Raw genomic sequence first — 57,671 nt, 5'->3', positions numbered from 1 at the left:
TTTTTCTGCATCGGCATGAGCGAGCCGAACGCGGGCTCCGACCTCGCGAGCGTGCGCACGCGCGCCGAGCGCACGGCCACTGGCTGGCGCCTCTCTGGCCGCAAGATCTGGACGACGAACGCGCCGCATTCGCATTTCATGATCGCCCTCGTGCGCACCTCGGGCGTACCCGAAGACCGCCATCGCGGGCTTTCGCAACTGATCGTCGATTTATCGCTGCCAGGCGTGCATGTCGCGCCGATCCGCGACCTCGCCGGCGACGCGCATTTCTCCGAAGTCACGTTCGACGATGTCGAATTGCCCGAGAGCGCGCTGATCGGCACCGAAGGCGCAGGCTGGGAACAGGTCACCGCCGAACTGGCGTTCGAGCGCAGCGGCCCCGAGCGCATCTATTCGAGCATCGTGCTGCTGGAGGAATGGGCGCATACGCTGCGCGAAGCCGCGCGCGCAACCCGCACACCGGTTGGCGAAAGCGAGCGCCGCACGCTCGGCGCGTTCGTGACCGAACTGGCCACGTTGCGGGCGATGTCCGTCGCCGTCACGGGCGCGCTTGCCGACGGTGCAAGCCCCGCCACGCAGGCCGCCCTCGTGAAGGACCTCGGCACCAGCTTCGAGCAAAGCGTGCCCACGCTGATCGGCGACGCGCTCGGCGCGCAACCGCAGCAAGCCGTGCCCCGTGAGCTTGCCGATACGCTCGACTACGTGACGAAGATCGCGCCGTCGTACTCGCTGCGCGGCGGCACGCGCGAGATCCTGCGCGGCATGATCGCGCGCGGCCTCGGGCTGCGCTAAACGAACGACGAACATGGAGAAGAACACCATGGATGACATGCTGACCGAATCGGCGCACAACGTGCTCGAACGCCATTGCACGCCGCAGTTCGTACGCACCGTGGAAGCGGCTCGCGAGCGCAACGCGGGACGCGCCCTGTGGGACCAGCTCGAAGCGCTCGGCTTTCTCGACGCACTCGTGCCCGAGGAGAAAGGCGGTTCGGGCATGCGCCTCGCCGCCACGGCGGGCGCGCTGTTCGAATTCGGCGCGCACGCGCTGCCGCTGCCCGCCGCGCACACGATGATCGCGCGTGACCTGCTTGCCCGCGCGGGCGTCGAAGCGCCACGCGGCCCCATCGCCATCGCGCTTGGCAATGCCTCGCGGCACGGCACGGCGTTCGTGCCGTACGGTCTCGTGGCCGACACGCTCATCGTCGAAACCGCCGATGGCGCGAGCCTCGTCCCGCTCGACAATGCCGAATTGCGCGCGCACGGCGACAGCCTCGACGCCACGCTCACCTACCCGGCGCACGCGGCGCGCGCGCTGCCCGCAAGCGTGCGCGGCGTGGGCGAGCTGGGCGCGCTCGCCACGGCCGCGACGATGGCGGGCGGCATGCAGCGCGTATTCGACATGACGCTAGGCTACGTGAACGAGCGCCAGCAGTTCGGCCGCTCGCTCGGCAAGTTCCAGGCCGTGCAGCAGCAGTTGAGCGTCATGGCCGAGCACGTGGCCGCCACGCGCGTTTCAGCCCAGTTGGGCTGCGCGGGTTACCACACTTCGGAGCAGCGAATCGCGGCGGCCATTGCCAAGGCGCGCGCGAGCCGCGCCGCACCGCTCGTGGCGAACGGCGCGCACGCGCTGGTGGGCGCGATGGGTATCACCGAGGAGTACGACCTGCAGCTCTATACGCGGCGTTTGCACGCGCAACGTCTGCAATATGGATCGGAGTCGTTCTGGGACGATGTCGTCGGCACGCACGCCATCGATCATTGGAACAACGTTGCGGCGGGGGTCATCGGCATTTACGATGCGCTCGACGAAGCGGCGGCGGTCGCGACGTAATCGTTGATTCCGACCGGCAACGCGAGGCGCGCGATTTCCGCAAAATAGCGCGCGCCGGTCATCAGGATATCGTCGTTGAAGTCGTAGCTGGCGTTGTGCAGCGGAATACCGCCGCGCTCCGGCACGTCGCCGTTACCGATGAAAATGAAATTGCCCGGCACGACCTGCAGGAACGCGCCGAAATCCTCGGAAATCATCATCGGCTGCACGTTCGCGTTCACGGCGGCTTCTCCCGCCACGTTGCGCGCGGCGCACGCCGCCAGTTCGACGAACTGCTCCGAATTGACCGTTGGCGCAAATTCGTGCGTGTACTCGAAGCTGCACTCGGCACCGTGGGCCTGGCAAATGCCTATGCTGACCTCTCGCATGCGGGTTTCGAGCAGCGATTGCACGGCCTTCGAATAGCTGCGCGTATCGCCCTTGATGATCACGTTCGACGGGATGACGTTGCGAATGCCGTCGGTGATGAATTCCGTGCAGGAGATCACCGCTTGCAGGCTCGGGTCGAGATTGCGCGACACGATGGTTTGCAGCGCCAGGACGATTTGCGACGCGATGACGATCGGGTCGACACCCATATGCGGGCGCGCCGCGTGCGTACCACGACCTTTGATACGGATAACGAAATTATCCTCGCTCGCCATGATGCCGCCTGCGCGCGTGGCGAACGTGCCGGCGGGCATGCCCGGCATGTTGTGCGCGCCGAAAATCGCGTCGACGGGAAAGCGTTCGAACAGGCCATCGGCCATCATCGCCTTGGCGCCGCGGCCGTGCTCCTCGGCCGGCTGGAAGATGAAGCGCACCGTGCCGTTGAAATCGCGCCGCTCGGCGAGTAGCCGCGCCGCACCGAGCACCATCGACATATGGCCGTCGTGCCCGCACGCGTGCATTTTTCCGGCGTTCAACGAGGCATGCGCGCGGCCCGGGGCCTGCTCCGCGATATTGAGCGCGTCCATGTCGGCGCGTACGCCGATCGCACGCTTGCCGTCGCCCGCCGTGAGGTTCGCCACGAGCCCCGTGCCGCCAATGCCGCGATGCACGTCGAGCCCCAGTGTCTCGAGGATCTTCGCCACGTAGTCGGCGGTATGGATCTCCTCGAAGCCGGTTTCGGGACGCTGGTGCAAATACTGTCGCCAGCTTTTGAGTTGGCCTTGCAGCGTGCTTTCCATGTGGATGTCCTCTTTCCGGTTACTGCGTGAGCTGGGTCAGCCACGCGTCGCGACGCGCCGCCACGGATTGCGCAGACGCGCCGACAAGCTCCGCGTACAGGCCTGGCGCCGTGGCGCCCTCGGTGCTGATCAATAGCACGTGTGAGCGCGCATCGAGCCCTGCTGCACGCGCGAGATCGGGATCGTGCATGAGTTTCGCGAGGCCCGCGAGGCCCGCCGCGCCGGACTCGCCCGATACGATCGGCACGTCGCCAGCCGCGCCGTTGGCGAGGCTGCGCATCGCTTCTATGGCGTCCGCGTCGTCGATCAACATGAAGTTGTCGACGCACGGTTCGAGTATCTTCCATGCGAGCGGCGACGTCTCCCCGCACGCCAGGCCCGCCATCACCGAGTCGACCGATCCGGTGGCAATCGCCGCGCGGCCCGCAACAGCGCTTTGATACAGGCAGTCTGCCTGGCGCGGTTCAACCACGATGAAGCGCGGACGCGCGGCGCCACGGTGCTCCCACAGATAGCTCGCCACACCGGCCGCCAGACCGCCCACGCCGCCTTGCAGAAACACATGCGTCCATGCGGCACCGTCAGACTGCTCGATCACTTCCGCTGCGATGGTGCCGTAGCCTTGCATGACGTCGCGCGGGATCGCCTCGTATCCTTCATAAGAGGTGTCGGAAACGACGTGCCAGCCGTTCGCCTTCGCGAGTTGCGCCGCGTGCTCCACGGATTCGTCGTAGTTGCCCGCGATTCGAACGATCCGCGCGCCATACGCGGCAATCGCCGCTTCGCGCTCCGCACTGACGTTCGCATGAAGGACGATCACACAGTGGCAGCCAATCGAGCGCGCGACTGCGGCAAGCGCCTTGCCGTGGTTGCCATCGGTTGCGCTGATGACCGTGAGGTTCGTGACCATCTCGCGGTAGCGGCCCTCGATCAGCATGCGAGGATCGACGTCCTGCAGGGGCCACGAGCGCATGATGAGGCGCATCAGCGCAATCGGTGCGCCCAGCGCCTTGAAGCTGCCAAGAGGAGAACGAAACGATTCGTCCTTGAGGCCAATGCGGGCAACGCCCAGGCGCGCCGCCGCCCCGCCCAGATCCCAAAGCGGCGTCGGCTCCGGGCTGATCAACGCCCACCCGGCAAGCCAGGCCCGGCTCTCGTCGCCCGCCTTCACGTTCAGGATGCCCCTGAGCGTTTCCGGGTAGGCGTTGCGCGTGGCGCGGGGGTTGGCGATCAGCATGGGTTGGCTCCGGTGAACTTGCAGTACCGAAATGATATTGCGCAGCCCCTGCGAAAAAGTCTCATAATGCGGTCGAATCACGCAAAAAAATATCGACTTTCAGGCCCCCGCGCAAATGGCGACACATCTCGACTCCTTCGACCGCAAGCTCCTGATGGAAGTCCAGCGCGACGCCCAGATTCCGCAGAACGAACTCGGCGCGCGCGTGAATCTCTCCACGGCGGCGGTGAACCGGCGATTGCGCCGTCTCGTCGACGATGGCGTGATCGACCATTACGCGGCGATCGTTTCGCCCGAGAAAGTCGATCATCCCATCACGATCGTCGCGACCGTCGAGGTGGAAAGCGAACAGATCGACTTGCTCGACACCATGAAGCGCACGTTTGCACAATGCCCGCAGATTCAGCAGTGCTACTACGTCGCGGGCGAGTGGGATTTCGTGCTCATTTTCGCGGTGCGCAACATGGACCAGTACACGGAACTCACGCGCGAGCTATTCTTCTCGAACAACAACGTGAAGCGGTTCAAGACGCTGGTGAGCATGAGCCGCGTGAAGGTGGGGCTCGAAGTGCCGCTCGCGCTGAACGGCGAATGAGAAACGCGCATTTCGACGCAACACAGCCCTTTCGAAAACAGGAGCCACGACACATGAGCAACACGGCGCATCATGCTGGAGCCATTGAAGGTGACGCGTTGTTCCACCACCCGGAAGTCGCCACGCTGCGGGCCGACCTCGCGCTCGCGCTGCGTGCCGCCGCGCATTACGGGCTCGGTGAAGGTGTCTGCAATCACTTCAGCGTCGCGCTTCCCGGCGAAGAAGGCCTCTTCCTGCTGAACCCGCGCGGCCTGATGTGGAGCGAGGTCATGGCCGACGACATCGTCATTGTCGACGCACAAGGGCGCGTGATGGCGGGCCGCCATGCCGTGGAACCGACGGCGATGTTCATTCACGCCGCCATCCACGCCATCGCAAAGAAGGCCTGTGTGCTGCATACCCACATGCCGTATGCCACCGCCCTCACGCTCACGCAGGACTGCGGGCTCGATACGACCTTGTCGCAGAACGCCATGCGCTACCACGGTCGCGTCGCGCTCGACCGCGAATATAACGGCCTCGCGCTCGGTCCCGAGGAAGGCGAGCGCATTGCGCATGCGCTCGACGGCAAGGACATCGGCTTCCTCGGCAACCACGGCGTGGTGGTGTGCGGCGAGCGTATCGACTACGCGTTCGACGACCTCTATTACCTCGAGCGCGCATGCGCTGCGCAGGTGCTCGCGGGTTCGACCGGGCGCGCGTTGCGACCCGTGGCGGCCGATGTCGCGCAGCGCGTGGCGGACCAGATTCAGGGCGAGCGATTGCAGTCGGAACTGTTCTTCGCAGCGCTGCGAAGAACGCTCAAACACGCCTGAGGAAGGGGCGGTCCTACTTCCCCTGCCAAACCGCCTTGCGCTTTTCCGCGAACGCCGACGCGCCCTCGCGCGCGTCGGCGGAAGCGAACACCGGGTCGGTGATCTCGCGCTGACGCTCGAACATCTCCGCACTGGACCAGTCTCGCGACTCGCGCATCACGCGCTTGCTCGCGGCCACCGCAAGCGGGCCGTTCGCCACGATCTTCTGCGCGAGTTCGAGCGCGCCCGCCAGCGCTTCGCCCGGCGCGGTGAGGCGGTTGACGAGGCCGAACTCGAACGCGCGTTGCGCGCCGAACATGTCGCCCGTCAGCACGAGTTCCATGGCGATGCGCTCCGGCAACTGCTGTTGCAGACGCAACAATCCGCCAGCCGCCGCACACAACCCGCGCTTGACTTCGGGCAGTCCGAACTGCGCGTTGTTCGCCGCCACGACGAGGTCGCTCGCGAGCACGACTTCGAAGCCGCCCGCGAGCGCATAGCCCTCCACCGCCGCAATGAGCGGCTTGCGCGGCGGCGCTTGCGTGAGGCCCGCGAAGCCTCGGCCCGGCAGGCTCGGCCGTTCGCCCTTCAGAAAGCCCTTCAGGTCCATGCCCGCACAAAAGGTGCCGCCCGCACCGGTGATGATGGCGAGCCGCAGGTCGTCGCGCCGCTCCAGTTCGTCCAGCGCGGCGGCTATCGCTTCGGCCACCGCCTTCGTGCAGGCGTTGCGCGCCTCGGGACGGTTGATCGTGAGGATCTGGATTCCGTCGCGATACTCGATCAGCAATTCGTCGCTCATGGTCGGCCTCACTCAGCGCGGCTGCATGCGAATCGCGCCGTCAAGGCGAATGGTCTCGCCGTTGAGCATCGGATTCTCGAGGATATGCAGCGCGAGCGCGGCGAATTCGTCGGCAACACCCAGGCGCGGCGGAAACGGCACCATGCGGCCAAGCGATTCGCGAATCTCCTCGGGCAGGCGCGCAAGCAGCGGCGTGTCGAACAGCCCCGGCGCGATCGTGCATACGCGGATGCCCTTGCTCGCCAGGTCGCGTGCGGCCACGAGCGTCATCCCCACCACGCCCGCCTTCGACGACGCATACGGCACCTGCCCGATCTGCCCTTCGTATGCCGCTACCGACGCCGTGAGCACGCACGCGCCGCGCTCGCCGCCCGCATCGGGCTCGTTGCGCGCCATGGCCGCCGCCGCGAGACGCAGTGCGTTGAAGGTGCCGAACAGATTCACGCGCACCACGTTTTCATAGGCTTCGAGCGAGCCCGGCGAGCCGTCCTTTTCGATTAACCGCACCGCACCGCCGCGGCCCGCGCAATGCACGAGCGAGCGCAGCGTGCCGCGCTGCGTCGCCGCTTCGAACACGGCGGTCATGTCGTCGGCGCTCGTCACGTCGGCGGCCACGAAGCTCGCGTTCGCGCCGAGTTCGTCGGCCACCGCCGCGCCGCGCGAGCTGGCGAGGTCGGCGATCACGACCTGTGCGCCTTTAGCGAGCAGGCGCTGCGCGCTCGCGAGACCCAGACCCGATGCACCGCCCGTCACCACCGCCACCGTGCCGGCGAATTTGTTCTGCTCGTCCATGTGTCGTTTCTCCTTCGTTGTTCGTGGTTGCTTTATTTAGAGCCGTTCAATGAGCGTCGCGTTGGCCATCCCGCCCGCCTCGCACATCGTTTGCAAGCCGTAGCGGCCGCCGCTCACTTCGAGCGCGTTGAGCATCGTCGTCATGAGGCGCGCACCCGAGGCGCCGAGCGGATGCCCGAGCGCAATCGCGCCGCCCGCCGGGTTCAGGCGCGCCGCGTCCGCGCCCAGCGACTTCTGCCAGGCGAGCGGCACGGCGGCGAATGCCTCGTTCACTTCGAAGTGCGAAATATCGCCGATGGTGAGACCGCGTTTCTTCAGCAGACGCTGCGTGGCGGGAATCGGCGCCGTCAGCATCATGAGCGGATCGTCACCGCAAACGTCGAACGCCACGATGCGTGCGCGCGGCTTCAACCCAAGCTGCGCCGCCTTCTGCTCGCTCATGATGAGCAGCGCCGAGGCGCCGTCCGAGATTTGCGAGGCATTGCCCGCCGTCACGTTCCAGCGGATGCCCGGAAAGCGCGCTTCCAGCTCCGCGCTTTCGAACGACGGCACGAGACCCGCGAGCCGCTCGACCGTGGTCCCGGCGCGAATCGTTTCGTCGAGGTCGACACGGCGCACGCCCTCGGGTCCCGGAACCTCGATAGGCACGATCTCGCGCGCGAACTGGCCCGCCGCGCGCGCGGCGTCGGCACGGCTGTGCGATTGCGCCGAGTAGGCGTCGAGCGCCTCGCGGGTGAGCGCCCACTTCTGCGCCACGAGATCGGCGCTCACGCCCTGGCCGACCATGCCTTCGGGATAACGCACGTGGTACAGCGCGCCATACGGATCGCGGCCGATGCGCGACGACCCCATCGGCACACGGCTCATCGACTCCACGCCACCGGCCACCACGATCTCGTTCACGCCCGCCATGATCGCCTGCGCCGCGAAATGGATGGCTTGCTGGCTCGAGCCGCACTTGCGCTCGATAGTGGTGGATGGCACGTGCTGCGGAAAGCCCGCCGCGAGCCACGCGAGACGGCCGGGCGTCGAGGCTTGCTCGCCCACCTGGCTCACGCAGCCGATCATCACGTCGTCCACGCTGCCGGGGTCGAGGTCATTGCGCTCGATCAGTTGCTTGAGGACCTGCGAAAGCAGATCCACAGGATGCAGGTCGACGAACGCGCCGCCTGCCTTGGTCCGGCCCATCGGGCTGCGCACTGCGTCGACGATTACCGCGCTATGGGTCATGGTTCTCTCAACGGTTGGAAGGGTCATGAAAAATGAAACACTTGACTCAAAATACACCTCCACGAATCACTATTTCAATAGTGGTAAACATATTTCGGTTCTATAGGATCATTTTTATTGATTTCTCGTTCACGATCCGCAACACTGTTTGCACGACTTGACACCAGAAGACCGAAAAAGGAGACATCGGCGCGCGGCGGAGCGCTGCGCCGCATCGCGAGGGCGAAAAAATGAGCCTGGCGTCTTAAAAAATTGTTCCGGCGAGTATCGGAAAGCTAGAATCCGGGGTTTGCCGCGGGCCACATCGGCACGCCGCACCCTTACCCCGACGAAGGACCCGAAATGAACGACCAGGCCAACTCCCGCACCGACGACGCCGCCGAGTCACAGCCCGACTCACAACCTGACTCGCAGCTCGTGAGCGCGCTCGCGCGAGGCATCCGGATCCTGCAGTGCTTTTCGATGGGAGACGCGGAGCTTTCGGCGCGCGATCTGGTCGAGCGCACGGGGTTGCCCAAGCCCACGGCCCTGCGGCTCATCAACACGCTCGCGGAGTTCGGTCTGCTGCGCTATTCGGAGCGCATTTCGAAGTATGTGCTTGGCACGGAGATGCTGAGTCTCGCCGCCCCGGCGCTTGGGCGCATGACGATCCGGCAGATCGCGCGGCCGATGATGCAGGAGCTGGCCGACTACTGCCACGGCCAGGTCACGCTCGCGGTGGGCTACCGCCTGAACATGGCGTACGCCGAAGTGATTCAGGGCGAAGGCAGCGCGGTGTACCGCTCGGAAACGGGCACGCGGCTCTCGCTTTCGCGCACGGCGTCGGGCCGCGCGTATCTGTGGACCGTGCCAGGCGCTGAGCGCGAACAGTACCTGCAGGAAACGCTCGCGCGCGACCCCGCGAAGGGCGAGTTGCTCGCGCAGCGCCTCGCGCAGGCGCAGCAGGAGTTGCGCGCGCACGGTTGCACGATCTCGCACGGCGACATGCAGCGCGAGATCCATTCGGTGGCGATTGCGCTGTCCGCCCCGATCGACGACGAGTATTGGGTTTTTGGCTGTTCGATTGCAGTTTTCAACATCAGCGGCAACCAGTTGACCGACGACATCGCCCCGCGGTTGATGTCGCTCGTCAGGCGCGTGGAGGCAGCGCTCGGCAGCATGACTGGGGCCGCGCATGACATGGAGACGAGACCGTGGAGCGTGTCCGCGAACTAGCTGTAGCAGCACCCACGCGGGAAGCCCTGTGCTTCCCCGCACTCAAGCAGAGCATCACCTACCAGGAGCTGGACGAACGCGCGGACCGTATCGCGCACTGGCTCCTCGGCCTCGGCCTGCAACCCGGCGACGGCATTGCGCTGCTGTTCGAGAATCATCCGGCGCTCGCCGTCATCGCCATCGGGGCTGAGCGCGCCGGCCTCTACTACACCCCGATCAGCATCCAGTTGAAAACACGCGAGGCCGCGCACGTCCTCAAGGACTGCGGCGCGCGCGTGCTGATCGCCTCGCAGGCCATGCATGAACTCGCGGCGACGCTCGTGGCCGAGGGCGCGGCGCCGGGCGTCGCCTGCTTCGTTGCCGGCGCTTCCGGGGCGCTGCCTGGCTTCGCCTCGCTCGAAGCGGCGCTGGCCGGTGTCGATGTGAGCGCGCCGTTGCCGCCCTTGCCGCGCGGTCGCGACTTTCTCTATTCGTCGGGCACGACCGGCCTGCCCAAGGGCATCCGCAAGCCGCTCATGCCGTTCGAGCAGCGCGATGCCGACGACACCGAAACCGCCGCGTGGCGTAAAACCTTCGGCTTTAGCGCCGACTCGGTCTACCTGAGCACCGCGCCGCTCTACCATGCCGCGCCGCTGCGTTACCTCATGCGCATGCTGCACACCGGGGGCCGCGCCATCGTGCTGCAGAAGTTCGACGCCGAGGCCGCGCTCGACGCCATCGCGCGCTACCGCGTCACGCACAGCCAGTGGGTGCCAACGATGTTCATCCGCCTGCTGAACCTGCCCGAGACCACGCGCGCGCAATACGACGTGAGCAGCCTGCGCGTGGCGATTCACGCAGCCGCGCCGTGCCCGCCGCACATCAAGGAACAGATGATCGCGTGGTTCGGCCCGGTGATCTACGAGTACTATGCCGGCTCCGAAAGCGTGGGCCTCACGGCGATCGACTCGGACGAATGGCTCGCGCATCGTGGCTCGGTGGGACGCTCGAAGTACGGACAGATCCATATCATCGACGATGAGGACCACGAACTTCCGGTGGGCGAGATCGGCCGCGTGTTCTTCGAAGGCGGCCCCGCTTTCGAGTACCACAACGATCCAGTGAAGACGCGCAGCGTCTACAACCGCCATGGCTGGGCCACTTACGGCGACATCGGCCATGTCGATGCAGAGGGCTATTTGTACCTGAGCGACCGGCGCGTGGACCTCATCATCAGCGGCGGTGTGAACGTGTACCCGCAGGAGATCGAGAACGTGCTCGCCGAGCATCCGGCCGTGGCCGACGCCGCTGTGATCGGCGTGCCGCACCCCGAGTTCGGCGAGGCCGTGAAGGCGGTCGTGCAACCGCGCGAGCGCGACGCCGCCAGCCCGCAGCTCGCCGAGGAGTTGATTGCGTTTTGCCGGGCGCGGCTTTCGCATATCAAGGTGCCGCGCTCGGTCGAATTCGAGGAGGCGCTGCCGCGCCACGACAACGGCAAGCTGCTACGGCGCATTCTCAAGGAGCGCTACCGCCAGCCGGCAGTTTGATACGGATAACGAAGTTACTAAAGATACTGGAGACACAAAGTATGCGCAGCGTATTCCGCGACGATCACGAAATTTTCCGCGAACAGGCCCGGCGCTTTATCGAGCGCGAAATCGTGCCGTTTCATCATCAATGGGAACAAGAAGGCATCGTGCCGAAGTCGGTATGGCGGCGTGCGGGCGAGGAAGGTCTGCTTTGCTGCACGATTCCTGAAGAATACGGCGGCGGCGGCGGCGACTTCGGCCACGCGGCCATCATGATCGAGGAACTCGCGCGCGTGAACGCGAGCGGCATTGGCTTTCCACTGCATTCGGATATCGTCGCGCCTTATATCTTCGCGTACGGCAGTGAAGCGCAAAAGCGCGAATGGCTGCCGAAGCTCGCGCGCGGCGAGCATATCGGCGCCATCGCCATGACCGAACCCGGCACGGGCAGCGATCTCAAGTCGGTGCGCACCACTGCGCGCAAAGACGGGGATCACTACGTCATCAATGGTCAGAAAACCTTTATCACGAATGGCCAGAACGCCAGCCTCGTGGTTGTGGTCTGCAAGACCGCGCCGGAACTCGGCGGCAAGGGCGTTTCGCTGATCGTGGTCGAGGAAGGCACGCCCGGTTTCAGCAAGGGCCGCAAGCTCGACAAGATCGGCCTGCGCGCGCAAGACACGTCCGAACTCTTCTTCGAGGACGTGCGCGTTCCCATCACGCTGCGGCTTGGTGAGGAAAACCAGGGCTTCTCGTACCTCATGCGCGAACTCGCGCAGGAGCGGCTCGTGATCGCGGTGCGCGCGGCCGCATCGATCGAAGGCATGCTCGCGCGCACGATTCGCTATACGCGCGATCGCAAGGTGTTCGGCCAGGCGATCTTCGATTTCCAGAACGCGCGCTTCAAGCTCGCGCATGCGCGCGCGAAGGCGGAAATGGTGCGCACCTATGTCGATGATTGCATTGCGCGGCATCTGCGGCGCGAACTTTCGCCGGTGGACGCCGCGATGGCGAAGCTCAACGCCACCGAACTGCAGAACCAGTTGCTCGACGAATTCCTGCAGTTGCACGGCGGTTATGGCTACATGTCCGAGTATGTGGTGGGCACCGCGTGGGTGGACGCGCGCGTCATGCGCATCTACGGCGGCACCGACGAGATCATGAAGGAAATCATCGCGCGCACGCTGTAACGGCGCGCCAAGCGACACACCGGGAAGCAGGCACACATGATCAAGCCTTTGGAAGGCGTTACCGTCGTGGAATTCGCGGGGCTCGGCCCCGCGCCGTTCTGTGGCATGCTGCTCGCGCAAATGGGCGCGCGCGTGATCTGCATCGGCCGCGCGGGTGCGCCCGAGCCAACCGGACCGCTTGCGCGCGGGCGCGAATGCGTCGCGCTCGACCTCAAACGCCACGACGACATTGCCCGCGCACTCAACCTGATCGCGAGTGCCGACGCATTAATCGAAGGCTTTCGTCCCGGCGTGATGGAGCGGCTAGGGCTCGGCCCGCATGTGTGCCAGGCCCGCCGCGCTTCGCTCGTCTACGGCCGCATGACCGGGTGGGGGCAAACCGGGCCGCTCGCAAACACGGCGGGCCACGACATCAACTACATCGCGATCTCGGGCGCACTGCATGCGGTGGGTCTCGCGGGCGGCGAGCCTGTGGTGCCGCTCAATCTGGTTGGCGACTTCGGCGGCGGCGGCATGCTGCTCGCGTTCGGCGTGGTGGCCGCGATTCTGCGCGCACGAGGGACCGGCGTCGGCTGCGTGGTCGACGCCGCGATGACCGACGGCGCGGCCATGCTCATGAGCATGATGTACGGCTTCTACGCGGCGGGGCACTGGCAAGACGAGCGCGGCACGAACCTGCTCGACGGCGGCGCGCCCTTTTATCGCACGTATCGTTGCGCGGACAACCGTTATATCGCCGTGGGCTGCATCGAGCCGCAGTTCTATGCGGCGTTCATGAAGGGAATCGGCGCGGAAGATCTATTGGCGCTGCCGCAACGTGACCGGGCGCACTGGCCGCAAGTGCAGGCACGCATTGCCGAGGCCGTTGCCACGCGCACGCGCGACGCATGGACCGCCGTGTTCGAAGGCAGCGATGCGTGTGTGACGCCCGTGCTGAGTCTCGCGGAAGCGCCGCTCGATGCGCACAACACCGCGCGCGGCGCGTTCGCGCAGAGCGGCGAGGCGTGGCAGCCGCAATGCGCGCCGCGCTTCGTGAGCTACGGCGGCGCGAGCGCTTAGCCTCGCACCTCGCCCAGCGTCGCTTCATCGTCGGCGAGCAACGAAAGCTGGCCGGTCGCGACGATATGACTGAGCGGCGCCGGGCGGCCGAGCAAATAGCCCTGCACTTCGTCGCAGCCTTCGTCGGCGAGCAGCGTGAGCTGCGCCTCGGTTTCAATGCCTTCGGCCAGCACCGGAATGCCAAGGCTCTTGCCTAGCGCGAGCACCGCGCGAATGATCGCGGTGGCCTGCCGGTTCGATTCGGCTTCGCCTATGAAGGACTGATCGAGCTTGATCTTGTCGAACGGAAACGAGCGCAGCGTGTCGAGCGACGAATAGCCGGTGCCGAAGTCGTCCAGCGCGATACTCACGCCAATGGCCTTGATCCGCTGCAGCACGTCGAGCGAGCGCTCGCGGTCAGCGAAAATGGCGGTCTCGGTCAGCTCGAGCTCCAGGCGTTCGGGCGCGAGGCCAGTCTCGACCAGCACGGTCTCCACGAGCTTCGGCAAATCAGCGTGCGAGAGTTGTACGGGCGACAGATTCACGGCCACCTTGTAAGGCGGCAACCACGAAACGGCGCGCGTGCATGCTTCGCGCAGCACCCAGGCGCCAATGCCGAGAATGAGACCGTTCTCTTCGGCAAGCGGAATGAATTCGGCGGGAGAGATGAAGCCAAGCCGCGGATGCTCCCAGCGCAGCAGCGCTTCATAGCCGCAAATGTCGCCCGTTGCGATCGAGGTCTGCACCTGGTAGTGCACGCTCAACTGCCCGCGCGCGAGCGCCTCGCGCAAATCGTGCGTGAGCGAACGGCGCGCCCGCGCGATCTCGTCCATCGCCGGCTCGTAGAAGCACACCGAATGCGAGAGGTCCGCCTTCGCGCGGTACATGGCGAGGTCGGCGTTGTTGATGAGCACCGTCTTGGTGGTGGCGTCGTCGGGATAGATCGCGACGCCCAGGCTCGCGCCCGAAAGCACTTCGGCGTCGTCGTAGCGCACGGGGCGGTACAACGCGGTTTCGAGGCGCGAAAGCAGATCGCCGAGCTCCTCGCGCGAGGCGAAGCGCGTGAGCGCCACGAACTCGTCGCCGCCCACGCGTGCAATGAACTCGCCTTCGTGCATCAGGCTCGAAAGACGCCGTGCCAGAATGCGCAGCACTTCGTCGCCGGCATGATGGCCGTGCAGGTCGTTGATTTCCTTGAAGCGGTTCAGGTCGATGCCGACGAGCGCAAGCTTGCGCGTGTCCTGCGTGCGCGCCAGTTCGGCGTCGATGCGTGCGTTGAAGCTCGCGCGATTGGGCAGGCCCGTGAGCATGTCGCTCATTGCCATCGTGCGCAGATGCTCGACGGATTCGGCGCGCACGCTGTCGTCGAGCAGAAAGCTCACGCAGCCCGCGCCCGCGATCACGAGCGCCATGCACGCCACCGCAAGCGCGAGCGCCTGCAGCGCAGCGGGGTTCGAGAAGTGGCCATCGATCGGCATCGGCACGACCTGGAACGCGGACATGCCGGTGAAGTGCAGCGCGGCGATGGCGAGTGCAAGCACGCCCGCCACGACGCGCGCGCCGGCTTCGGCATTTGCCCGCGCGCTGGCCGCGTTCTCCTGCGGCCGTCTCGCCGTCACGCCGGCAAGATGCAGCGCCAGCGCACAGATCGCGACCGCGAACGCGATCGACAGGGCGATGCCGACGCGACTCCAGATCACGATGCCCTGTACGCGATACGCGAGCATGCCCGCGTAGTGCATGAGCGCGACCGCCAGCCCGACAATCGCGCCGCCGAGCGCGGGCGCGGCGCGCGTCGCGCGGTTCGCGACCTGGCTCGTGGCGAGCAGAAACCCGAGGAAGCTGCCCACGAGCGCGATGAGCAGCGACGTAATGGTCAGCACGGGATCGAAGGAAATCGGCACGCCCGGCTCGAAGCCGAGCATGGCGATGAAGTGTGTGCACCAGATGTCGGCGGCGGCAACCACGGCCGCGATGAACGACCAGCCGAGACGCTGCAGCGAATGCGTCGCGAACGCGCGCAGGAGCAGCCGCGCGGTGACCCACGAACCCGCGGCGCAAATCAGCAGCGCGACGACGACGAGCCACAGATTGTGCTTGTAGACGATGCAGCCCACTACGCTCATCACGGGAAAGTCTCCTGGTTCACCACGCGTTCACCCCGGGCATCGCGCCACATTATCACGACAATGCGACGAGGCCGAGCACCTCCCGCAACTTCGCGCTCGTCGCGTGCAGCGACGACGACGCGGCGGCCGCTTCGTTCACCAAAGCGGCGTTGCGGCGCGTGGTGTCGTCCATCTGGGCGACCATGGCGTTGACCTGCTCGATGCCCTGCGCCTGCTCGTGGCTCGACGCGGTGATCTCGCCCATGATGTCGGCCGCGCGGCCAATGCTGCGCACCACGCCCTCCATCGCGGCGCGCGCCTCGCCGGCGAGCTGCGTGCCCGCGCCGACCTCGTTCGCCGAGTTCTCCACGAGCTGCTGGATCTCGCGCGCGGCGGCCGCGGCGCGCTGCGCGAGACTGCGCACTTCGCCGGCGACCACGGCGAAGCCGCGTCCCTGCTCGCCCGCGCGCGCGGCTTCCACGGCCGCATTGAGCGCGAGAATGTTGGTCTGGAACGCAATGCCCTCGATCACGTCGACGATCTCGAAGATGCGTTTGGCCGAGGCTTCGATGGCGCCCATCGTCGTGGTCATGCGCGCGACGACGTCGTCGCCTGCCTGTGCAACCGTCGACGCTTCACGAGCGAATGCGCTCGCCTCCCGCGCGTGCTCCGCGCTCGCCCTGACCGTACGCGTGAAGACGTCCATCGAGGCGACCGTCTCTTCGAGGCTGCCCGCCTGGTGCTCGGTGCGCGCGCTCAGGTTCGCGTTGCCTTCCGCAATTTCGAGCGCGGCTTGCTCCACATGTGCCGTGCTCGTGCTCACCTCTTGCATGGCGCGCGCCAGCTGGGCGATCGCCCCTTTGAGCGCGATCGCCGTGGGGGCGCTCGCCGGCACGCCTTCTACCGCGAGGCACACCTCGCGCTCGCGCACCACGCTGCGCACGATGTCCGACAGCTCCGCCGCCTCGATGGCCGCCACGCGCAAACGGTGCGCAAGCACGATTTCAACGGCGGTTTGCGCGACCACGTAGGCGGCATGCAGCAGCACACGCGGCAGGTTCGCTTCGTGCGTGCAGTACACGGCAAAGTTGAGCGCCTGCAGCCGGTCGAACGCGAGGTGATGCACGGCGAAGAACCCGGCCGCGAGCACGATCGGGCGCCAGTCGCGATAGACGAGCAACAGGCCGAGCAGCACGAACACGCCGAAATGGAACTCGGTCATGCCATGCGCCGCCTGAATATGGAGCGCGACGAGCGCCGCGTTGGCGAGCGTGAGCACAACGCGCGAAAGCGCGGTGCCGCGCGCGCAGAAAAACACGAAGCTGCCGGCGCCGAGGAACAGCGCGGCGCCCGCGAGCGCAAGCTGCGGTTCGTAATAGACGAAGCCGATCAGCACCGCCGCGAGAGCGGAGATAACGAGCGTGCAATACATCACTGCGTCGGCGGCGCGCGCGACGTCGTCGAGCGCGCGAATGGCCACGCGCTGTTGCGAGCCGGTCGGTCGAAGCGGCTGCGTGCGACCCGGCGAATCTGCCAGCATGAACGACACTTTGATGAGGAAAAAGTAAGTTGCAGGTGGGCGTTAAAGCGGCGGCGGCTGGTGGACCTTCGAGCGGCTGATGGAATCCGGCTGCAAGAAGGACCGCCGTAATGGCGTCGGCGCGACTCGATGGCGGGCTCGGCAAGATAATCGGGACCCGCGAACGAGTTTACGGCAACGCCTGGGGAAACTTCAGGAAACCCTTTTCAGGACAAGTATTTGCAAACGTTTGCAGCGTTATGGTCCTATTTTAATTTCTTACACGGAATGAAAACACATGGGTTTGCGCGTGGTGAATGCCGTCCATCCACGACTTCGGCTCGTTCAGGCAGGAGAAATTACCAATAGCACGATCGTTCTATTTTAGGTAGGCTTCTCAACTTCTCCTCCCATGATGCGAGACCGTTCCGCCATGTCGCTGATCCTTTCCCGCCGCGATCTGAACTTCCTGCTCTACGAATGGCTCGATGTCGAAAGCCTCACACGCATCGCGCGCTACGCCGACCATTCGCGCGAGACCTTCGACGCCGCACTCGACACGTGCGAGAAGATCGCCACTGACCTCTTCGCGCCGCACAACAAGAAGAACGATCAGCACGAGCCGCACTTCGACGGCGAAACGGTCACGATCATCCCCGAAGTGAAGACGGCGTTGAAGGCCTTCAGCGACGCGGGCTTGATGGCCGCGGGCCAGGACTATGAATACGGCGGCATGCAGTTGCCGCTCGTCGTCGAGAAAGCGGGCTTCGCGTGGTTCAAAGGTGCGAACGTGGGCACGAGCGCCTATCCGTTCCTTACCATCGGCAACGCGAACCTGCTGCTCGCGCACGGCAGCGCCAAACAGATCGACACGTTCGTGCGCCCCGAACTGGCAGGCCGCTACTTCGGCACGATGTGTCTTTCCGAGCCGCAGGCGGGCTCTTCGCTTTCAGACGTCGCCACGCGCGCCGACTTCGAATGCGACTCGCCGCTCGGCGCGCAATATCGTCTGCGCGGCAACAAGATGTGGATCTCGGGCGGCGAGCACGAGCTTTCCGAGAACATCGTGCACCTCGTGCTCGCCAAGATCCCGGGCCCCGACGGCAAGCTCATTGCGGGCGTCAAAGGCATCTCGCTTTTCGTCGTGCCGAAGTACCTCGTGAACGAGGACGGCTCGCGCGGTGAGCACAACGACGTCGTGCTCGCAGGCCTGAACCACAAGATGGGGTATCGCGGCACGACGAACTGCCTGCTGAATTTCGGCGAAGGCACGCAACACACGCCGGGCGGCCGGGCGGGCGCGATCGGTTATCTCGTGGGCGAACCGCATCACGGGCTCGCGTACATGTTCCACATGATGAACGAGGCGCGCATTGGTGTCGGCCTCGGCGCGACGATGCTCGGCTATACCGGCTATCTGCATGCGCTCGATTACGCGCGCAATCGTCCGCAAGGGCGTCCTTTGGGCGCGGCGGGCAAAGACCCGGCTTCGCCGCAGGTGAGGCTGGTCGAGCACGCCGACGTGCGCCGCATGCTGCTCGCGCAAAAGAGCTATGTGGAAGGCGCACTCGCGCTCAACCTCTGGTGCGCCAAACTCGTGGACGAAGCGAACGCGGCCAGCGCCGCCGAGCGCGAGCCGCTCTCGCTGCTCCTCGACCTGCTCACCCCCATTGCGAAGAGCTGGCCTTCGCAATGGTGTCTCGCCGCCAACGATCTCGCCATTCAGGTGCACGGCGGCTATGGCTACACGCGCGAGTACAACGTCGAGCAGTTCTATCGCGACAACCGTCTCAATCCGATTCACGAAGGCACGCACGGGATTCAGGGGCTCGACCTGCTCGGCCGCAAGGTCGTGATCAAGGACGGCGCCGCGCTCAAGATCTTCGTCGGGCGCGTGCAAGCCACACTCGAGCGCGCGCACGCTTCGGGCGCTGCCGACGACGCCGCCAACGCCCGCGCGCTCGCGGCCGCACTCGAGCGGCTCACGCAAGTCACGCGGCAGTTGTGGGCAGCAGGCGACCCGGCGGTGACGCTCGCCAATGCTTCGGTGTACCTGGAAGCGTTCGGCCACGTGGTCATGGCCTGGGTGTGGCTCGAACAGGCGCTCGTGGCGCGCACGGCGCTCGCCGCGCATGCGGGAACACGCGGTGAGGAGGAGGACTTCTATCGCGGCAAGCTCGCAGCGGCCGCGTATTTCTTCGCGTGGGAACTCCCGAAGACGGGCGCGCAATTCGACCTGCTTGCTTCACTCGATCGCACCACGCTCGACATGCGGGACGCCTGGTTCTGAAGCTACGATTGCCCCGGCACGCGCGTTCCAGGGGGACTCACCGGCCCCCTGCGACGGCCAGCTTTCTCCCATGAGAGCAACGATGGCAGCCGCAACTCAACTCGCGGGTCTATTGCGCTTGCACGACGCCCGTCACGCGGGACGTGTGCATTGGCCCTCACACTTCGCCGTGGGCGTGCGCACTCTGAAGCGAGCGATCGGCGATGGCGGGGTGGTTCGTCGAAGCAAGGGTAACCTCGAAATGCTCGAGCGCCAGATCGACGAAAGTGCGCACCTTCGCTGAAACATGCCGCCTTCCAGGATAAACGAGCGCTAACTCCTTGGCGCCTTCCCGGATTTCGTACTCGCGCAGCACGGGCACGAGCAGCCGGTTCTCGATGTCGTCCTTCACATAGGCTTCGGGCAGGATCGCCAGGCCCATATGCACCAGCGCCAGCTGGCGCAACATGATCATGTCGTTGACCGTGCAGCGCGGGTCGATGCTGATCGTCTCCTCCACTCCGGCTGCATTGACGAAGCACCATTCGCGCCCGTGAATCGCACGCGAAGGCGCGAGAAACCCGCGTAGCGGCAGTTGCGCCGGCGTGGCGGGCGCGCCGTACGTATCGAGATAGCCAGGCGACGCGACCACGACCGGGCGCAACGACGCAAGCGGCCGCCTGACCAGCGAACCGCTGCTCACCTGGCGCGACGTGAGAATGCCGACGTCAAAGCCGTCTTCAACGAGATCGACATTGCGATGGAGCAGCGTCAGGTCCACCTTCACTTTCGGATAGCGCTGACAGTAATTCATGACGAGTGGCGGCAATCCGACCAGCGAAAAGGAAGCGGACGCCACCAGCTTGAGCGTACCGCTCGGCTCCGACGACCCACCCCCGACCGACGACTCGATCGAGTCCATCAACTCGAGCATCTGACGGCATCCCTGCACATAAGCCCGGCCGTCCTCGGTCAGCGAGAGGCTGCGCGTGGTGCGATTGATGAGGCGCGTATTGAGGTGAGCTTCGAGCAGCGCTACGTAGCGCGTAACGGCGGCATTGGACAGATCGAGACTCGCTGCGGCCCGGCTGAAGGAGTTGTTCTCGGCAACCTTAAGAAAAACGCGCATTGCCTGCAGTTGATTCAACATGATTCTTCAGACTCTTTTGCTGATATTTCAGGAAATTAGAAAAAAGCATGATTTACCTCTTTCGGCCGAATTTGTTTTTTTACCAATTTAAACTTCTTAAGACAAATTACCTGTTGTGAAGCGACAACGCAAAATCGAATAGAAAGCGAAGCTAATTAGAGATATGAGCCAGGAAATTTCAGTCAAACGCTTGATGCCGCCCCATATACCCGCTTTTTATTCACATAATTTGAACATTAAATTCCCGTTTATCTGTAGTTCAATGATCAAATAAATCTTATATTTCGTTCGCGCTACATCGCCGCGATTTCCGATTCCGATCTCGATACCGGATTTTCAGAATAACCCCTGCGCGAAGTAGTCATTCTCCGATTAGTGATCAGATTCTGTAGGTAAATCACCCATGAAAAAGAAAACCCTGATTTTCGCAGCGGCTTGCGCAGCCTTTGCCGGCGCAGCACACGCCCAAAGCAGCGTCACGCTATATGGCCTCGTCGACGCAGGGCTGACATACGTGAGCAACGAGGTGGCATCGACTTCGGATATGACGCCCAGCGGTTTGTCGAACGGCAAGGCCATGTTCGGCCTGACCGGCGGCAATGTTCAGCAAAGCCGCTGGGGCCTGCGCGGCGTGGAAGACCTTGGTAGCGGACTCAAGGTCGTCTTCAACCTCGAAAGCGGCTTTGACGTGACTAACGGCAAGACCGCCGACAACTCGCTGTTCAATCGCCAGGCGGTGGTTGGTCTCGCGAGCGACTACGGCACGGTAACGATGGGCCGTCAGTACGATTCGATGGTCGACTACCTCGCGCCGATTTCCGCAACCGGCTCGTGGGGCGGCACCTACTTCGCCCACGTCGACGACGCCGACAACCTGAACGGCACGTTCAGCGTCAACAACTCGATCAAGTATCAAAGCCCGAACTATGCCGGGTTCTCGATGAACGGCATGTATGGCTTCTCGAACAAGGCAGGCGGCTTCGCCAGCAACCGCGCATATAGCGTGGGCGCTGGCTATACCTACGGCGGCCTGCAGGTTGCGGCAGCCTACCTGCAGTTGCAAGGCCTGAACTCCGGCAACACCAACGGCGCGCTGCAGAATGGCGCTGCCCTTGACCTCGGCATCCAGAATCAGCGTGTCTGGGGCCTCGGCGCCAACTATACGTTCGGTCCGGCGGTCATCGGCACCGTGTTCACGCAAACGCGCTTCCAGGACAAGGTTGCGGACATCTCCGTACGCTACAACAACTATGAGGTCAACGCGCGCTACAACTTCACGCCGGCCTTCTTCGTGGGCGCGGCCTACACGTACACGCAGAGTCTGCGCAACACCCCCGCCAGCGGCGACACGAACAACCGCGCCGCGCACTGGAATCAGTTCGGCCTGATGGCGGACTACTCGCTCTCCAAGCGCACCGACCTCTATGCCGAAAGCGTCGCGCAAATCGGCGCCAACAACCAGGTCGGCACAAACATGACCCAGATCAACGGCACAGACGCGCCCTCGGCGAGCAAGAGCCAGTACCTCGTGAGCGCGGGCATTCGCCACCGCTTCTAAGCGTCACGGCACCGGCGTAACGCGGCGAGTTGACGGCGGCTTGTAGCCGCCCTCCACTCGCCTTTCGCCGCCCGCGTGCGCCATCCCGGCTCCTACCCGCGATGGCGCACCTTCCAACCCTCCCGATTTGCACCATGAAGTTGAATTCAAAGAGGACTACGAACCTACAGGCAAAGGGTTCGGCGATCAAACGCGAAGTCACCGTGGCGTCACTGCTCACCACCACTGCGCGCGCGTGGAATCTGGTGGAAAAGCAGCAGGACGACACAACGCACCCTACCGCCCGGCATGGCTGGCCGCAGGTCTTCGACGCAGACGGCAAACGCGTCGTGATGCACCGGCCGTAGGTCACTTCGCGCGCGATGCGCAAGGTAAAGCGGAAACGACCTTTCACGAATTGGGTAAAGCACGTCCGGTCGGGCTATTGATGACGAAGGATCGAAAAGTCGACCTAAATTTAAGAATCGTCTCATTTCCTCCATCCAAATAATACGTTTCTAAAACATCCGCTGTCAGTCATTACGGTCGCTTATGACGATAAGCAAAGAACTCATTCTCGATTAGTTTCGAGATGCAGCAATCTTCATTTATTTTTCACCTTTCCTCCCGATACGCACCGTTAACCTCTTGTTGCCATTTCCAGTCAGATGGAAATGAAGCAATTCGCGGCGGTACGCCCACGTAAAAAACTCAATGATTCGACCATTTCATTACGCTTTAGCCAGCGTCACACTCGGGCTCTGTCTCGGTATCAGTGCGTGTCATAAGGCCAAGCCCCCCGAGAGCGCCCTGCCGACCGCAAACGTCGACGCCATGACGGTCGCGCTGCGCGAGGTGCCGGTAGCTTTCGAATATGTCGGCCAGACCGAAAGCTCGCAGCAGGTCGAAATCCGCTCGCGCGTAAACGGCTTTCTCGAAAGGCGTGTGTATCAGGAAGGCACGCTGGTGCACGAAGGCGACGTGATGTTCGTCATGGACCGCAAGCCCTACCAGGCCGCGCTCGAGGCCGCGCAGGCCGAGTACGCACAACAGCAGGCACGGCTCGAGACAGCGCAGGCCAACCTCGACCGCGTGCGCCCGCTCGCCGCGAAGAACGCGCTGAGCCAGAAGGACCTCGACGATTCGATCGGCCAGCAACGTGCCGCGGCCGCCGCGCTCGAACAGGCCCGCGCGAACGTCACGAGCGCAAAGCTCAATCTCGGCTATACGACGATTACCGCGCCAGTGACCGGGTTATCGAGCTTCGCGAAAAAGCAGGACGGCTCGTACATCGACGCCTCCAACAGCCTGCTCACCTACGTGGCCAAGCTCAATCCCATGTGGATCAACTTCTCGCTTTCCGAGAACGAGATGCTCGACATGCGCACGCAAACGCGCAACGGTACCCTCAAGCTTCCCGCGCGTGGCCAGCTCGAAGTGGAAATCGTGCTCGCCGACGGCAGCGTCTATCCAGAACGTGGACATATCTCCTTTACCGACGCATCGCTGAGCGAGGAAACCGGCACCTATCTGATCCGCGCTGTCGTGACGAACCCGGGCGGCTCGCTGCGTCCCGGCCAGTTCGTGCGTGTGCGCCTGATCGGCGCGGTGCGCCCAAACGCGATCGCCGTGCCGCAAAACGCCGTGCAGCAAGGGCCGCGAGGCGCGTTCGTCTGGACCGTCGACAAAGACAGCAAGGCACAGCAGCGCGCGGTCGAAACCGGCCAGTGGAACGGCAATGCCTGGATCATTCAGTCCGGCCTGCATGCCGGAGATCACGTGATCGTCGACAACACGTTGCGGCTCATGCCGGGCGCGCCGGTCAAGGAGCATCCCGTGAGCGCGCCGGCAGCGAGCGCGCCCAGCGCTGGCAGCGCCGCTGCTGGAGCCGCCCCCGCGTCCGGCACGCACGCCGCGGGAGGCTGAGCGATGAAGTTCTCGCATTTCTTCATCGACCGGCCGATCTTCGCCTCGGTGATCTCGATCATTCTCGTGGTCGCGGGTCTCGTGGCGATGTTCAATCTGCCGATTGCTCAGTTCCCCGATATTTCGCCGCCGCAGATCACGGTCAGCACGAGCTACCCCGGCGCGAACGCCGACATCGTCGCGCAGAACGTGGCCGCTCCCATCGAGCAGCAGGTCAACGGCGCGGACAACATGATGTACATGAGTTCGTCGAGCTCCTCGACGGGCGACATGACGCTCACCGCCTATTTCAACATCGGCACCGATCCTTCGCTCGCGCAGGTGGACGTGCAAAATCGCGTGAACCTCGCGATGCCCAACTTGCCCGACGCCGTAACGTCACAGGGTGTGCAGGTGCAGAAGCGCTCGTCGGCATTCATGATGGTGATCGCAGTCTATTCGCCTGAGAACGCCTACAGCCAGGATTACGTGGCGAACTACGCGAACGTCTATGTGCTCGACGCGCTCAAGCGCATTCCCGGCGCGAACCAGGCGGCCATTCTCGGCTCGGCGGACTACGCCATGCGTATCTGGCTCAAGCCCGACCGCATGGCGCGACTCGGCATTACCGTATCCGACGTGCAGAACGCGATCAGCGAGCAGAACCAGCAGTTCGGGGCGGGCCGTCTCGGCCAGGCGCCGACCCAGGGACCGGTGAACCAGACTTTCCCCGTTGCCACCAAGGGCCACCTCACCGAGCCCGCCGAGTTCGACAACATCATCCTGCGCGCGGGCACCAGCAATGACGCGTCGCTCGTGCGCCTGAAGGACGTCGGTCACGCGGAACTGGGCGCGAAGGACTACACGCTGCGCGGCCGCTACAACGGCAAGACCGCCACGCTGATCGCCGTGTATCAGCAGCCGGGCGCGAACGCGTTGCAGGTGGCCAAGCAGGTGCGGCAAACGCTCAATGACCTCAACAAGAGCTTCCCGCCTGGACTCAAGTACGACATCGCGCTCGACACGACCGAGTTCGTGCACGAGTCGATCATGGAAGTCGTGAAGACCCTGCGCGACGCCGTGATCCTCGTGATCATCGTGGTGTTTCTGTTCCTGCAGAGTTTTCGCGCGACGCTCGTGCCGCTTCTGGCGGTGCCGGTGTCGATCATCGGGGCGTTCGTCGGCATGCTGGCGTTCGGCTTCTCGATCAACATGCTCACGCTGTTCGGCATGGTGCTCGCCATCGGCATCGTGGTGGACGACGCGATCGTCGTGCTCGAGAACGTCGAGCGCAACATGACGGAGTTCAAGCTCGCGCCGCGAGAAGCCGCCAAACGCGCCATGGACGAGGTCAGCGGGCCGGTCGTTGCGATCGTGCTCGTGCTGCTCGCGGTGTTCATTCCGGTGGCGTTTCTCTCCGGCATCACGGGCCAGCTCTACAAGCAGTTCGCGGTAACGATCGCGGTCTCGGTGGTGCTCTCGGGCATCGTCGCGCTCACGCTCTCGCCCGCACTCGCGGCCATCGTGCTCAAACCGGGCGAGCAGAAGAAGAACCGCTTCTTCCGCTGGTTCAATGACAAGTTCGAGCGGCTCACCGAGGGCTATGGCAGCTGGGTGCAGACCGCCATCCGGCGCGTGACGCTTTCCATCGCGCTGATCGCCGTCATGCTGATCGCGACAGGCGGCCTCTTCAAGCACATTCCCTCGTCGTTCGTCCCGGTCGAGGATCAGGGCTATCTGCTCGGCGCGGTGGTCATGCCCGATGCGGCGAGTCTCGACCGCACCGGCGACGTCTCGAAGAAGGCGGAGGACTGGTTCGCGAAGCAGCCGGCCGTGAGCGCGGTGGCGGCGCCGATCGGCTACAGCCTGATCGACTCGCAGTACAAGGCCAATGCCGGCACGCTCTTCATCGCGCTCAAGGGCTTCAAGGAGCGCGGCGAGAACGGCAGCGCGCAGGACCTGGTGCTTGCCGCCAACAAGGCGTTCGCCGGGTTCAAGGACGGCGTGGTCGTCACGCTCAGTCCACCCTCCATTCCAGGCCTCGGCACGACGGGTGGCTTCCAGTTCTGGCTGCAAAGCACAGGCGACGGCTCTTATCAGCAGCTTGAAGACAAGGTGCGCGAATTCATCGCCCGGGCGAAGAAGAATCCGGTGTTGCGCGGCGTGAACTCCACCATCAACTCGCGCTCGCGCCAGCTGCTCGTGGAAGTGGACCGCGAGCGCGCGGAATCGCTCGGCGTGGCCGTGCAGGACGTCTACACCGCGCTGCAGACGATGTTCGGGTCCTCGTACGTGAGTCAGTTCCCCAAGGGCAGCCGCCTCTTCCAGGTGATCGTGCAGGCCGAGCCGCAGTACCGCACGCAGCCTGAGGATATCCAGCAGCTCTATGTGCGCAATCACAGCGGGCAGATGGTGCCGATCAAGGCCGTGACGACCTTCCGCTTCGTGCCGGGCTCCGACATCGTCACGCGTTTCAACAACTTTCCCGCAGCGCAGATCATCGGCGACGCGGCGCCAGGCCACAGTTCGGGCGAGGCGATCGCGGCGATGGAGCAGATCGCGAAGGAAACGCTGGGCGAAGGCTACAGCTACGCATGGAGCGGGCAGTCCTATGAGGAGAAGACGGCGGGCTCCACTGCTGGGCTCGTGTTCGGCTTTGCGTTGCTCATGGTGTTCCTGATCCTTGCGGCGCAGTACGAAAAATGGTCGCTGCCGGTTGGCGTGCTGCTGGCCGTGCCATTCGCGGTCTTCGGCGCGCTGGTGGGCATCCTGCTGCGCGGCATGGAAGACGATGTGTACTTCCAGATCGGCCTGACCGTGCTGATCGCGCTCGCGGCGAAGAACGCCATTCTGATCTTCGAGTTCGCTGTGGAAATGCGCGAGAAGGAAGGGCTCTCACCATTCGACGCGGCGGTGAAGGCCGCGAAAATGCGCCTGCGGCCGATCATGATGACCTCGCTCGCGTTCATTCTCGGCTGTATCCCGCTCGCCATCGCGAGCGGCGCATCGGCGGCGAGCCGGCGCTCACTCGGCACGGGCGTGGTGTTCGGCATGCTCGGCGCCACGCTGATCGCGCTCTTCTTCATCCCCATGTTCTTCTGGGGCCTCGAAACGCTTTCCGAACGCGGCAAGCGCAACACCACGACGCCTACGGCGCCGTCACAGGAGGGTTGAGCGATGAAAAGCCGTATGCGTTGCGCGCTGCGCCCTCTTGCACTGATCGTGAGCGTGGCCAGTCTCGGCGGCTGCGCGGTAGGGCCCGACTATCACCGCCCCGCGGTGGAAACGCCCTCGTCCTACCGTTACGCCTCGCCGCAGGCCGAGGCAGTCGACGCCTCGCTCGAGTGGTGGCGCCAATTCAACGACCCTGTGCTCGATGACCTGATTGCGAAGGCGATCGTACAGAACAAGGATCTCTTGATCGCCGCCGCGCGGGTCGAGGAGTTCTACGGCCGCTATGTCACGACGCGCGCGGGACTGTTTCCGCAAATCGGTGTGAACTTCGATCCGACACGCAGCCGCGGCGTGCCGGCGGCCGGCTTCGCGCCGGTGGTCGGCAACCAGTTCCAGCTGAACGGCACGGTCTCCTGGGAACTCGACCTGTTCGGCCGGCTGCGCCGCATGACCGAGGCCGCGCGCGCCGACTATCTCGGCACGCAGGCCGCGCAGCAGGCCACGCGCATCGCCATCATTTCGAACGTGGCGACGTCGTATCTGCAACTGCGCGACTACGACAACCAGTTGCAGATCGCGCAGGCCACGCTCGCGAGCCGCAAGGGGTCGCTCGATCTGTTCGAGGAGCGCTTTGCCGGTGGAGTCGTGTCGAAGGTGGATTTGAGCCAGGCACGTTCGGAGTACGAGTCGGCGCAGACTTCGGTGTTCAGCATCCAGCAGCAGATCGCGCAGCAGGAGGACGCGATTTCGCTGCTGCTCGGCCAGAATCCCGGCCCGATTCCACGCGGCAAGGCGATCAACGCCCTGAGCGCGCCGGCCATTCCCTCGGGGTTGCCTTCCACCTTGCTGGAGCGCCGCCCCGATATTCTCCAGGCCGAGCAAACGCTCATTGCGGCGAACGCGCAGATCGGCGCGGCGCGCGCGCAGTACTTCCCCGACATCTCGCTCACTGGCATGTTCGGCGCGGCGAGCACCGCGCTATCCGGCCTCTGGATGGGGCCCGCGCGCGTATGGTCGTTCGCGGGCGCGGTCACGCAACCCATCTTCAAGGGCGGCGCGATCGCGGGTTCCGTGCATCAGGCCGAGGCGGCGCAGCAAGAGGCGCTCTTCAGCTACGAGAAGACGATCCAGCAGGCATTTGCCGATGTCGAGAACGCGCTCGTGGGCGCGGCGCGCACGCGCGATCAGCTCGATGCGACCACGCGGCAAGTGAGCGCGCTTACGGAGTATGCGGGGCTTTCGCGCGACCTCTATGAAGGCGGCTACACGAGTTACCTGGAAGTGCTCGACGCGGAACGCAGCCTCTTCAATGCGCAGTTGCAGCAGTCACAGCTTCAGGATCAGCGGCTCGCGGAGATCGTGAACCTGTACAAGGCGCTGGGCTACGGCTGGAATCCGCCTGCGCCGTCCGCTGCGAACGGCAGCGCGAAGCCGTCGTAGTCATGGCGGCGCGGCAGTCCAACGCCGCGCCAAAAAGCAAAGCGCCCCAAAAGGCGGGACTGAAGTCCGCCGTTTGGGGCGCTGCGCGACGCCTCGCGCGAAGGCACCGCATCACATCACTTCAACTCACGAGCCCACGCGCCTCAGTTCGCCGCCTGCTGCTCGAAGCGCCGGAGCAGTTCGTTGCCGCGCGAATTGGCCGAGTCGAGCGCCTGTTGCGGCGTCTTGGCGCCCGTCCACACCTGTTCGAGTTCTTCGTCGACGACGGTGCGGATCTGCGGCATGTTGCCAAGGCGCAGGCCCTTGGTCCACGGCAGCGGCGGCTTGTTGAGCATCTGCTTCGTGGCCGTGTCGGCGCCCGGGTGCGACGCGTAGAAGCCCTGTTGCTGCGTGAGTTCGTACGCGGCCTTCGTGACCGGCAGATAGCCCGTGTCCTGATGCCATTTCGCGGCCACGGCCGGCGAGCTCAGATACGCGAGGAACTTCGCCACGCCCTTGTAGACCTCGGGGTTCTTGCCGCCCAGCACCCACAGGCTCGCCCCGCCGATGATGGCGTTCTGCGGCGCGCCCTTCACGCTCGGGTCGTACGGCATCATGCCAGTGCCGAACTTGAACTTTGCGTATTGCTGGACGTTCGCGAGCGCACCCGACGATCCCATCATGATCCCGCAGTCGCCGCTATAGAACTTGGCGTTCGCCTCGTCCTTGCGCCCCACGTACGTGAACGTACCCTGCTTCGCCATGTCCTGCAGGAAGGCGATATGCGCGACCTGCAGCGGCTTGTTGATTTCGAGCTGTGCGTCGAGGCCGTCGAAGCCGTTGTTGCGCGTCGCGATCGGCGCGCCGTGCCACGCGCTGTAGTTCTCGATCTGGATCCAGCCCTGCCAGCCCGTGGTGAACCCGCAGCTCATGCCCGAGGCCTTGAGCTTCGCGGCAGCCGCAGCGACTTCGGGCCAGGTCTTCGGCGGCGCGTCGGGAAGGCCGGCCTTCTTGAAGGCGTCGCGGTTGTAGTAGAGCACCGGCGTCGAGCTGTTGAACGGCATCGAGACGAGATGGCCCGTCTTCGCGTCGCTGTAGTAACTCGCGATCGTCGGCACGAAGCCCTTTTCGTCGAGCGGCACGCCGGCGGTCTTCATCACGTCGTACACGGGCAGCACGGCCTTTTTCGCGTTCATCATCGTGGCGGTGCCGACTTCGTACACCTGCAGGATGGCGGGCGCGTCGCCGCTGCGATAGGCCGCGATGCCGGCAGCGAGCGTCTGGTCGTAGGTGCCCTTGAACACGGGCACGATCTTGTATTCGCTCTGCGACGCGTTGAACTGCTGCGCGATCTCATTCACGCGCTGGCCGAGTTCGGACTCCATGGCGTGCCAGAACTGGATTTCGGTGGCGGCATGCGCGGCTTGTGCGCTGCCGGCCAGCACCACGGCGGCCATCAGCGTGCGCAAGCGGCCACGCGAACCTGCGCGTTGTATATCGTGCTTTTTCATCTGGGTCTTCTTCCTGTTATTGATCGTTGTCCCGGCAGATGCGCGCGATGACGCGCGGCTCGGGACTTTGGTTCAGGACTTCGATTTTCGACTTCGATACACCGGGCCGCCCACCGGCGCTCGTTCACGCGCGCGCACGGCACCCTCGGCCCAAGGCAGGGCAAGGGTAGCACAGCGAATGGGACGCCCGTGTGATGGCGCGTGCGGCGGCGTGTCAGCTGCCCACGGGATCGTGGCAACAGACGCAGAGCTTGTTGCCTTCAGGATCGCGAAAGTACGCGCCGTAGTAGTTCGGGTGATAGTGCGGACGCAGGTCCGGCGCGCCCTCGTCGGAGCCGCCGTGTGCGAGCGCAGCGGCATAAGCGGCGTCGACTGCCGCGCGTGAAGGCGCGAGCAGCGCGATCATCTGGCCGTTGCCGGGCTGCGCCGGGTTGCCGTCCCACGGCCGACCCACCAGGAAGAGCGGGCGCAGCACGCCCGGTTCCATCCAGCCCGCCCAAGGGTAGTCGGGCTCACTGAATTTCAACTCGAAGCCCAGCGCCTGCATGAGTGGGGAATAGAACGCAAATGCCTGCTCAAAATCGTTCACGCCGGTATAGACGTGAGACATCATCGCCATCGTCTCTGCCTCCTGGTTTGCGGCCCCGCTTGGGGGCGGTGTCAGCCGCGCCGTTGCGCCACGAACAGCACTGAAGCGGGTTTGCCGCTGCGCGGGTCGAGCGGTTCGCGCAGCGCACGCAGGGCGAGGCCGCTCGCATCGAGCAACGCGATCCAGCTTTCCAGCGTGCGAAAGTACCACGGCGGCGCGTCGCGAAACGCAGGGCTGAATCCGGCCCACGATCCGGCGCGCCAGCCATCGACATAGGGTTCATCGGCGCATGCCATGAGCGGATGCAGCGTCTGCACGATGAGCGTGCCGTGCGGCTCCAGCAACGCGGGCACCGCGCGCAGCAGGTCATCCACGCAGGTCGCGCCAATGAGCGAAAAATTGCACACCACCGCGTCGGCACGGCAGTCTAGCGCACCTTGCGCGATCTGCTCGTAGGTTAGCAGACGGCAGTCCGCGAGCCCCGCCTCACGCGCGGCCTCCACGAGTGCGGGCACCGCGTCCACGCCTGTGACCGCGATGCCGCGGCGCGCGAGCGCCAGCGCGAGCCAGCCTTCGCCGCAGCCGAGATCGATCACGCTGCGCGGCGAGCGCGCAAGCACAGCGTCGAGCACTGCTGCATCCGTCGCGAGGCGCCGGCTCGCGATCTCGCCGCCGCGCACGGCAGCGATCCAGGGCGTCGCGTTGCGCTGCCACGATGCGAGAACTTCGGCGTCGGTGCGGATATCGCGATTCATGGGTCTCCTGTTCAGCGCGGATGGCGGATGTGCCGCGCAAACGCGTATTATGCGCGCCGCTGGAGACCCGTAGCGGCGCGCGAACACGGCAGCGCAAAGACCAGCCGCGAGAACTACGAACCGAAGAACGGCACGCAAAAGCCGGCCGGGCCGACGCAATCGCCGGGGCCGTTGGGCTGCGGATGCAGGTTCGCGCATCCGGAGAAGGCCGCAGCGACCGTAACGCACAGCGCGGCGCGCAACACATAAGAAAGAACGCGTGATTTCATGAACGGGATGGAATGAGCCGACATTGACTGGCCGCGGTGCGAAGTTCCGTCACGACGCGCGGCCTGTTTCGCCGCGACGCAATTGCGCGAGCGGCGTCAGTGATGCGCGTACAGCGTTCGATCGAGCGTCTGGAGTTGTCCGTCGCGCTCGGCGTGCACGAGTTCGTGGCGCACCTGTGCGCGCGTGACCGGCGCGTCGGTCTGCCGGACTTGTGCGCTCGCCAACTGCTGCGCGGGTGCTTGTGGTGCGCTCGCCGCCTGTGCATGCGCGAGCGCCGATATCGACAGCATGATCGCGACGCACGCGCCGCTCCGGAATATCTTCACCTCGTTTCTCCTGTGCGGCCTCGCGGCCGGGGTCATCGGTCAGGGCCGCAAGCGTTGAGCGCTCCGGCATCGAGTCGCGTTGCGGCTCGTGAGGCAAGGATAGAGGCGCGACTTTCGCCAAACATCCGCACGAAAATGAAGAAATATTTAACCAGAGACCTGCCAATACCGGCTTCGATATTTATTTAGGCCTTCTTATCAATCACAGAAATTTGCCGCGAAAAAACAACGCCGGTACACGCAACGGCCTTGTGATGCCGAACTGGCGGTGCATTGGCGCTCATGCGCTTTCTGAAACTCAGTCTTTCCGTTTTTCAAATTCGTCCATGCAGGGCGATACGCATAATCGCCGCTGAATTTCGGGGCGCCGGCCCGCATCGTGTCTTCACGTGCCTTCGCGCGCCGCGAATTCACTCTCACCTACGCCACTCATCAACGAAGATCATTCAATGAAAAAAACCGCTCTCGCCGCCGCTTTTACGCTGGCAACCTTCGCCTCCATCGCCCACGCGCAAAGCAGCGTGACGCTCTACGGCTCGCTCGACACCTCCGTTGCCTGGTTCGGCAACCAGCAAGGCAAGAACGGCTCGGGCGGCACGTTCCAGATGATGTCCGGCAACCTGTCGCCGAACCTCTGGGGCCTGCGCGGCACAGAGGATCTCGGCAACGGTCTTTCGGCGATCTTCAAGCTCGAAAGCGGCTTCAATATCGACAACGGCAAGCAGAACCAGGGCGGTCGTCTCTTCGGCCGCACGGCGATGGTCGGCCTGAATTCGAGCGCCGCCGGCGCCGTCACGCTCGGCCGCCAGTACGATCCGCTCATCGACTTGCTGCAGCCGCTCACCAACGACGGCGCCTTCGGTTCCGCATTCGCCACGCCGGGCGACATGGACAACTACGACAACAGCTACCGCACGAGCAACTCGATCAAGTACGCGAGCCCTAACTTCGGCGGCCTGCAAATGAGCGCGATGTACGCGTTCGGCGGCCAGCCCGGCAGCACCGGCGCGGGACAGACGTGGGCCGTGGCGGCCGCTTACAACCATGGTCCGTTCGGCTTCGGCGCGGGCTACTTCAAGGCCAACAGCAACGGCGGCACGGCCGCGACGTTCGACGGCCTGAATCCGAACACCGATGTGAACGTGGATTCCACCGCCATTACGGGCGGCTTCGTCTCCGCAAACTCGCTGCAGATCATTCGTGCAGCCGGCGACTACACGTACGGGCCGGTAACGGCAGGTCTCGCGTACAGCAACGTCGAATACGCGAACTATCAGAGCGCGGCCGGCGCGAACAGCAACACGAAGTTCAACACGGGCCAGGCCTTCATCAACTATCAGGTCACGCCGGTCGCGCTCGTGGGCTTCGGCTACAACTACACGAAGGGTCACGGCAACGGCGTGGACGCGAGCTACAACCAGTTCAGCCTCGGCGGCGACTATTTCCTCTCCAAACGCACCGACATCTACGTGCTCGCGGGCTACCAGAAGGCTTCGGGCAAGACGATCGATGCGGGGACGGGCGAACTCGTCAACGCGGTCGCCTCGTTCGGCGACTTCGGCAACGATGCGACCAACGACAAGCAGGCCATGGCGATGGTCGGCCTGCGTCACAAGTTCTAATTGGCATCGAGCGGCGAGTGCGCCGGAAAATCGCTCGCTGCCATGAACTTCGGCTATAATCGCCCCCTGTCTTAGGGGAGTAGTCTGCAACGCCATCCTCGGCGTTGCGCCGCCGTCAACATAATTGGTGCCCCTGCACCATGGCGTCGGCAGCCGTATTGCAAGTTGCTGCAGCGAATCGCTGCAAAGCGCGGCCTGACGAGACCTATGACGTTTTCCCTTTCACCCGGGCCGGGCGAAGGGAAGCGTCATGGTTTCGGTGCCCGGCTCGCACAATACGGCAAAACAATGACTCGTCTCGCCCCGCATCACCTTCTCATTTGCGCCACGGAGCGTTCGTCATGATCTTGACGTTCGCCCTGCTCGTTGCCTCGGCCGGCATTATCTATTTGTCCTGCGAGACCTTCGTCAATAGCGTCGAGTGGCTCGGTCAAAAGCTCAAGGTCACGCAGACGGCCACCGGCACGATCCTCGCCGCGTTCGGCACGGCGTTGCCCGAGAGCGTGGTCACGCTCGTTGCAGTCGCTTTCGGTGGGGACCCTGCACACAAGGAAATTGGCGTGGGCGCCGCGATTGGCGGGCCGCTCGCGCTCAGCACGATCGCCTATGCCGTAGTGGGCGTCGCGCTGCTCGCCACCGCGAAGCGCGTGGGCCGCGAGCGCGCTACCACAGTCGATGTGAATACGCGCCGCCTGCGCCGCGACCAGCTCTGGTTCCTTGCGATCTTCGTCGCGAAGATCGCGCTCGGGCTCGTGCTGTTCAGCTTCAAGCCGCTACTGGGCATCGCGTTTCTCGCGGCCTACGCCTTCTACTGCTGGAAGGAGCTTTCCGCCGAAGACAGCGGCGAAGTGGAAGGCGATCTCGAGCCGCTCAAGCTGCGCCCACACGACGAGAATCCGGCCATGGTGTGGATTCTGCTGCAGACGCTCGGTGCGCTCGCGGTGATCTTCGCGGCCTCGCATCTGTTTGTGCAGCAAATCAGCGCCGTGGGGCCGTGGCTCGGCCTGAGCCCGCAGTTGACCGCCGTGTTGTTCAGCCCGATCGCAACCGAACTGCCCGAGATCATGAACGCGATCATCTGGGTGCGTCAGGGCAAGGAGCGCCTCGCGCTTGCGAACATCAGCGGCGCGATGATGATTCAGGCCACGATTCCCACGGCGTTCGGCCTCTTCTTCACGCCGTGGCATCTCGGCACGCCTTCGATTCTTGCGGCCGTGACGACCATGGTCGCCATTCTGTTTCTGCAGTGGGCGTTTCGTGCGCCGAAGGTGCGCAGCCGTCAGCTCACGCATGTCGGCTGGCTCTATGTGGTGTTCGCGGCGTTGCTGTTCGTGGTTTGACGCAGTTCTGAGCTACCTCAGGCCGCAGCGGCGGCCTGGGCGGCGCCCGCATGGTGATGAAGCCAGCGGATCATGTCCGAATGCCTGACCACGCCAACGAGCCGCCTCGCGTCGTCCATGACGGGAATGTCGTGATAGGCGTGCTCGATGAAGATCGGCACCAGATGCGCGAGCGGCGTGGCCCGATGGACCGCGTGCACGCCGGCCGCCATCACCGCCTCGACCGTTTCCTCCACGCGCGCCGACTCGCGCAGCACCGCGCGGCGCAGCGTGTTCCAGAATCGCTCAAAGCCGGCCGCCGGCACGAGATCGCCGAGCGCGTGATGCGTGACGACGCCAACCACGCGGTCCATGGCGTCGACCACGGGCAGCGTCGAAGCGCCGTGGCGGCGGAACATGTCGTGCGCCGCCCGCGCCCCCATTGTTGCGGGCACAGCGGGACAGCCAATCGACATGATTTCCTCACAAGTTAGTTGTTCGAACGATTTTTGCGGAACGTTCAGCGGCTGCAGTCGATGTGGCGAGAGCGCAGCAAGCGGCATGGCAGCGGCTTGCTGCGGAGCACGAAACGCGGCGCGCGGATAGCGGTGTCCGGTCAGCGCGTGGAAGGCGAGCGCAGCGCTCAGCAAGGCGAAGGACTGGAACGCGATCGGCGCAAGCACGAAGTGAAAGCCGAGTGCGTGCACAGCGGGACCGCCGAGCACGGCCGTGAGCGCGACCGCGCCTGAAGGCGGATGTACGCAGCGGCACAGGAACATCGCGCAGATCGCGAGCGCCACGGCGACGGAAGCCGCCGCGACGGGCGACGCGATCCATTGCGCGCACGCCACGCCCACCAGCGCGGAGACGAAGTTGCCGCCAAGAATCGACCACGGCTGCGCCAGCGGGCTGTCCGACGCGCCGAAGAGCAGCACCGCGGAGGCGCCCATGGGCGCCACGAGCAACGGAATATCGCCCGCCGCGCCGAATATCAAATGGGTTGCGAGCCCAGCGAACGCGATGCCGATCAACGCCCCGCCGCAGCGCCGCCCGCGTTCGCGCCATGGCGGCGCAGCCGGGTTGGGCACGAAACTCGTCAGCCATTCGATGAGCGTGGCGCGGGTCATAGCGGGGCTTGCTGGTCGGTATGTCAGCCAGAATACCGACACCCGCCGAATATCAACAATTGATATTTCTGAGCGCATATATAATTCATTCTGTATGCATGTTTGGAGCCGCCACGTCAGTCAGTGTGCCTGTGCGCTGGCCTTGGAGGGCTTGCGGGCTGCCTAGTCAGTGCCGCCGCCCCGAGTGCCAGCCTTTCGGACAGGGCAATCGATGGCTGTGAATTACTTTGGACTGCCATGCTTGTTCACCATCCGGTGACCGTTGCGATGATTGGCATTCTGCTTTTCATTGCAGCGTTTCTTATCGGCAGGCGCAATAATCACGCGCCGCTATTGCGCAAACAGCACGTATAAGAATGAACGCACGCATCGCGAGGCATGACAGGATGGCCATCCGGCTGCCCGGACGATTAACACGCGCACTGCACACAACGCCACCATGACAGGAAAGCGAATCGTCGCTTTCTAAATTTGTTTTCATCTGGAGTGCGCCGCAACTTAAATCATGCGTTCCGATTGGGCACCGATAATGCCTTCCAGTTTCAGCACTGCGAGGAACGCATTATGCAAAAGCCGATGTCGATCGAACTCGTCAACGAATACGGCCAGCACGCGGTTTGTGTGAAGATAGGCTCTCAGGTTGCGCTGCTCGACACGCCCGATGTCGATGGCCTGATCGAAGAACTCAGCAAGCTGCGCGCGCACATGCAGCCTGCGGTACCCGAGCAGCCATTGCGCTCGCATCAATACGTGCTCGAGATCGATCCGTGCTGGTACACGGAACGCAATCCCCTTTTCGACGGCACCGTCGTGTTTCTGCGCCATACCGGTCTCGGCTGGGCGGGTTTCGCAATTCCCACCGAAAGCGCGCATCGCCTCAAGGCCGCGCTCTCGGCGCACGAAGCCGCCGCGCAGCGCGACGCGCAGGTCTTCGCGCAAGCACTGCCTAATTAGGCGCGCTCCGCGCCGCTTCATTCTTCCCGTCCGATCACGCATGCAGCGTGTACGAAACGTCGCCGCTGTGTGCGGCGTCGATGCCCGCGCTCGGCCTCGTGCCGGCGCGTCTGCCCAGGAATATCGCCCATGAACCAGCTCCAAGCCATGCGTGTATTTACACGCGTTGTCGATCTGAGCAGCTTCAACCTTGCCGGCAAGCAGCTCGGCATGTCGGCTGCGGCCGTCACGCGCAGCGTCGGCATGCTCGAAGCGCATCTGAACATGCGCCTCTTGAACCGCTCGACACGCAGCCTTTCGCTAACCGAAGCCGGACGTCTGTATCTGGATGGTTGTCGCGCCGTGATCGAAAAGCTCGATGAAGTCGAGTCGGAACTCGTGCGCGCCACGCGCGACCCGAGCGGCGTGCTGCGCATCGCCGCGCCTGCCGTGTTCGCGAGTTCCGGACTCCCCGCCGTGCTCGGCGCGTATCGCGCAGTCAATCCGCGCGTGGAATTCGACGTGACGGCCTACGACACGCACATCGACTTGATCGAAGGCGGCTTCGACGTGTGCTTCGCTACCGACCGCCAAAGCGTCAATGCCTCGCTCGTGAGCCGCAAGCTCACCTCAATCAAGGAGATGCTCGTGGCCACGCCTGCCTGGCTCGCGCGCCACGGCATGCCGCGCAATCCTGCCGAACTCCCCGAACACGGCCTGCTTGCGATTTCCAATGCGCCGCGCCACTGGGAGTTCTCGAACGCCGAGGGCGTGCAGCGCATCAACGTGACCGGCCCGATGACGGCCAACGGCTACGCAACCGTGCGCGCCGCCGTGCTCGCGGACATGGGCATCGCACTGCTGCCGCTCCCGCTCGTGGTCGACGACCTCGCCCGCGGCGCCCTCTTGCCCGTGCTGAACGCGTTCGACGTGAACGGCGGCGTGCAGCACATCTCGATCGTCTATTCCGGCCGCAACTACCTCACGATGAAGATCCGCAGCTTTATCGACTTCGCGGTCGAGCAGTTCCGCACGAACGCCGCGCAGACACGGCCCGCGCCGACGCCGCTGCGCGCAGTTGCCTGATATTGCCCGATGTTTTTAGTTCTTTTCGTCACAACGGGTGGAAAGCCATGCCCAGAATACTAACCATTGAAGACGACGCCGTTACCGAGCGTACTGTCGTGCCCACGCTCGCCTCCACCGGCTTCACCGTGGACGTGGCCCGCTCGGGCCGCGAAGGCATTGCGATGGTCATGGCGGGCGACTATGACGTCGTCGCGCTCGAACGGCGCCTGCCCGACCTCGACGGTCTCACGATCGTCACCACCATGCGCGGTGTGGGTATCGAAACACCGGTGATCGTGATGAGTTCAACCACGGGAGTCGAGGAACGCATCCAGGGCTTGCGGGCGGGCTGCGACGACTACCTCACACGGCCGTTTTCGATCGACGAGATGTCTGCGCGCGTCGAAGCGCTCGTGCGTCGGCGCACGCGCCCCGCCACGACGGAAACCGTGCTGCGCGTGGGGCCGCTCGAACTCGATCTCGTCAAGCGGCGGCTCAGTTGCCGCGACAAGGTGCTGCGCCTGCGTCCCACCGAGTTGCGCGTGCTCGAATTCATGATGCGCCACGCGGGCCAGGTACTCACACGCACGATGATCTTCGAAGGCGTGTGGGGCGGCCGCTTCGACCCCGGCACCAACCTCGTGGATGTTCACGTGGGACGCCTGCGCAATCGCGTGGACACGCCCGGCCAACCTTCGCTCATCCGCACGATACGCGGCTCGGGTTATCTGCTCGGCTGACGCAATCTCCAATATTGCTGCCGCTCTCTCAGCTTCGCCTCATTTCGTAGTCCTTGACGCATCATGAGACCGGCACGCAGCTAAATCTTTTTTCATTTGCCTGGCTCCCGCGTGTTAGGAAGCGCCCGACACAATACCGGCGTCGGCTGCCCCACGCGTGGCGCGCAGCCTGACGCCTGAACGGAGCCCCATCTGATGCTGAAAATCGTCCGGCTAGCCTTGAACCGTCCTTATACGTTCATCGTGCTGGCTCTCCTGATCCTGATCGCGGGCCCGCTCGCAGCGTTACGCACGCCTACCGATATCTTTCCCGACATTCGCATTCCCGTCATCAGTGTCGTGTGGAACTATGCGGGCCTGCAACCCGACGACATGGCGGGCCGCATCGTCAGCTACTACGAGCGCACGCTCGGCACCACTGTCAACGACGTGGCGCATATCGAGTCTCAGTCGTTTCGCGGCTACGGCGTGGTGAAGATCTTCTTCCAGCCGACCGTCGACATTCGCACGGCCACCGCGCAGGTCACTTCGGTTTCGCAGACAGTGCTCAAGCAGATGCCGCCCGGCACCACGCCGCCGCAGATTCTCAACTACAACGCGTCCACGGTGCCGGTGCTGCAACTCGCGCTCACGAGCAACACGCTCGACGAGCAGAAGCTCGCCGACTACGCGACCAACTTCATCCGGCCGCAACTGCTTTCCGTGGCAGGCGTCGCGATTCCCACGCCCTATGGCGGCAAGGTGCGCGAGGTGCAGATCGACCTCGACCCGCAAGCGCTGCAGGCGAAGAAGCTTTCTGCACAAGACGTGGCTACCGCGCTCGCGCAGCAGAACCAGATCATTCCCGCCGGCACGCAGAAAATCGGCCGCTACGAATACAACGTCCGCCTGAACAATAGCCCGCTTACCATCGACCAGCTCAACGCGCTGCCCATCAAGACCATGGGCAGTGCGGTGATCTATATGCGCGACGTGGCTCACGTTCGCGACGGCTATCCGCCGCAATCGAATATCGTGCGCGTGGACGGCCACCGCGCCGTGCTCATGAGCATCATGAAGAACGGCTCGGCTTCGACGCTCGACATCATTGCCGGCGTGAAAGCGAAACTGCCGCTCATCGAGCAGTCGTTGCCGCCCGGACTCACGCTTGTTGCGCTCTCGGACCAGTCGGTGTTCGTGAAGGGCGCGGTGAGCGGTGTCGCGCGCGAAGGCTTGATTGCGGCCGCGCTGACCTCGGCGATGATCCTGCTCTTTCTCGGCAGCTGGCGCTCGACGCTCATCATCGCTGCCTCGATCCCGCTCGCCGTGCTCGCCGCGATTGCGGGGCTCGCCGCGTGCGGCGAAACGCTCAACGTGATGACGCTGGGCGGTCTCGCGCTCGCGGTGGGCATTCTCGTGGACGATGCAACGGTCACGATCGAGAACATCAACTGGCACCTGGAGCAAGGCAAGGACGTTCGCAGCGCGATTCTCGATGGCGCCGCGCAAATCGTCATGCCAGCGCTCGTTTCGCTGCTTTGCATCTGCATCGTCTTTGTACCGATGCTGCTGCTCGACGGCATTGCGCGCTTCCTTTTCGTGCCCATGGCCGAGGCCGTGATCTTCGCGATGATCGCCTCGTTCGTGCTCTCGCGCACCTTCGTGCCGATGATGGCCCGGTACCTGCTAAAACCGCACGCTTCTCAAGGTCATGCTTCGGGCGAGCTGGCCGCCGTCATGGCGCCGCATGGCGCGCATGGCCACATGCCACCCACACGCAATCCGCTTGTGCTGTTTCAACGCGGCTTCGAGCGACGCTTCGAGCGCGTGCGCGCGGGCTACCGCGTCGTGCTCGGACTTGCGCTCACGAACCGGCGGCGCTTTGTCGTGGGCTTTCTCACAACCGTCGCGCTCTCGTTCGCACTCACGCCGTTCCTTGGCCGCAACTTCTTCCCCGATATCGATTCCGGTGAAATCGCCCTGCACGTGCGCGCGCCTATCGGCACGCGCGTGGAGGAAACCGCCGATCTGTTCGACCATATCGAAGACACCGTTCGCGAGGCCATTCCGCCCGATCAGCTCACCAGCGTGATCGACAATATCGGACTGCCAAACAGCGGTATCAACCTGACTTACAACAACAGCGGCACGATCGGGCCGCAGGATGGCGACATCCTGATCTCGCTCGCAAAGTCACACGCGCCCACCGCGCAATATGTGCGCGAGTTGCGCACGGAGCTGCCGCGCCGATTTCCGGGCACGACGTTCTCGTTCCTGCCTGCCGATATCGTGAGCCAGATTCTCAACTTCGGTTCGCCCGCGCCGATCGACGTGCAGGTGAGCGGACCGAATCAGGCCGCGAACAAGGTCTATGCGAATGAACTGCTGCACGAGATCGCGAGGATTCCCGGCGTCGCCGACCCGCGCATCCAGCAGGCGTCGACTTATCCGCAGCTCACGGTGGCCGTCGACCGCTCGCGTGCGGATGAGCTCGGCATTACCGAGCAAGACGTGACCAACTCAGTGGTTGCGAGCCTTTCCGGCACGAGCCAGGTGTCCCCCACTTACTGGCTCAACCCCAAGAATGGCGTGTCCTACCCCATCGTCGCGCAAACACCGCAATACCGCATGACCACACTTTCCGACCTGCAGAATCTGCCGGTTACGGGCAAGAGCGGCAGCTCTCAGATTCTTGGCGGCATCGCCACGATTACACGTGGCGTGAGCGATGCCGTCATCTCGCACTACAACATCGAACCGCTCTACGACATCTACGCGACCACGCAGGGTCTCGATCTCGGCGCCGTCTCGTCGCAGATCAACACCGTGATTCACGCGAGCGCCAAGGACTTGCCGAAGGGTTCGACAGTCACCATGCGCGGCCAGGTACAGACCATGAACAGCGCGTTCACGGGTCTTCTGCTCGGGCTCGCCGGCGCCGTGGGGCTCATCTATCTGCTGATCGTCGTGAACTTCCACTCGTGGAGCGATGCGTTCGTGATCGTGAGCGCCTTGCCCGCCGCGCTTGCCGGCATCGTGTGGATGCTGTTCACCACGCACACGCCGCTCTCCGTACCTGCGCTCACCGGCGCGATTCTCTGCATGGGCGTGGCGACCGCGAACAGCATTCTCGTGGTGTCGTTCGCACGCGAGCGTCTTGCCGTCACCGGCGACGCCATGCGTGCCGCGCTCGAAGCGGGTTTCACGCGCTTTCGCCCCGTGCTCATGACGGCGCTCGCAATGATTATCGGCATGGCGCCGATGGCCTTCGGCATGGGCGACGGTGGCGAGCAAAATGCGCCGCTCGGCCGCGCCGTGATCGGCGGGCTGCTCTGCGCGACCTGCGCAACGTTGCTATTCGTGCCCGTGGTGTTCAGCCTCGTGCACAAACGCGCGAACGGCAAAGGCGGCCACCAAGACGATAGTCAGCAAACCGAATCATCTACGAATCAACCTGCCCTCGAATCGGGAGAAGCCCATGTCCACTGAAATCGACATCGCCTCGCCGCAGCCGCTGCGCCACCTGAAGTCCACCGCGGCGATCGCGCTCATGGTCGCGGCCGGCATCGTGTCCGGCGGCATCTTCAGCCGTGTGCACGCGCACCAGGAACTCGCCACGTGGACCGACGCGCAGGCCATTCCCACCGTTGCCACCGTGCAGCCGCAAGCGAGCCCGGCGTCGCAGCCGCTCGTGCTGCCGGGGCGTCTGGCCGCCTATATCAACGCACCCATCTATGCGCGCGTGTCTGGCTATCTGCACGCGTGGTACGCCGATATCGGCACGCACGTGAAGGCGGGCCAGTTGCTCGGCCTGATCGACACGCCCGACCTCGACCAGCAGTTGCAGCAGGCGCGCGCCGATCTGCAAAACTCCGTCGCCAATGAAAAGCTCGCCGCCACCACTGCGAAGCGCTGGACCGAGATGCTCAAGCAGGACTCGGTCTCGCAGCAGGAGGCCGACGAGAAAACCTCCGACCTCATCGCGAAGCAGGCTACCGTGGAGGCCAACGAGGCCAACGTGCGGCGGCTCGAGGCGCTCGAGTCATTCAAGCGCATCACGGCGCCGTTCGATGGCATCGTCACCGCACGCAAGACCGACGTGGGCGCGCTGATCGACGCGGGCAGCGGCAGCGGCCCCGATCTCTTCACCGTCTCGGACGCGGGCCAGTTGCGCGTGTACGTGAGCGTGCCGCAAAGCGACGCCGCCTCGATCAAGCCAGGCATGCACGCCACGCTCACCGTGCCCGAACGCCCAGGCGTAAAGTTCGACGCCAAGCTCGTGGACACCGACCAGTCGATCTCGCCTGCTTCGGGCACGATGCTCGTGCAGCTCGCCGTGGATAACAAGCAGGGCCTGCTCTTCCCCGGTGAGTACACCGAAGTCCATCTCGCGATGCCGGGCGACTCGCACGCGCTCTTTGTGCCCGCGAGCGCGCTGATCTTTCGCGCGCACGGCTTGCAGATCGCCGTCGTGGACGCGCATCAGCACGTGCAGTTGCGCGACGTGACGATCGGCACCGATCTCGGCACGCGCGTGGAGATCACGGCCGGCCTGCATGCGGGCGAGCGTGTGATCGACAATCCGCCGGATTCGCTCGCGAGCGGCGACCGCGTGCGCCTCGCATCCGCCAACGCGGCAGGCGCGCAAACGACGCAGACGGCAGCCGTGCACGACGCGGAGCGTGCGCATGGTTAAGCCGTCTGTGCGTGCGCAACCGTTGCGCGTCGCTGCGCTCGCGGCGGCCCTGTTGCTCTCGGCCTGCTCATTTGCGCCCACGTATCACGCGCCCGTCACGGCCATTCCCACGCACTTCAAGGAAGCGGGCGACTGGCAGACGGCGCGCCCCGCCGACCAGCTTCCGCGTGACGGCTGGTGGCGCGCGTTCGACGACCCCGTGCTGAATCAGCTCGAGCCGCAGGTTGCGAAGGCGAATCCGAACGTTGCCGCCGCGCTCGCGCGCCACGACGAAGCCGATGCGCTCGTCGCGCAGGCGCGCTCCGCGTTGCTGCCGACTGTCGGTGCGCAAGCGAACGTGTCGCGCGAGCGCCAGTCGGCGCTGCGTCCGCTGCGCGGCTCGGATCAGCCGAACGTGTACAACTCGAACACGCTCGACGTGGGAATCGGCTACGACCTCGATCTATGGGGCAAGGTGCGCAACGAAGTAAAGGCCGGCGAGGCGTCGAGCGTAGCCAGCGAGGCCGACATCGCTTCGCTGCAATTGAGCCTGCAGGCGAAACTCGCCACCACGTGGTTCGACCTGCTCGGACTCGACCAGCAGTCGAAGCTGCTCGACGACACCATTGCCGCCTATCGTCATGCGCTGGAGCTGACCGAGAGCCGCCACCGCGGCGGCATCGCTTCTTCGCTCGACGTTTCGCGCGCGCAAACGCAGCTCGCCTCCGCGCAGGCCGCAGCGGACGACGTAAGCGCGCGCCGCGCACTCTACGAGCACGCCATCGCCACGCTCATCGGCGTACCGGCTTCGCAGTTCAACGTCGCGCCGGACACGATCCGCCCGCATATGCCGAATCTGCCCGCGGGATTGCCATCGTCGCTTCTGCAGCGGCGGCCCGACATCGCCGCTGCGGAGCGGCGCGTCGCCGCCGCCAACGCACAGATCGGCGTGGCGAAGGCCGCGTTCTTCCCCGATCTTTCGCTCGGGCTGGACGGCGGCTTCCAGAGCGACACATTCTCGCCGTGGATCGTCGCGCCCAACGAAATGTGGTCCATCGGTCCCACGCTCATGATGACGATTTTCGACGGCGGCCGCCGCGCGGCGGTCGTGCGCGGCGCGCAGGCGAAGCTTGCCGAAAACGGCGCGCAGTACAAGGCCACGGTACTGGGTGCGTTCCAGCAAGTCGAGGACAACCTTGCGCTGCTGCACCATCTCGGCGACGAAGCGCAGCGCGAGGACGAGGCGCTCACGGCGGCGCAGCGCACGCTTACGCTTTCGATGTCGCGCTACCGCGACGGCGTGGTCAGCTACCTCGATGTCGTGACGGCGCAAACGACCGAACTCTCCACGCAGATTGCCTCGCTGGAACTGGACACCCGGCGCCTCGATGCCACCGTGGGGCTCATACAGGCGATAGGCGGCGGCTGGAGCTGCAGGACCTGCATGAGGACAAGGCGGCTTCCTGAGCGCCTCTGAAGCGGCCTTAGCCGCTTTGATTATCACCACTAGAACCCCGCCCTCGTGCGGGGTTTTTCCTTTCACCGAATCCTCTCAGGCTGATAAACATTTCTTCATGGTGCTGCATCGGGTTCGATAGGGTGACCTAACTATTCTACTCATACCGGGATGCGGTTTATCGCATTCGCTAACCGGCTAACCGATCTCACTCCTGGAGGAATAGTCACATGAAGGCTCTCATGATCATCGCTGCGCTCACCGGCGTCGTTGCCACCACGTCCGCCTTTGCGCAAACCCCGGCACCGACGGCCGGCACGCAGGCCAGCCAGCCCGCCGCCATCACCCAGGTCGCATCGAACGACACGGCCCCCACGGTTGCGCCTGGCGGATGGGTACCGCCTTATGGGCAAGCGGTGCACGAAAAGACGCGTGCGGAGGTCTACCACGAGCTCGTTCAGGCCGAACAGGACGGTCAGCTTGCATACCTGAACTCCACGCTTTACGCGCACTGAGCACGACTGGCGGGGCTTTTCGAGCACGAGCGAGCGGCACGCATTCAGCGTGCCGCTCGCTTTTTGATGTTAACAAACGCACGCGCGTGGACGCGGATAGGTAACCGGTTCCCACAAACGGTTACCTCAGCGCGCGTCTCGATCGAACGAGGGCGACGTCAGTTGATAGCCGTAGCGGCTGATGGTTTCGATACGCACGTCCATACCCTGGCGCGCGAGCTTGCGCCGCAGCCGCGACACGACGAGATTGACAGTCGAAGCATCAATGTCGTCCTTCTCGGGCCACGCATAGCGGATCATGTGGTCACGCGGCACGGGCATATTCGTCTGACGCAGCAGGCATTCGACGAGCAGGTACTCGCGGCGCGTGAGGTCCGCGCGGCGCGCGCCCTCCACGATCTCGCGCGTACCCGCATCGAGTTGTGGCGCGTTCTGGACGCTCCGGGCGCCGCTTGCGGTCTGCACGGCCTGCGCGGGCTGTCCACCCTGCGCGCCGCCGCATACCGCCGTGGTGCGCAATAGCGCGAGCATGCGCTCGTGCATCTCGATGAACGAGAACGGGTAACGAAAGCACGCGTCGGCGCCCGCACGCAGCACCTTCGAGCGCTCGCTCGCGCTCGCTGCGATGCCGAGCACGGCGATGATCGTCGCTCCGCTAGTGACCTTCGAGAGTCCAGGAAGGATGCCGTGCAGCGCAGGCAGCAGCGCGCCGTCGAGCGCCATGACGATCACCGCGTCGAAGGGCTCTTCGCCAGCGACGAACCATCCGTCGCGCAGGTCTTCCGCGCGCTGCAGGCTATGTGCGCTTTCCTGCAGGGCCTTCTGAAGCCAGGCGCCTTCGGCGTGAATCGGGGAGATGAGGAGGATGCGCATGACTGCGGGTGCCTGGCGGCTGGTCGGCAGGTATCAGGCGAGCGAGCGCGGCCAGCATTCCACGCTCATGCGCGTGCCGGGGCCGCCCGGCTTCCCGAGCTCTTGTGCATCGTCGATACGTAGCGTGAAGTCGTGAACACGCATCACGGCCGCCACGATAGAAAGCCCCAGACCCGAACCGGCGACATGACGCACGGCCTCGCCGCGATAGAAGCGTTGCAGGACCGCCGCGCGCTCGCCAGGCGCAATGCCAGGGCCGTTGTCCGCCACTTCGAGCAAGGGGCCGAGCGGCGTGGAACGCAACGTGACGCTCACCGCACCGCCTTGCGGCGCGAACTTGATGGCGTTGTCGATAAGATTGTTGAACGCCTCGAAGAGCAGCGCGCGGTCGCCATGAATCTCGGCAACGGGCTCAGCCGCGATGCGCCATTCGAGTTCGCGGCTCTCGGCGAGCGGCTCGTAGAGTTCGGCGAGTTCCTGCACCAGTTCGTGCAGGTCCACAGTCGCAAAGCCGCCGCGCCTTTGCAGCGTGCCGATCTCGGAAATGCGCAGCATGGCCCGGAAGCGTTCGAGCAGTTGCCCGGTTTCGGTGCGCGCCTGATCGAGCAGCGCCGCACCGGCGGCGTCGCCGCGCACGCTGTCGCGCTCGGCCACGCGCGCGAGCAGGGTATGCAGATGCACGAGCGGCGTGCGCAGGTCGTGCGCGATGCCGTCGCAAGCGCCCTTCACTTCGCCCATCAGCCGCTCCACTTCGTCGAGCATGTGATTCACGAGATGGGCGAGCATATCGAGCTCGTCGTCGCCGCCCACCGGCAGGCGACGGTCGAGGTCGCCGCGCGCGATGCATTCGGTCACGCGGCGAATTTCGCGCACGCGCCGGATCTGGCGCATGCCGAACACGAGACCGCCCGCCGCGGCGCCGAGCAACGCGAGCACGGCGCCTGCCGCGAGCGAACGCACCATGATCTTGCGAATGCGCAGCACGCTGGTCATGTCACGCGCGACAACAAGGTGCATGCCGCTCGGGCGCACCTCACCCATCGCGCGGACCACGGGCGATACGTCGCGGTTGAGCAGCTTCAGTGTATGGGCATGCGTGCTGCCTTCGCGCGTGTAGGTAAGGTGCGGCGGCGGCGCAAGCAGATCGCCCGCGACGTAGCGGCCGTCACTCGTAAAGAGTCCGTAGTAATTCACATGCATGTGCTCGTGTTCGAGCCGCTGATAGATCGCGTCGGGTAGCTGCGCATCGGGAATCGAGTCGAAATAGATGAGCTGCCAGCCCATGATCGTGTCGGCGTCGCGCTCGATGGTGGTGGTAGCCGTCCACGCAATGAAGCCGACGAGCAGCGTGAGAAAAACGCCGAACAGCGCCGTGTAGGCGCACAGCCAGCGAAACGTCGTGGTATGCCAGCGCCTGCGCAATTGCGCGGAAGCGGCGGAAGAAGTACGGCTCGACAAAGCGGGTTATCCGAGAATGTAGCCGGAGCCGCGCACGGTCTGGATGAGCGGCGGCACGCCCGGCGGATCGATTTTCTTGCGCAGGCGGCCCATGTGCACGTCGATCAGGTTGGTGCCCGGATCGAAGTGGTAGCCCCACACGGCTTCGAACAGCATGGTGCGTGTGATGGTCTTGCCTGCGTGGCGCATCATGAATTCGAGCACGCGATACTCGGTGGGCAGCAGCACGACTTCTTCGCCGTCGCGGCGCACCTTGCGCGAAATGAGGTCGAGTTCGAGCGGCCCCACGCGCAGCGCGGTCTCGCGCGCGACGCTCGCGGCCTGGCGGCGGCGCAGCAGCACTTCGAGGCGCGCGGTGAGTTCTTCGGGGTCGAAGGGTTTGGTGAGGTAGTCGTCGCCGCCCGCGCGCAGGCCGCGTACGCGTTCATCCACGTCGCCGAGCGCGCTCAGCATCAGCACCGGCGTCTGAATGCCGACCGTGCGCATGGCCGTGAGGATCGACAGACCGTCCACGCCCGGCAGCATGCGGTCGAGCGTAACGGCGTCGTATTCGTCGCTCATTGCGCGCGCCATACCGTCGCGGCCGTTGTCGACCCATTCGACGGCAAAGCCGCGCTGCGTCAGCTCGCTGACGATCTCGTTGGCTGTGACGGCATCGTCCTCCACCGTCAAAACGCGCACCTGACTCATCTTTCTCGCACTCCGTCGTGCCGGCCGCACGACTATTCAAGAGCCTCGAGTTTACCGTTGCGCCCGCGCCGCGCCGCGATTCCTTTCATGAAATTAAATTTAAGTTTGCAAACGCAATACGGTCTCGCGCGCCCTTCTGCACTTACATATCGATTACACCGACGATAGGCTGGCGCGCGCGCAAGTCGAGTTGATAGCCATAACGGTTCACAGTCTCGACGCTCGCATGCGCGCCGTGCGACGCGAGTTTGCGCCGCAGGCGCGACACGACGAGGTTCACGCTCGAGGGCTCGACGTCGGCCTTGTCGGGCCACGCATAGCGAATCAGATGCTCGCGCGCGACGGGCGCGCCCGCATGGCGCAGCAGGCATTCGACGAGCAGATACTCGCGCGTGGTAAGGGGCACGCGCCGAGCGCCTTCCACGAGGTCGCGTGTGGACGGGTCGAGGCGCACGAGCGGCGCGCTCGCGTGAACGAGCGCGCCGCGACGCAACGCGAGCATGCGCTCCTGGATCTCGAGAATGGACCAGGGTTGCACGAAGCACGCATCGGCGCCGGCGCGCAGAAGGCGCGCGCAGTCCGCGGGTGTCGCGCGCGCGAGCGCAACGACGATCGTCGGCGCGTCGCGCATGTGCGTGAGGGCCGCAAGCGCGGAGGCGATGCCGTCGTGCGCCTCTGGCCCGGCAGCACAAAGGAACACCGTATCGAACGGTTCCTGCGACGCGAGATAAACGGCGTACTCGACGTTGTCCGCAATCTCGACGCTGTTCAAGCTCTCGCTCAGCGCCTTGTACAGGTAACTTCGCTCGGTCGCCGAGGACGAGCACAGCAGGAGCCTCATCGATCAAGAGCCCGCTTGGCCGTGCCGCGCTCGATGCGTCCAGCAGTCGATCGTGACGATCGCGCCGGGATTGGCCTCGCCAATCGCAAGGCGAAAGTCGTGCAGCCGCACGATCGCCGAGACGATGCCGAGTCCGAGGCCGGTGCCCGGGAGGTGACGCGTCCGCTCGCTGCGATAGAAGCGCCCTGACACCGCGGCGCGTTCGCCGGGCGCGATGCCGGGCCCGTTGTCGGCGATGACGAGTTGCGGTCCGCACGAACCGGCGCGCAACTCGACCTTGACCGCGCCACCGCGCGGCGTGAATTTGATAGCGTTGTCGAGCAGGTTGCTCAACGCTTCGAAGAGCAGTGCACGGTCGGCGGAAATGGGTTCGACCGGCGCCAGAGAGACGTGCATGTCAATGGCTTTTTCCTCGGCAAGCGGCGCATAGAGTTCGCCTAGCTCGTGCACGAGATCCAGCAGGGCGACGCTCGAGAAGCCGCGGCGGCGATCCATCGCGCCAATTTCCGAAATACGCAGGAGCGCAGAGAAACGGTTGAGCACGGCATCGGCCTCCCCTCGCGCGCCAACGAGCACGCCGGCGAGAACCGCCTCGCCGCGCTGCTCCATGGCCTCGGCAGCGTGCGAGAGGCGCAGGCGCAATCGCGTGAGCGGTGTGCGCAGATCGTGGGCGATACCGTCGCATGCGCTTTTCACCTCGCCCATCAGGCGCTCGACTTCATCGAGCATGCGGTTCACGAGATGCGCGAGCATGTCGAGTTCGTCGCGGCCGGCTACCGGCAGCCGCATCGCGAGGTCGCCGTCCGCGATTCCGCGCGTGGCGCGCTTGATCTGCGCGACGCGCCGGATCTGCCGCATGCTGAGCACGAGTCCGGCACACAGGCTGCCGGTGAGGCACAAGAGGCCGCCACCGAACAACGCCTTCAGCAGCTCGTCATGAACGTGGCGCACGTCGGAGAGCGTGCGCGCGACAACGAGGCGCGCGCCGTCGGGCCGAATCTCGCCCATGGCGCGCAGGGACGATCGCACGGAGCCAGGCTCGAGCGCGAGCGTCTGGCCGCGAGTGTGCTGGTGAGTTTGGCCATAGTGTCCCAACGCAAGACCCGTTGGCATAACGCGGATATCGCCGGCGAGCCAGCGACCGTCCGGTGCGAACAAGCCGTAGAAGTTGTCGCGCCGGTCCGCACGCGTGAGGCGCGCGTCGATCGCGCTGGCGAGACTCGCGTCGCTGCGCGAATCGAAGTACCGCAATTGCCAGCGCAGGCCGCTGTCGGTCTCCCGCATCATCGCGTGCGTCACGGAGTACTCGATGACGCCAAGCAGTGCCATGAACGCGAGCGAGAAGATCGCGGCGTACGCGGTGAACCAGCGGAACGTGGTCGTTTGCCAGTGGTCGCGGCCCATGTCCCGCACGTGCGGCGTTGCGCGCGACGACGCCGGAACGAACAGACCACGCCCGAGAGCAACCCAGTCAGGCAGGTTCATCGTGCGCCTCGCGTAAGCGCTGGCAAACCGTGCAAGGCCGGCATGCTTGCGCCCGCGCGCCGTGCGGGCGCTGCTTTCTCGCTAAGTGACATGGCACCCCCCGATGGCTGACTGACGAACCGACGAACACGGATACGCTCGTGCCCGGCCATCATAGTGGCGCGCCCTCGACGCAACGGCATCACGGCAATGAAGAGCGCGTCATCTTCTTACTGCTGCGTGACGGGTACCTGTCATTTTGTCAATTCGTGCGTACGCGGGGTCCCGTGTGACTCACGCGTAGCGCAGATGAACTTTCTGTCATTCGGTTGAGCCCGATACAGCACAAGCGCCTCCTTATCCTCGAATCCGCTTCTTCGCGCGTTCGCGCCTTTTCATTTCGTTGCGGGTTCATCAAAAGGAGGATTCATCATGAAGTCATGGCTGAAGTTCGTATGGGTGCCATTTGTGGGAGCGGTGAGCGCAAGCGCGCTCGCCGCGCCGCATCTGACGCAGCGGGAATGCCACGGCTACCCGTTCGTCAAACCGGCCCACGAGGTCACGCATGCGGACCTGATGCGGGAACTGAGAGAACTCGAGGCGGTGGGTTACCAACCGCACGCCGAAGACGACAACTATCCGGCCGATATCGAAGCTGCCGAGCAACGTCTCGCGGATGTGTATCGCAGCGATTGCCGGCCGCAGCACACAGCCGCCGTGGTGACCTTTCCCGCGAATTCCGACTGATATCGGGTCGCCCGGCGAGCCGTAGGTCACCGATACGGTTTGTGCAGTGCACCTGAGCCGGATCTTTTCGAGCGTGAGGTGCTCGTTGGGCGCCGGCCCATGTGGACCTTCGGATGCTCCCATATCTGGTGACCTGAAACGGGTAACCGGAAATGGGATCAGCCATTGGTACACGAATGCGTTTTCCAGGTTGCTCGCTCCGGCGACCTGGGTTGAGGGCAAGTCGAGGACCGGTGGGGCGCTTCGCGCGCGCTCCGCTGGGTTTCGTAGTCATTCAGTCGGTCCCATAGGCTGTTACCTTGAACAAGGAAGCCCACCATAACCGGAGACCAAACGCGCATTTTTGCCAATAAATCAGTGACCTAAGTCGGAATCTGAAAGTTAGATCTGAAGAATAGGGGGCTTAGGTAATGCGCTATGGTGCCTGCAAAGCGTTGATCTGCAGGCTAGGTAACCAGGAATGGGGCCACGGAGGTTGGTGACCACTCACATGCATTAAGGTCCCCGGTTTTGGGAGACGTCTTTCTCATCGAACGCGTGTTTCAGTGTTTACCTATCACGCTTTAACAACTTTAGTAAACCTTTAGGCGCCGCAAACCCTTACCAGGCAAGGCTTTGCGGCCGATTTGGTGGCACGTTATGGGATTTGAGGTCCCGGGTATGGGAGTTTCGGGTTGTGGATATGGGACTTCGGTAGCCGGGGATGGGGTTTGCGGGTTGTGGATATGGGGGGAAGGTTGCCCGCTATGGGAAAAGAAGCGGTTTTCCCTTCAGGTCACTGTTTATGGGAGTCAGGGAAGGTATCCGACTATGGGACGCCGTGCGTTGCGTAAGGACGTTTTACAGGGCCCCGCACCTGAATACAGGTAACCGGCTTTGGGAAGCTGCTTGGGTAACCTGTTATGGTGGCTTTTCGGGAGAGGAGTAACGACGTCCTTGGGTCCAAATTTGCGCCCCCCGCGCGAATCCTCGCACGCAAAGAAGCTGGTTGGAGCAAGGTAACAGGCTATGGGACCTGCTAATGGTTACCTGTTATGGGAGGACGCGGGGATTTGTGAACCTCCAAGGGCGTATTTTTCGTTCGCATGGGTAGCCATTTGTGGGAGCGGCGTCAGGTCACCATTTATGGGCGCCGTGAACCTGCCGATACTTGGCCGATGCGTTCCAGGGAACCACGCCGATAGCAACGCGAAAAATCCCATGGATGGGTACCTGTGGAGACCAAATTAGCAGAGTGAGTACTCACATCCTGCCTAAAGGTCACTGGATATGGGATAGTTTCCAGGACTCGGCGATGCAAAGGTCACCGGCTATGGGGGGGCGTGCGAGGGAGCGGGGCCGAGCGCTTCGGAGAGATTCCAGGTGGCCTTCGAGACGGGAAATCTGCAGCTGTCAATGCTCTACGCCCTTGGGTGTCGTACCGCGTCACGATTGCGCTTGCGGCCTTGAGTCACCTGGTCGGTTGGTATACAGTTACCAACCGACCAGGTTCCCTTTCAACGTGGGTCATATGGCAAGAAAAAAGGCCGAAGCCGGCGACGCCGACAAACAAGGTGCACTCGTATTCCAGCAAGGCCAGCCGCCTGATCTGTTCCGCAAGGCCGTCCCGGCGATTCATATCGCCCCCAAGTCCGGGTCGATCAGCCTGCAACAGCGCAAGATGTTCAGTTCGCTGATCAAGAACGCCATTCGCCAGGATTCCCTCGACCGCGGCCGCTCGTCGTTCGAGATTACGATCTCCGCCCTCTCCCAGGACGTCGATCTGAACAGCAACAACACCGAGTACGTCAAGGAGACGATCAACTCGCTGATCAGCACGGTCGTCAACTGGGACTACCTTACGCAGGACAAGCGCAGTATCTGGAAGGCGTCCGGTTTGCTTGCTGGCGCTGAGCTCGAGCGATCGGTATTGCGTTACACCTTCTCCGAGCAGATTCGCGGCGAACTGCTCAATCCCGAGATCTACGCGATGATCGATATGCGCATCACGCGTCAGTTCAGGAAGGCGCATTCGCTTGCGCTTTGGGAGAACGTCGTGCGGTACGAGGCCGTGGGTGTGACCGCGCGCTTCCCGCTCGCGACGCTGCGCGATCTGATCCTTGGGCAAGATACGTCGGCACAATCGTACAAGCTCTACAAGCAATTCAAGAGCCGCGTGCTGGTGCCGTGTATCAAGGAAGTGAACGAGATTTCGGATCACATGTTCGAGCTCATCGAGCACAAGGTGGGACGCTCGGTTGTCGCCCTGCAGTTCCGTGTGACCCGCAAGCCGGAGACCGATCCGTCCCAGGAGCTGCGAGCAAACGAGACGCTGCTGATTGGCGAGATGTCGAAGTTCAGTATTCCGGTTTCCGAGGCTCGGCGCCTGCTCAAGCAGTACGGCGAAGCGAAGATTCGCACGGCAGTGGCGTATACCGCGGCGCGCGTCGCGCAGAAAAACGCGGCGCCGCTCGCGAATGTCGCGGCGTATTTCCGCAAGGCGCTGACGGAAGGTTACGAGTTGCCAGGTGCGAACGCCGCTGCGCCCGCCTCCGACGCGAGCCGCGCACGCGAAAGCCAGGATCAGGTGAAGGACCGCTATATCGCGGCGAAGATCAATGAGGCGCGCGCCTACTTCAATGAGCTTGAGTACGACGACCAGACTGCGCTGATCAAGCGCTATAACGAGACGGTCGGCATGGACAAGCTCAAGGTGTCGACGGCCAAGGTGCCAAGCAAGATGGCGTCGACGAACTTCTTCCGTTGGGTGGTGCTGGACACCTGGGGGCAACCGACTGCTGCCGACCTGCTCGAATTCCTGTTGAGCGGACAACAGGCGCCCGCGGCGGGCGAAGGCCAGCAGGCCGCGGAAATCGATCTTGCGTTGAAAGTACGGGACGAGTGAAGGTAATGATCGAAACAGGCGGCGGCTTCGGCCGCCGTTTTTTTGCACCGACCCACGGCAAGCCGATGTAGGTCGTACATAAATTAATTTGGCTAAATATAACGATCTAGAAATCGTAGTCAAATATCTATTTCAAATCATCTCTGTATTAGACAAACTCTCGTCCTATTCGTGGTGCCCTAGATATCGGCTGCAAGCGTGCCTCCGAATGATGTTCGTACTTCGTCGTGCGTCGCCTGTGATGACTGGTACCGCACGATGAGGCCGTGCTGTTCGCGTTGATCTCCACGTGGAGAGTTGCTGTTTCGAACGAACAAGAACCTGCAGGTCGAGCTACATGTGTGGAATGGGCATACCCGTTTGCTGACGCAATCTGCGCGGGGTGTCGCCTGTCCACGCACAAGTACTTTGCCCGGAATGCCCATTGGAGAATCTCCACGTGGAGATTCTATGATTTCATGTGGCGGCCGAATTGTTGTCCGGTTGCACGGTTCACGCTCACAGCACTGACTGGCCTAGTCGCAGGTCACACTGATGATGAATCTCCACGTGGAGAGCTGAGCGCCGGTCCTCGATTCACTTGACCGGAGATTTCTCCCGTACTCTTGCGCAACTTCAGTCTTCGATCCATTGGCACTCGTTCATTACACGATTATGCGAAGACGCTGCGCTTCGTCGATCTCCGATCTCCACGTGGAGATTGATCGCTGCCGTTGCTAACACATCACCAGCCCCCAATCTGACCAACCGGCAATGCATCACATTGTGTCCATTCCTTATCCGCTCGGCCAACTGGTTGTGAACTGGCAACGTCTGAGACGGAAATCCTAGAATTTACTTTAAGTTGCCGTTAGACTCTCTCGAATGACTTGCCGGAGTCTCCACGTGGAGAGTGTGCCTGGGAGGCTTGTCCGCCGTTGAACAAATTGGATGGAGAAACGAATGGGTCTCGTGATAGCCGTAGCGAACCAAAAAGGTGGAGTTGGAAAAACCACCACCAGCATGAATCTGGCTGGAGCATTTCAGGCGGAAGGCTATAAGGTCTATGTAGCCGATGCCGATGGTCAGCAATCTTGCATGAGTTGGTGTGCCGCGGCAGGTCCCGAAACGCCTCTGCCGTTCCGCGTCGGCAGCATTCATAAGCTGGAAAAGATGATCGGGCCGGAAATCGCTGCGCTAGCGAACGACTACGACGTCGTCATCGTCGACTGCCCGCCCAATATCAACGATCTGACGACTGCGCGCGTTCTGGCCGTAGCGGACGCTACCGTCATTCCGACGGACGCATCGCCGATCGATATCTGGAGTAGCGAAGGGATGATGGAGTTGGTAGAGCGCACGCGCGTCGCCAATCCGGCTGGAAAATTCGCAATTTTGCTGAATAAATCTAATTCGAAAACGTTGCTACACACGCAGATGAGCGCGATTCTCGCGGAAAGCAATGTCCGTGTGTTCTCGGCAACCATCAAGCAGCGAGAACTCTATCGCCAGGCGGCAGCGCTTGGCCGCACCGTCTTCGATGTGCGCGGCGTGCGCGGGGCGAAAGTCGCGAAGGACGAGATCAGCGCCGTCTACAACGAGATCATTTCGCTGGTTCAGGAAGAAGAAGAGGAGGTCGTCAATGGCCGCTAAGCTGAATTTCACCAGCAAGGTTCGCGCGGGCATGGCTGCCGAGCGTGTTTCGGCTGGCGAACGTCTCGCCGAAGCCGACGTTGTCAATATCGCGCAACGCGATGCCGGCGCGCCGAACGCCGCACTTGATACCGTCGAAACGCCGGCCGCGCAGTCTGCTGAAATCGCCGAGGCGCCGCTTTCGCTGCATGCGGTTCGGAGAATTCCGGTCGAAGATGTCGTTTCCAATCCGTACAACCCGCGCGCGTTCTACAGCGCCGAGACGATCGACGAACTGGCTGAGAGCTTCGCGACACAAGGACAGATCACGCCTATCCTGGTCACGAAACTCGCGGCGTTTCCCGGCCAATATGTGATCGTCGACGGCGAGCGCCGTATTCGCGCTGCGCGCTCGCGCGGCGACAAGTTCATCGATGCCGATGTCCGCGAGGGTCTCGACAACCAGAACTTGTACCTGCGCGCTTATCACGCCAACAAGGAGCGCGAGGAGCAGACGGTATTCGACGATGCGCTCGCGTGGAAGAAACTGCTCGACGATCGTGTCTACGTCGACCAGGTCGAGTTGGGCGTGGCCGTTGGCGAAGACCCGAAGCACATCAGCAAGGTGATTGCGCTCACGTCGCTGCCGCCCTATCTGCTGCAACGGATGGCGCAGCATCGCAAGGATGTCGGACTCGGGCACGCGTACAACATCAAGCTGATCTCCGACCGGGCGGGCGCGACGGTCGCCGAGCATTGGCTTGCGCAGGTGATCGAAGGGAAGGCAAGCGTGCGCAAGCTCGAAGCGGCGGCCTCGGCGGAAGCGGGCGCGCGCAGCGTGGGACCGCGTCGTACGCATTACCAGTCACGCGTCCAGTTCAATCGTCCGGATGGCGTCGCGTTGGGCGAACTGAAGCTGTTTGGCGACGGGCGCGCGGAGTTGAGCCTCAAGGGCATTGCGCCCGCCGATCAGCAGCGTCTGGCCGAGCGCATGAAGGTCGTCATCGAGCAGTGGGCCTCGGAAATGGACGCATCTGAGGCGACCTGAGCATCGCGAGTATTTGGCTAACGGTGGCAGGGAAGGGCGTCGTCAGGCGCCCTTTTTCGTTGGTTCGGTTGTGCAATCGATGCCCGCCACGTGAGCGGGGTCGAATCCGTGAAACAGAGGCGAAAAAATATAAGATCAAACATAATCGTTTATAATCAATGCGTTAGATTATGTTTTCTAGAATGTTTCACGAAGCATGCTAACTGGAGTGGGGTTAGAACGAGATTTTTACGCAGCTAACCGTGAAGATACTCACTCCAGGCAAAAAACGTATCAAATGAAACGTAATTTGTAGTGCGTTGCGAAAGATCCAATTGTGAGGAATTGACAACACCCTTCCCCCAGGTCATTCTTACAGACATGAACTGCCGCCTTTTCACGATTGCGCTGATTATTCGCACCATTCAACGAATGGTGGGTTAGCGTACGTCTGGCAGTAGTGACAACAACCCGCCCCAAGAGGCGGGTTTTTTGTTTCCGCCTCCTGGCCAAAACGAAAGTGAGTACAGGAGCCGTCATGCAGGTGTATCAAAGCCGTCCCGCCACCAAAGTCGCTGAAGCCACCGATTCCGCAGAGTCCCGACGGGACGAAAACGACTACCTCCGGAAGATTCTCACGGCGCGTGTGTACGACGCCGCCCGCGAGACCGAACTCGAGCGCGCCCCGAACCTCTCGGCGCGCCTGCGT

General features: G+C 63.8%; 45 protein-coding genes and 1 riboswitch (1 of these 46 running past the window's edge). Of the genes, 27 read left to right on the top strand and 18 right to left on the bottom strand.

The window, feature by feature from the left end; translation table 11 throughout:
* Together U5A58_RS35530 and U5A58_RS35525 are read left to right on the top strand one after the other, a co-directional pair.
* A protein-coding gene (locus U5A58_RS35530; RefSeq protein WP_321964871.1) for an acyl-CoA dehydrogenase family protein crosses the window boundary here: on the top strand, positions 1-792 show its 3' portion. 375 nt of this gene lie to the left of the window's left edge; 792 of the gene's 1,167 nt are visible here — the last part of the coding sequence; its start codon lies off the left edge, out of view; the stop codon is at positions 790-792.
* Positions 793-805: 13 nt separating this feature from the next.
* Positions 806-1,834: an acyl-CoA dehydrogenase family protein gene (locus U5A58_RS35525; RefSeq protein WP_321964870.1), complete on the top strand. Its 1,029-nt coding sequence runs from the start codon at positions 806-808 to the stop codon at positions 1,832-1,834.
* Here U5A58_RS35525 and U5A58_RS35520 read toward each other — a convergent pair.
* Complete coding sequence (locus tag U5A58_RS35520; RefSeq protein WP_321964869.1) at positions 1,795-3,003, bottom strand: M20 aminoacylase family protein; 1,209 nt, start codon at positions 3,001-3,003, stop codon at positions 1,795-1,797. The genes U5A58_RS35525 and U5A58_RS35520 overlap by 40 nt on opposite strands.
* 19 nt (positions 3,004-3,022) lie before the next feature.
* Entirely contained in the window at positions 3,023-4,240 is a 1,218-nt protein-coding gene (locus U5A58_RS35515; protein WP_321964868.1) for a diaminopropionate ammonia-lyase, read from the bottom strand.
* Between the two features lie 115 nt (positions 4,241-4,355).
* Here U5A58_RS35515 and U5A58_RS35510 point away from each other — a divergent pair, with 115 nt between their 5' ends.
* Both U5A58_RS35510 and U5A58_RS35505 read left to right on the top strand, forming a co-directional pair.
* Positions 4,356-4,835 carry an Lrp/AsnC family transcriptional regulator gene (locus tag U5A58_RS35510; protein ID WP_321964867.1) on the top strand — a complete coding sequence of 160 codons (480 nt, stop codon included), beginning with the start codon at positions 4,356-4,358 and terminating at the stop codon, positions 4,833-4,835.
* Positions 4,836-4,888: 53 nt separating this feature from the next.
* Positions 4,889-5,650 (top strand): aldolase, encoded by a 762-nt coding sequence (locus U5A58_RS35505; protein WP_321964866.1) that lies wholly within the window; start codon positions 4,889-4,891, stop codon positions 5,648-5,650.
* 13 nt (positions 5,651-5,663) lie between these two features.
* On the opposite strand, the gene U5A58_RS35500 is transcribed toward U5A58_RS35505, so the two are convergent.
* From U5A58_RS35500 to U5A58_RS35490, 3 genes are read right to left on the bottom strand one after another with little or no spacing between them, the layout of a single operon-like run.
* Positions 5,664-6,428: a crotonase/enoyl-CoA hydratase family protein gene (locus tag U5A58_RS35500; protein ID WP_321964865.1), complete on the bottom strand. Its 765-nt coding sequence runs from the start codon at positions 6,426-6,428 to the stop codon at positions 5,664-5,666.
* 12 nt (positions 6,429-6,440) lie between these two features.
* Entirely contained in the window at positions 6,441-7,220 is a 780-nt protein-coding gene (locus U5A58_RS35495; protein ID WP_321964864.1) for an SDR family NAD(P)-dependent oxidoreductase, read from the bottom strand.
* A 36-nt stretch (positions 7,221-7,256) separates the two neighbouring features.
* Positions 7,257-8,450 (bottom strand): thiolase family protein, encoded by a 1,194-nt coding sequence (locus U5A58_RS35490; protein ID WP_321964863.1) that lies wholly within the window; start codon positions 8,448-8,450, stop codon positions 7,257-7,259.
* A 342-nt stretch (positions 8,451-8,792) separates the two neighbouring features.
* Between U5A58_RS35490 and U5A58_RS35485 the strand changes: the two genes are divergently transcribed.
* From U5A58_RS35485 to U5A58_RS35470, 4 genes are read left to right on the top strand one after another with little or no spacing between them, the layout of a single operon-like run.
* Complete coding sequence (locus tag U5A58_RS35485) at positions 8,793-9,665, top strand: IclR family transcriptional regulator (protein WP_321964862.1); 873 nt, start codon at positions 8,793-8,795, stop codon at positions 9,663-9,665.
* A complete protein-coding gene (locus U5A58_RS35480) occupies positions 9,644-11,191 on the top strand; it encodes an acyl-CoA synthetase (protein WP_321964861.1) in 1,548 nt (515 codons plus the stop codon). Before U5A58_RS35485 ends, U5A58_RS35480 begins: the two co-directional genes overlap by 22 nt.
* 41 nt (positions 11,192-11,232) lie before the next feature.
* Positions 11,233-12,363: an acyl-CoA dehydrogenase family protein gene (locus tag U5A58_RS35475; RefSeq protein ID WP_321964860.1), complete on the top strand. Its 1,131-nt coding sequence runs from the start codon at positions 11,233-11,235 to the stop codon at positions 12,361-12,363.
* 36 nt (positions 12,364-12,399) lie between these two features.
* Complete coding sequence (locus U5A58_RS35470) at positions 12,400-13,422, top strand: CaiB/BaiF CoA-transferase family protein (RefSeq protein WP_321964859.1); 1,023 nt, start codon at positions 12,400-12,402, stop codon at positions 13,420-13,422.
* Here the strand turns inward: U5A58_RS35470 and U5A58_RS35465 are convergent.
* Entirely contained in the window at positions 13,419-15,527 is a 2,109-nt protein-coding gene (locus U5A58_RS35465; protein ID WP_321964888.1) for a putative bifunctional diguanylate cyclase/phosphodiesterase, read from the bottom strand. The genes U5A58_RS35470 and U5A58_RS35465 overlap by 4 nt on opposite strands.
* Positions 15,528-15,582: 55 nt before the next feature.
* Complete coding sequence (locus U5A58_RS35460) at positions 15,583-17,049, bottom strand: methyl-accepting chemotaxis protein (RefSeq protein WP_321949390.1); 1,467 nt, start codon at positions 17,047-17,049, stop codon at positions 15,583-15,585.
* 412 nt (positions 17,050-17,461) lie between these two features.
* On the opposite strand from U5A58_RS35460, the gene U5A58_RS35455 reads away from it, so the two are divergent.
* On the top strand, positions 17,462-19,318 hold the full coding sequence (locus tag U5A58_RS35455; protein WP_321964858.1) for an acyl-CoA dehydrogenase: 1,857 nt from the start codon (positions 17,462-17,464) through the stop codon (positions 19,316-19,318).
* Positions 19,319-19,475: 157 nt separating this feature from the next.
* Here U5A58_RS35455 and U5A58_RS35450 read toward each other — a convergent pair whose 3' ends face one another.
* Complete coding sequence (locus U5A58_RS35450; protein ID WP_321964857.1) at positions 19,476-20,447, bottom strand: LysR family transcriptional regulator; 972 nt, start codon at positions 20,445-20,447, stop codon at positions 19,476-19,478.
* A gap of 403 nt (positions 20,448-20,850) precedes the next feature.
* Here U5A58_RS35450 and U5A58_RS35445 point away from each other — a divergent pair, with 403 nt between their 5' ends.
* From U5A58_RS35445 to U5A58_RS35425, 5 genes are all read left to right on the top strand, one after another.
* Positions 20,851-22,005, top strand: coding sequence for a porin (locus U5A58_RS35445; RefSeq protein ID WP_321964856.1), 1,155 nt, complete (start codon positions 20,851-20,853; stop codon positions 22,003-22,005).
* Between the two features lie 134 nt (positions 22,006-22,139).
* Positions 22,140-22,352 carry a hypothetical protein gene (locus U5A58_RS35440; RefSeq protein WP_321949387.1) on the top strand — a complete coding sequence of 71 codons (213 nt, stop codon included), beginning with the start codon at positions 22,140-22,142 and terminating at the stop codon, positions 22,350-22,352.
* A gap of 346 nt (positions 22,353-22,698) precedes the next feature.
* The gene (locus U5A58_RS35435; protein ID WP_321964855.1) at positions 22,699-23,910 is read left to right on the top strand and encodes an efflux RND transporter periplasmic adaptor subunit; all 1,212 of its coding nucleotides are present in this window, start codon (positions 22,699-22,701) and stop codon (positions 23,908-23,910) included.
* Between the two features lie 3 nt (positions 23,911-23,913).
* Positions 23,914-27,063, top strand: coding sequence for a multidrug efflux RND transporter permease subunit (locus U5A58_RS35430; protein WP_321964854.1), 3,150 nt, complete (start codon positions 23,914-23,916; stop codon positions 27,061-27,063).
* A gap of 3 nt (positions 27,064-27,066) precedes the next feature.
* The gene (locus U5A58_RS35425) at positions 27,067-28,503 is read left to right on the top strand and encodes an efflux transporter outer membrane subunit (RefSeq protein ID WP_321964853.1); all 1,437 of its coding nucleotides are present in this window, start codon (positions 27,067-27,069) and stop codon (positions 28,501-28,503) included.
* 143 nt (positions 28,504-28,646) lie between these two features.
* On the opposite strand, the gene ugpB is transcribed toward U5A58_RS35425, so the two are convergent.
* From ugpB to U5A58_RS35405, 4 genes are all read right to left on the bottom strand, one after another.
* Entirely contained in the window at positions 28,647-29,939 is a 1,293-nt protein-coding gene (gene ugpB, locus U5A58_RS35420; RefSeq protein WP_321916568.1) for a sn-glycerol-3-phosphate ABC transporter substrate-binding protein UgpB, read from the bottom strand.
* A gap of 268 nt (positions 29,940-30,207) precedes the next feature.
* Entirely contained in the window at positions 30,208-30,606 is a 399-nt protein-coding gene (locus U5A58_RS35415; RefSeq protein ID WP_321964887.1) for a VOC family protein, read from the bottom strand.
* 47 nt (positions 30,607-30,653) lie between these two features.
* Positions 30,654-31,337, bottom strand: a complete 684-nt coding sequence (locus tag U5A58_RS35410; protein ID WP_321964852.1) for a class I SAM-dependent methyltransferase — start codon at positions 31,335-31,337, stop codon at positions 30,654-30,656.
* A 365-nt stretch (positions 31,338-31,702) separates the two neighbouring features.
* Complete coding sequence (locus tag U5A58_RS35405) at positions 31,703-31,933, bottom strand: DUF4148 domain-containing protein (RefSeq protein WP_321964851.1); 231 nt, start codon at positions 31,931-31,933, stop codon at positions 31,703-31,705.
* Positions 31,934-32,382: 449 nt separating this feature from the next.
* Here U5A58_RS35405 and U5A58_RS35400 point away from each other — a divergent pair, with 449 nt between their 5' ends.
* Positions 32,383-33,555: a porin gene (locus U5A58_RS35400; protein WP_321964850.1), complete on the top strand. Its 1,173-nt coding sequence runs from the start codon at positions 32,383-32,385 to the stop codon at positions 33,553-33,555.
* Between the two features lie 62 nt (positions 33,556-33,617).
* Positions 33,618-33,824: riboswitch (yybP-ykoY riboswitch) on the top strand.
* A 72-nt stretch (positions 33,825-33,896) separates the two neighbouring features.
* Positions 33,897-34,895: a sodium:calcium antiporter gene (locus tag U5A58_RS35395; protein ID WP_321916543.1), complete on the top strand. Its 999-nt coding sequence runs from the start codon at positions 33,897-33,899 to the stop codon at positions 34,893-34,895.
* 17 nt (positions 34,896-34,912) lie between these two features.
* On the opposite strand, the gene U5A58_RS35390 is transcribed toward U5A58_RS35395, so the two are convergent.
* Positions 34,913-36,001, bottom strand: a complete 1,089-nt coding sequence (locus U5A58_RS35390) for an HPP family protein (RefSeq protein ID WP_321964849.1) — start codon at positions 35,999-36,001, stop codon at positions 34,913-34,915.
* 564 nt (positions 36,002-36,565) lie between these two features.
* Here U5A58_RS35390 and U5A58_RS35385 point away from each other — a divergent pair.
* The 7 genes from U5A58_RS35385 to U5A58_RS35355 all read left to right on the top strand — a co-directional run bounded on the left by U5A58_RS35385 (position 36,566) and on the right by U5A58_RS35355 (position 45,367).
* Positions 36,566-36,955, top strand: coding sequence for a hypothetical protein (locus tag U5A58_RS35385; protein ID WP_321916547.1), 390 nt, complete (start codon positions 36,566-36,568; stop codon positions 36,953-36,955).
* 129 nt (positions 36,956-37,084) lie between these two features.
* Positions 37,085-38,020 carry a LysR family transcriptional regulator gene (locus U5A58_RS35380; protein WP_321964848.1) on the top strand — a complete coding sequence of 312 codons (936 nt, stop codon included), beginning with the start codon at positions 37,085-37,087 and terminating at the stop codon, positions 38,018-38,020.
* 47 nt (positions 38,021-38,067) lie between these two features.
* The gene (locus U5A58_RS35375) at positions 38,068-38,742 is read left to right on the top strand and encodes a response regulator transcription factor (protein WP_133189322.1); all 675 of its coding nucleotides are present in this window, start codon (positions 38,068-38,070) and stop codon (positions 38,740-38,742) included.
* 195 nt (positions 38,743-38,937) lie between these two features.
* A complete protein-coding gene (locus tag U5A58_RS35370) occupies positions 38,938-42,210 on the top strand; it encodes an efflux RND transporter permease subunit (protein WP_321964847.1) in 3,273 nt (1,090 codons plus the stop codon).
* Positions 42,200-43,417, top strand: a complete 1,218-nt coding sequence (locus U5A58_RS35365; protein ID WP_321964846.1) for an efflux RND transporter periplasmic adaptor subunit — start codon at positions 42,200-42,202, stop codon at positions 43,415-43,417. The genes U5A58_RS35370 and U5A58_RS35365 overlap by 11 nt, the downstream gene beginning before the upstream one ends.
* Complete coding sequence (locus tag U5A58_RS35360) at positions 43,410-44,873, top strand: efflux transporter outer membrane subunit (protein ID WP_321964845.1); 1,464 nt, start codon at positions 43,410-43,412, stop codon at positions 44,871-44,873. Before U5A58_RS35365 ends, U5A58_RS35360 begins: the two co-directional genes overlap by 8 nt.
* Positions 44,874-45,082: 209 nt before the next feature.
* Positions 45,083-45,367, top strand: a complete 285-nt coding sequence (locus U5A58_RS35355; protein ID WP_321964844.1) for a DUF4148 domain-containing protein — start codon at positions 45,083-45,085, stop codon at positions 45,365-45,367.
* 126 nt (positions 45,368-45,493) lie between these two features.
* On the opposite strand, the gene U5A58_RS35350 is transcribed toward U5A58_RS35355, so the two are convergent.
* From U5A58_RS35350 to U5A58_RS35330, 5 genes are all read right to left on the bottom strand, one after another.
* On the bottom strand, positions 45,494-46,240 hold the full coding sequence (locus U5A58_RS35350) for a response regulator transcription factor (RefSeq protein ID WP_321964843.1): 747 nt from the start codon (positions 46,238-46,240) through the stop codon (positions 45,494-45,496).
* 33 nt (positions 46,241-46,273) lie between these two features.
* Positions 46,274-47,698, bottom strand: coding sequence for a HAMP domain-containing sensor histidine kinase (locus U5A58_RS35345; RefSeq protein WP_321964842.1), 1,425 nt, complete (start codon positions 47,696-47,698; stop codon positions 46,274-46,276).
* Positions 47,699-47,704: 6 nt separating this feature from the next.
* Positions 47,705-48,379 carry a response regulator transcription factor gene (locus U5A58_RS35340; RefSeq protein ID WP_321964886.1) on the bottom strand — a complete coding sequence of 225 codons (675 nt, stop codon included), beginning with the start codon at positions 48,377-48,379 and terminating at the stop codon, positions 47,705-47,707.
* Between the two features lie 151 nt (positions 48,380-48,530).
* Positions 48,531-49,229, bottom strand: a complete 699-nt coding sequence (locus U5A58_RS35335; RefSeq protein ID WP_321938976.1) for a response regulator transcription factor — start codon at positions 49,227-49,229, stop codon at positions 48,531-48,533.
* Positions 49,230-49,232: 3 nt separating this feature from the next.
* A complete protein-coding gene (locus U5A58_RS35330; protein ID WP_321964841.1) occupies positions 49,233-50,714 on the bottom strand; it encodes a HAMP domain-containing sensor histidine kinase in 1,482 nt (493 codons plus the stop codon).
* Positions 50,715-51,125: 411 nt separating this feature from the next.
* Between U5A58_RS35330 and U5A58_RS35325 the strand changes: the two genes are divergently transcribed.
* From U5A58_RS35325 to U5A58_RS35310, 4 genes are all read left to right on the top strand, one after another.
* Positions 51,126-51,440 (top strand): DUF4148 domain-containing protein, encoded by a 315-nt coding sequence (locus tag U5A58_RS35325; protein ID WP_321964840.1) that lies wholly within the window; start codon positions 51,126-51,128, stop codon positions 51,438-51,440.
* Between the two features lie 1,510 nt (positions 51,441-52,950).
* Positions 52,951-54,324 (top strand): replication initiation protein, encoded by a 1,374-nt coding sequence (locus U5A58_RS35320; RefSeq protein ID WP_321949371.1) that lies wholly within the window; start codon positions 52,951-52,953, stop codon positions 54,322-54,324.
* Between the two features lie 942 nt (positions 54,325-55,266).
* Entirely contained in the window at positions 55,267-55,956 is a 690-nt protein-coding gene (parA, locus tag U5A58_RS35315; RefSeq protein ID WP_321964839.1) for a ParA family partition ATPase, read from the top strand.
* The gene (locus U5A58_RS35310; protein WP_321964838.1) at positions 55,946-56,983 is read left to right on the top strand and encodes a ParB/RepB/Spo0J family partition protein; all 1,038 of its coding nucleotides are present in this window, start codon (positions 55,946-55,948) and stop codon (positions 56,981-56,983) included. Before parA ends, U5A58_RS35310 begins: the two co-directional genes overlap by 11 nt.
* The last annotated feature ends 688 nt before the right edge of the window (positions 56,984-57,671 follow it).

This window comes from Paraburkholderia sp. J7, assembly GCF_905220155.1.
Lineage (GTDB): Bacteria > Pseudomonadota > Gammaproteobacteria > Burkholderiales > Burkholderiaceae > Paraburkholderia.
This window is presented reverse-complemented; position numbering and strand designations above follow the sequence as displayed.

Excerpts from the sequence above, each read along its gene's own strand:
- U5A58_RS35400 (WP_321964850.1), top strand. The coding sequence starts at position 32,383 with ATGAAAAAAACCGCTCTCGCCGCCGCTTTTACGCTGGCAACCTTCGCC.
- U5A58_RS35465 (WP_321964888.1), bottom strand. The coding sequence starts at position 15,527 with ATGAGCGTAGTGGGCTGCATCGTCTACAAGCACAATCTGTGGCTCGTC.
- U5A58_RS35335 (WP_321938976.1), bottom strand. The coding sequence starts at position 49,229 with ATGAGGCTCCTGCTGTGCTCGTCCTCGGCGACCGAGCGAAGTTACCTG.
- parA (WP_321964839.1), top strand. The coding sequence starts at position 55,267 with ATGGGTCTCGTGATAGCCGTAGCGAACCAAAAAGGTGGAGTTGGAAAA.
- U5A58_RS35390 (WP_321964849.1), bottom strand. The coding sequence starts at position 36,001 with ATGACCCGCGCCACGCTCATCGAATGGCTGACGAGTTTCGTGCCCAAC.
- U5A58_RS35520 (WP_321964869.1), bottom strand. The coding sequence starts at position 3,003 with ATGGAAAGCACGCTGCAAGGCCAACTCAAAAGCTGGCGACAGTATTTG.
- U5A58_RS35380 (WP_321964848.1), top strand. The coding sequence starts at position 37,085 with ATGAACCAGCTCCAAGCCATGCGTGTATTTACACGCGTTGTCGATCTG.
- U5A58_RS35370 (WP_321964847.1), top strand. The coding sequence starts at position 38,938 with ATGCTGAAAATCGTCCGGCTAGCCTTGAACCGTCCTTATACGTTCATC.
- U5A58_RS35330 (WP_321964841.1), bottom strand. The coding sequence starts at position 50,714 with ATGAACCTGCCTGACTGGGTTGCTCTCGGGCGTGGTCTGTTCGTTCCG.
- U5A58_RS35515 (WP_321964868.1), bottom strand. The coding sequence starts at position 4,240 with ATGCTGATCGCCAACCCCCGCGCCACGCGCAACGCCTACCCGGAAACG.
- U5A58_RS35450 (WP_321964857.1), bottom strand. The coding sequence starts at position 20,447 with ATGTTGAATCAACTGCAGGCAATGCGCGTTTTTCTTAAGGTTGCCGAG.
- U5A58_RS35435 (WP_321964855.1), top strand. The coding sequence starts at position 22,699 with ATGATTCGACCATTTCATTACGCTTTAGCCAGCGTCACACTCGGGCTC.
- ugpB (WP_321916568.1), bottom strand. The coding sequence starts at position 29,939 with ATGGCCGCCGTGGTGCTGGCCGGCAGCGCACAAGCCGCGCATGCCGCC.
- U5A58_RS35325 (WP_321964840.1), top strand. The coding sequence starts at position 51,126 with ATGAAGTCATGGCTGAAGTTCGTATGGGTGCCATTTGTGGGAGCGGTG.
- U5A58_RS35475 (WP_321964860.1), top strand. The coding sequence starts at position 11,233 with ATGCGCAGCGTATTCCGCGACGATCACGAAATTTTCCGCGAACAGGCC.
- U5A58_RS35505 (WP_321964866.1), top strand. The coding sequence starts at position 4,889 with ATGAGCAACACGGCGCATCATGCTGGAGCCATTGAAGGTGACGCGTTG.
- U5A58_RS35395 (WP_321916543.1), top strand. The coding sequence starts at position 33,897 with ATGATCTTGACGTTCGCCCTGCTCGTTGCCTCGGCCGGCATTATCTAT.
- U5A58_RS35460 (WP_321949390.1), bottom strand. The coding sequence starts at position 17,049 with ATGCTGGCAGATTCGCCGGGTCGCACGCAGCCGCTTCGACCGACCGGC.
- U5A58_RS35440 (WP_321949387.1), top strand. The coding sequence starts at position 22,140 with ATGAAGTTGAATTCAAAGAGGACTACGAACCTACAGGCAAAGGGTTCG.
- U5A58_RS35310 (WP_321964838.1), top strand. The coding sequence starts at position 55,946 with ATGGCCGCTAAGCTGAATTTCACCAGCAAGGTTCGCGCGGGCATGGCT.
- U5A58_RS35445 (WP_321964856.1), top strand. The coding sequence starts at position 20,851 with ATGAAAAAGAAAACCCTGATTTTCGCAGCGGCTTGCGCAGCCTTTGCC.
- U5A58_RS35430 (WP_321964854.1), top strand. The coding sequence starts at position 23,914 with ATGAAGTTCTCGCATTTCTTCATCGACCGGCCGATCTTCGCCTCGGTG.
- U5A58_RS35415 (WP_321964887.1), bottom strand. The coding sequence starts at position 30,606 with ATGATGTCTCACGTCTATACCGGCGTGAACGATTTTGAGCAGGCATTT.
- U5A58_RS35425 (WP_321964853.1), top strand. The coding sequence starts at position 27,067 with ATGAAAAGCCGTATGCGTTGCGCGCTGCGCCCTCTTGCACTGATCGTG.
- U5A58_RS35470 (WP_321964859.1), top strand. The coding sequence starts at position 12,400 with ATGATCAAGCCTTTGGAAGGCGTTACCGTCGTGGAATTCGCGGGGCTC.
- U5A58_RS35355 (WP_321964844.1), top strand. The coding sequence starts at position 45,083 with ATGAAGGCTCTCATGATCATCGCTGCGCTCACCGGCGTCGTTGCCACC.
- U5A58_RS35455 (WP_321964858.1), top strand. The coding sequence starts at position 17,462 with ATGTCGCTGATCCTTTCCCGCCGCGATCTGAACTTCCTGCTCTACGAA.
- U5A58_RS35500 (WP_321964865.1), bottom strand. The coding sequence starts at position 6,428 with ATGAGCGACGAATTGCTGATCGAGTATCGCGACGGAATCCAGATCCTC.
- U5A58_RS35360 (WP_321964845.1), top strand. The coding sequence starts at position 43,410 with ATGGTTAAGCCGTCTGTGCGTGCGCAACCGTTGCGCGTCGCTGCGCTC.
- U5A58_RS35375 (WP_133189322.1), top strand. The coding sequence starts at position 38,068 with ATGCCCAGAATACTAACCATTGAAGACGACGCCGTTACCGAGCGTACT.
- U5A58_RS35410 (WP_321964852.1), bottom strand. The coding sequence starts at position 31,337 with ATGAATCGCGATATCCGCACCGACGCCGAAGTTCTCGCATCGTGGCAG.
- U5A58_RS35350 (WP_321964843.1), bottom strand. The coding sequence starts at position 46,240 with ATGCGCATCCTCCTCATCTCCCCGATTCACGCCGAAGGCGCCTGGCTT.
- U5A58_RS35490 (WP_321964863.1), bottom strand. The coding sequence starts at position 8,450 with ATGACCCATAGCGCGGTAATCGTCGACGCAGTGCGCAGCCCGATGGGC.
- U5A58_RS35525 (WP_321964870.1), top strand. The coding sequence starts at position 806 with ATGGAGAAGAACACCATGGATGACATGCTGACCGAATCGGCGCACAAC.
- U5A58_RS35385 (WP_321916547.1), top strand. The coding sequence starts at position 36,566 with ATGCAAAAGCCGATGTCGATCGAACTCGTCAACGAATACGGCCAGCAC.
- U5A58_RS35365 (WP_321964846.1), top strand. The coding sequence starts at position 42,200 with ATGTCCACTGAAATCGACATCGCCTCGCCGCAGCCGCTGCGCCACCTG.
- U5A58_RS35320 (WP_321949371.1), top strand. The coding sequence starts at position 52,951 with ATGGCAAGAAAAAAGGCCGAAGCCGGCGACGCCGACAAACAAGGTGCA.
- U5A58_RS35495 (WP_321964864.1), bottom strand. The coding sequence starts at position 7,220 with ATGGACGAGCAGAACAAATTCGCCGGCACGGTGGCGGTGGTGACGGGC.
- U5A58_RS35485 (WP_321964862.1), top strand. The coding sequence starts at position 8,793 with ATGAACGACCAGGCCAACTCCCGCACCGACGACGCCGCCGAGTCACAG.
- U5A58_RS35510 (WP_321964867.1), top strand. The coding sequence starts at position 4,356 with ATGGCGACACATCTCGACTCCTTCGACCGCAAGCTCCTGATGGAAGTC.